A 52250-nucleotide genomic window follows, 5' to 3' on the forward strand; every position below is an offset into this window, starting at 1 on the left:
CACACCAACCGCCGCACATTCACGTACTGCCAGTCCCGCGTCGACGAACGCGTCCGCGCACCCCACACCAACAAACCCCGGTCCGGAAAGACCCGAAGGCAATTGATGCCCTTTTCGTTGAGGTCGCCCTGCTGCCCGTTCGTGAGGAGGGTGGGGATGCTGAGCACTCCCCTGATGTTCTGGTTCGCGGGAGCCTTGAAGACACCGCGCTCGGCATCCGTACGGGCCCAGACACCCGCCATATGGCCGCACGGCGGCACGGTCCGCTCCTGCGCATTGACGCCAGGGACGCGGACCCATGGGTAGTAGACGGCGGTGAACGCGGAGTCGTCGGAGTTCGGGGAGGCCAGCTTCTGGATGAACGGACCCAGTTCACTGGGATTCAAATCGTCCGGCGGCTCGACAATCGCGAGACGGTTGCGCATCTTCACACAGTGGGCGACGACCTTCTCGATGTTTGTGCCCCCGGTGGCGACATCCTGGCTGTTCGTCCAGAGGTCCGGCACCGCAACCATGTTCACGTCGGAGAGGGCCTTGAGCTTCTCCAGGCTGGTGGCAGCGGTGAGTTCGGCACCGAGATCGTTGTCAGGGTCAAGGGTGACGACGTAACACTCGGTACCCCCGTTGGCGAAGAAGCCGTATACCGCCTCCGCCAGGGCGTATCTCTCGGACAGCGGCAAGTAGTCCGAGAGGCTTTCCAGTTCGGTGAACCGGTCGGCGACGGGCCACCACGGCTTCCCGGCAACCTCCCAGGCGGTGTACGTTGCCCCCTCAAGGGTCTTCGCGGTGGCGTTCGCCGCTTCCTTCTCCTCCTCACTGACCTTCTGCCCCGCCCCCAAACGCTTCTTCACGTCGGCGAAGGCCTTGTATCGCTCTTCGGTGATCTTGCTCGGGACGGCTTCTTCCCGCAGCGCCCGGTCGGCCTCCGCGAAATCCGCGGCGAGGGGCCGAAGTCGATCCAGTTCTTCCGCGATCTGCTCTTCGGTGAGGTCCGTACGGAAGTGGTACGCCTCGACGTACTGGTTCCAGCTCCGCACCTTGACGGGTGGAGCCGCGACAGGTTTGGTGACCGCATACCCGAGGAACGCCGGCGTCGACGTACCCGCTCCGGTGATGGTCCGGACTCCGCTCGGAAGTTCCTTGACGAAGACTCCGGGGGCAAGGTCTGGGGACATAGGGCGGGCCCTTCCTGTCTAGGCGGTAGGTGCACCAGACGGAAGCAGTACCCGCGCCTTCCTCTCCTCCCCGTACCCCGATCGGCTACCGTCCCGTATTCACCCGCCGGCGTGAGCACATGTCGCTTGCCCACACGGATCCCACGCATACGTACGACCATTCCACCGGCTGCACGTGCGGCGGCTCTCAGCTCCGTGGCGGGGGCGTAGTTACAGGGGTACCGGGAACCTCAGCGTGCGTCGGCGCCTGGGCACGGCGTCCAAGCGCGGGGTTTGCCGCTGGCCCCCATTCGAGTACCGGGGTGAACGCAGGGACCGTCCAAGCCCTTTGCGGATTCCTGCGACACACAAAACCGACCCGATATCCAAGCGTCTTGGAAAGCAGATCGTTGACGTCTGCGGTCCGCCCGGAACTGGTCAGATACTGCGTCACTTCTATGGCAAGCGATCTATCGGCTCGTCCACCAGGCGGCCCCGGTGCCAGTGGCCGTGGTGATCAGCGTGATCAGCCATACGGGGACTCGCTGAATGGTCAAGTGGAGTCCGCCACACCGCAGTTCGAACTGCGGCTGCTTCCGATCTCTATCAGTTCTCGGGGCCATTCCCGTAGTTAAGCAGGATCCCCCGGTGTCCCTCATGAGCCGTATGCGTACAAAACCCGGCCCCAAACTTCGCCGCGATGTACAACGGCCATATCGCACGGACCCTTGACAGCCCGGCTCACGGACGACACCGGCTCGTCCCTGACCGCCGGGGAGGGGCCTTGGCGCGAGGATGGACCCATGGCTGACAGCTTCACTACACGGACCATCGACGTGACCACCGGCTCCATGGAGACCGTGCTCGACCTGACCGACGCATGCGCGTCGTTCCTCCGGGAGGTGGCTCCGGACCGGGACGGACTCCTCAACATCTTCACGCCCCACGCAACGGCTGGTCTGGCTGTCATCGAGACGGGAGCGGGCAGCGACGAGGACCTCCTCGCGGCCCTCCACGACCTCCTCCCGGCCGACAACCGCTGGCGCCACCGCCACGGCTCCCCAGGCCACGGCCGCGACCACGTCCTGCCCGCCCTCGTCCCCCCGCACGTGACCCTCCCGGTCGTCGCGGGCCGCATGGCACTCGGCACCTGGCAGTCCGTTTGCCTGGTCGACACGAACACGAGCAACACGGACCGTCAGATCCGATTGAGCTTCCTCGGTTAGGGCGCCGCTTCAGCGAGACGGCACCATCACCGAAGTGTCACACCGTTCGGTGATGGTGCCGCCGCCGGGCTGGGTGGATCTGCCGGTCAGGTGGACGGTCGAGCCAAAGACCGCTGCGCCGAAGGCGTGGTCGTCGACCCTGGCTTGGCGGCGCAGGCGCCGTCCGCGCAGGCGGTGAGCCAGGAGTCGAAGTCGGCGTCGTAGCGCGTGCCGATATCGGTGTTGTAGACGGCGTAGCCGCCTGCGTAGTCGCCGGTCCGGAAGTGATCGAGCATGGTGGCGATGTCCTCGGGGTGCTTTTCGAACATGTAGCGGACCGCGAGGTAGCCCCAGGGATAGGTGCGGGTCACGTCGCTGTTGTCGTAGGTGCTTTGGAAGAGCGTGCTCAGCTTGTAGGTGTGCTTGCCGGCCTCGGTGACCGCCTCGTCGTCGGTGATCTTGCGGTAGCCGTACGAGATGTACTCGGCGAGGCCCTCGATCCACCAGACGTCCGGAACCGCCGTCTGCTGGCCGAAGTCGCCCTTCATGTCGTCACGGGCGTCGAGGTAGTGCGTGTACTCGTGGTTGAGGTTCCAGATCCGGGCCGGGAAGCCGTTGTCGTCGCTCCTCTGGTACATGATGGACATGGGCTTGTTGTCGGGTTTGGTGGGGTCCCCGATCATGGTGATGCCGCCGTTGTTGGTGTCGACGCCGTAGATGGCCCCGGCGTAGGTCTGGTAGTCGCTGCGACTGCCGAACACGACGAGCTGGATGGTCGATTCGTACTGGTTGGGGATCGGGCCGTTGTCCTTCACCAGGTCGTGGACGTACGCGTCCTGGCTCAGGATGCTGGTACAGGTGGCATCGAGCTCCTCGGCCGTCAGCGACTGCGCCTTGATGGTGTGCGTCGCATCGCAGTCGTGGGTGACCGGCAGCGCTGCCTTGGTCAGCTGGTCGGACAGGTCGCAGACGCCGAAGTACGAGCAGTTAGCCTGGTCGTAGGCGTCGGCCTGGGAAGCGACGGTGACCCACAGGGGCGCGGTCGGACCGGTCATCTTCGAGGCGTCCAGCAGGCCCTTCATGAGCGGCCGGACCTTCTCCTGGAGGGCCGCATGCTCGACGTACCGCGCGACGTTCATCCCGGCGTTGGAGTCGAGGTAGGAATTGTCGGTGCCCAGCATGTCCAGGTGGTCGAGCGCGAAGGTGTTGAGGGTGTCGATGATGCTCGGATCGGCCGTGACCGCCTTGACGTAGTCGGGGTTCCAGTTCCCGCGCCAGAGCGGGGTGTAGACGTTGTTGACGGCGGCCAGCATGCTCGGGATGTCGTCGTACGAGCTGTTGTACCCGCTGAGCACCTCCTTGTAGGTGTTCAGGTAGCGGGCCTGCTCGTTGGCGCTGTCCGTGAGGATCATGACCTCGCTCAGGACATCACCGTTGCCCGAAGTGACGTCCTTGGAGTGCGAGTTGGCGAAGAAGGCGTCCAGACTGCCTTGGCTGGCCGCTGCCAGGGTCGGGCCGTAGTCGCCGACATCGTCCTGATGGTTGGACTGCACGTAATAGCCGGCGCGCAGGAACAGCACGAGCTGCAACACGTTGTCCGCGTTGTCACCGGGATACGCCGTCGCCCCGCTCTGGAAGGCGTTGGCTATGGTGACCATCTGGTCCTCGCGGAAGACGTCGTGCGCGTCTTTGCCGGTGACGCTGAACAGGGTGTTGACGCAGTCCGTGGTCGAGGCTTTGACGAACGTGACCAGTTCGGATCCGGTCCGGCCGCCGAAGTCGGACGGGCTGCAGGAGGCCGCGGCACCGTGCTTCGCGCCGCCTTTCTGTTGTGCCGCCGCAGTCGAAGAAGTGGGGGGATTCTTCGCGTTGAGCGGGGGGAGCTGGGCGACGCCGAGCGGTCGGCCCTGTAGTGCGGGCCTTTCGTTCGCGCCGACTGTCGAGCCGGTCGGTGGTACGGGGTGGGGGGTGGTCCGGGACGCGGTGCCGGCCCGGGCGGCATCCGGCGAGCGTGGCGTCGCCTGTGCCGGCGCGGCCAGCAGACCGGCCGTGGCGACGCAGGCGGCCAGTCCGCCGGCCATATACCTGGGCAGGGGGAAGCGGTAGCGCATCCATGCTCCTTCGTGGACAGATGCGCCTCGGGATCGAGCTGAGGCGTGAGTGGCACCTTCTCAGCGCACACTGACCGCCGACAATAAGGTGTGACATAGCACATCGGCCGAGTGCGCCATAACATCCGGGCCGAAGGTCTTGACGGCGGGCGGGCCGAACGGCGGTTCCACACAGCTCGGTTGACCAATGACAGGGGGTGGTGGGCGCCGAACCAAGCTCTATGGCCTGGCCACGCTCCAGGTTCGGGAGGCCCAGGTCCGGAAGTGCGGAGACTGTCCTATGAGAGCCCGGTATGCCGCGGCGGCGGAGCCGAAGAGCGTGTCCGCTACCTCGTCGGCAAGGCTCTCGCGTCGCCAGGCCAGCACATAACGGCACCACAGGGGTGTGCCGACCAGCGGTTTGACGAGGACGTCGGGGATCGGCCGGAGCGTCGCTTGCACGATGGAGACTCCGATGCCTTCGGCGATCATTTTCTGTAACTGCTGCTGGTCACCCAGGAATTCGTGGACCGCCGCCGGGGTGAACCCGGCCGCCCGGCAGGCCGCGTAGAACACTCCCGGCCAGCCGGCCCCGTCGTCCGGGGTCAGAAACCATGCGTCGTCGGCCAGGTCGGCGAGCGCCACCTCGGAGCAGTGCCGGAGCCGGTGCCCGGCCGGCAGGGCAACGAAGGACGGCTCGGTGACGATCCCGCGGTGCGCCACGTCGGCCGAGTGTCGCAGTTCACGACCGGGGTAGTCCGCGGCGATCGCGGCGTCCACCTCACCGTGCTCCAGGAGCTCGACGATCTCCGAGGACGGATACACACTGCTCACCGTGAGCGCGAGATCGGGCAGTCGGCCCCGGAGCCGGATGAGCATGCCGGCCAGGACCGGCGAGTTGGTCGCGGCCAGGCGGAGGGGGCGGCGCGTGCTTGCACCGTCTGCGGCCGGTCGGCTCCCGATCGCGGCCGCGCGGGCCAGGACGTCGCGGGCCTGAGCCAGGACCTCCGTGCCGTACCGCGTCAGCTCCACGCCCGAGGTGTTCCGCTCGAACAGCGGATTGCCGAAGTACTGCTCAATCCGCTGGAGTTGGGTGCTCATGGCCGGCTGCGAGTACCCCAGGTCCGAGGCGGCCCGGCCCACGCTCCCGGCATCGGCAATCGCACACAGCACTCTCAGGTGCCGAAGCTCCAACTCCATGCCCACACTCCTCCCGTCCGTGCTGCTCCTGTCCGAACCGTCCGGTGCCACCGCGGGGCGGCCCCGGGCGTGCGGCACTCGTCCGACAGTTCGACGTCGAAGCCCACCTCATCGTTCTCTGCCCGCTCGCGCCAGGGCCGGGTGCGCCCCAAAGACGTCCGAGGCCACGAAGCGGTCGCAGAAGCGCCGGTACGCCATGAGCCACCCGGCACAAGTGCGGTGACCACATGGCCGCGCCGTCCTTCTCCTGGGCCACATCATCGGCTGGGCGAACGACTGGGAGATATGGGGGGGGTGCCACGGACTCGATGGATCTTGCGCGGCGGAGGTTTCGGCCGGCTGCGGTGCTGCATCCCGAGAGGTGGGCCAACTGTGCACGATCGAGATTGGACCCGGCGAGCGCGGAGACGGTCAACGGTGTTGTGGCGTGGTCGTGCAGGAACAGTCGACTGCCAGCCCTCGCCCCGATTGTCGTCGATGCGGCGAAATCAGGTCTCGGCGCGGCCGAGGGGCGGCCCGCATCTGCGAGCCGCCCCCTTGGACGGAGCCTTCAGTTCGCCGTGATGGCCCCGGCGGCCTCGACCAGGACCTTCCTTCCATCCTGGCCGGTCATCACGAGCCGTGACAGCCAGGGCCCCTCACGGTCGTAAACATGCGTGACGGCCGCTTCGTTCGTCTCCCGCTGCGTACCGTCGCCGAAGTACCAGTGGTAGCGGTACCCGACGGCGGGCGGCTTTCCGTCCACCGTCACGGACATGGGCACCTCACTGCCGACGTGCGCCTTCTCCGGGACGTTCAGCCGCGCCCGGGGTCCCTGCCGGGGGAGGTGGAACCACTCGCGAACACTCGGGTTGAGGAGAAAGGCGTCGGCGTACTGCCGGGCGCCCTCGATGTCGGGATGACCGACGGCCGCACTCAGGCACTGCACAGGAGTCGCGCTCAGTTCGGGGCAGGCCCGTGTGCGCAGCGGGAACGCCGGGTCGGTCACCGGAGTGTTCCAGACCTTGGAGTCCCGGGTGAGAAGGGCATTGTCCACGGTGAACAGTCCGTCGGCCGCAGTCGCATACGGACCCTCCTTGGACGCCTTGTTGGCGGCGGCCGCCGCCTGATGGTAGGCGGCATTGGCCAGTTGTGTGTACTGCTCGTAGCGCTCGGCCACGCTGCCGAGGGCGCTCTTGCACGAGGTCAGCCGCGCTCCCGCGACTCCCGGGGTCGAACAGGTCCGCACCGGGATCGGAGAACTGCTGCGGCTCAGCGCGTAGTAGAAGTCCGCCACGATCACCTTCGGCCGCCCCGGCAGGGAATGGGCCTTCTCGATCGCCGCCTGCATCCCGCGTCCGCCGTATCCGACCTTCGCGCCGCTGAAGTAGGGCACGTCCTTGGCCGGGTTCTCCGCTGCCGCGCCGATGCCGGAGCACTCGCGCTTCACTGCCTCGGGCAGGTTCTTCGAGCCGGGGGTGATGCCGACGCCGATGCCGAAGAAGGGGTCGAGGTCGTTGATGCACCCGTTGATCACGACCAGATCGAGACCGTAGCCGCCCGCCCGTGCCTGCGCGCCCGCCTTTTCCAATTGGCAGAACACGTCCGGCATTTGCTGGGTGACTTCGCCGAACTCCATCTCCCCGTCGCCGTCCGGGTCCTGCTTCTCCGTCGTGCGCAGACAGGCCGCGTCATCATTGCCCGCGGGCAGCTCGGGCGCATCGAGCACCGCGCCGGAGATCGAGTAGTCCATGTGCTGAACGCCCCGGCCGGTCTCACGACCGAGCAACTGACCTGTCAGGTAAGGGAACTTCTGGTCGTGGTCCAGGCCCTGCCCCCAGACTACGGAGTCACCGACGGACGCCACCCGGACCGGGTTGCACCCCCGGCGTATCGTGTCCCGCCAGACCTTGCCATAGCGGCCGGATGCATGGCCGCCGGACGAGGCGGCGATGCGGGCGTCGACCTGTAGGGCGGTCTCGGCTGCGGGCACCCGGTCGAAGGGGATGCTGAACTCCGCCGTGCCGACATTGGCGGCCATGGCGAGGCGCCCGCCGGCCAGCTGCTCCTCACCGGCGCGTACCCGCCACTCCACGGTGGCTCCGGCCTTCGCCGCGGCGGGGTCGTAGACCTGCACCCGGCCGTGTACGGCTCCGCTGCACACCGGATTCGGCGTCAAGTCCACGTCGAGAACGAGAGGGAACGCCGATCCCGGCAAGGCGCTGGTCTGTGCCGCGGCGGGGAGCCCGCCAAGGAGCTGGCCGAGGAGCACGGCGGCCGCGCCGACCGCCGCGAAACGCCTCGCCGCCAACGAGCGACGGGCCACCCCCGGCCTGCTCGGAACGGAACCCGCGCCGGTGCCCGCCCGCCTCGGCAAAGCCCACCGCGACCACGCTAATCTCACGCCAACACCCCTGTTTTCGCTGTCATTTCGGTCCGTGCGGAATCAACTGAGTTCCGCATCGGTAGGGATGATGACAGTCGGGACGCCGACATGGACCGCGAGCGGGGTCCCATACCGAGTGAAACTGATCACTTACCCGCAGTTACGGGCCGAAGACTTCGTGTGGGGTGACGTCGTCTGCTGGCTCGGCCGAAGGATCAGTAGTGCTGTGACGAACAGGCAGGCTCAAGCCCGGTTCACATCAGCCCTGGAGAGCGTCGGGGGCGCGGGAGAGAGTCGCGCGGACCCACTTGCCGCCCTCGGGGTCCTGGCCGCATGTCCAGGATTCGGCGAGCGCGTTGATGATCAGCATGCCGCGTCCACAGTCCTCGTCATGGGCGGCCGTACGCTGGACCGGCAGAATCGCGGACCCGTCGTGCACCTCGATGTGCAGCACCTCGGGTTCCAGTGTCAGCTTGAGAACGATCACGGAATCGGGTCCTCGCGCGCGCCCGCATTCGGCCGGCAGCCGGGCTCCGTGGCGAATGGCGTTCGTGGCCAGCTCGCAGACGATCAGCACGGCCGCTTCGATGAGTTCTTCGTTCTCGCCCCACCGTCCCAGAGAATTTGCGGTGAAGGCCCGCGCTTGCCGGGCGGAGGGCAGGACTGCCGGCAACGTGAGCGAGACAGACGTAAGTTCGGCATCTCGGGGGATGGCGAATTCAGCCACAGCAGTCATTTTCTTAACCCTTCAAGCAAGCCGGGCGTGCAATCGACACGATTTGCAGCTTTTGCTCATGTGAGCAACCACAGCTCATATATCTAATTGCTCTTCCATTAAAGATCCGCAGAAAGTGATGTCAATGGTTTGGGTAAGCCCTTTTGAAACATGAGCGAATTGTGCTCAGACGAGCAGTTTCGAGCGGTCTCCTCCGCCGGGGGTGACTGTGCGCAGTGGATCGATGATGGCCGGTCAGCCGGGCACCTTCGGGTGGTGGTCGGAGGCGGCGGTCGGTGTCATTTCACGGCGCCGAGCGACAGGCCCTGGACGAGTTTGTCCTGGGCGGCGAATCCGGCGGCGATCACCGGGAGGGAGATGACGGTGGCGGCGGCGCACACCTTGGCCAGGAACAGGCCCTGGCTGGTCACGAAGCCGGTCAGAAATACCGGCGCGGTGCCGGCGACGACGCCGGTCAGTACCCGGGCGAAGAGCAGCTCGTTCCAGCTGAAGATGAAGGAGATCAGGGCCGTTGCGGCGATACCGGGCATGGTAATGGGGGCGATGATGCGGGTCAGCGTGGTGGCCAGGCCTGCGCCGTCGATCGAGGCGGCTTCGAGGATCTCCACCGGGACCTCGGCGAGAAAGGAGCGCATCATCCATACCGCGATCGGCAGGTTCATCGAGGTGTAGAGGATGACCAGCAGCCAGATGGTGTCGAGCAAATGGGTGTGCTGGGCAACGAGATAGACCGGGAGCAGTCCGGCCACCAGCGGCAGCATCTTGGTGGAGAGGAAGAAGAAGAGGACATCGCGCCATTTGCGTACCGGTTTGATGGACAGGGCGTAGGCGGCGGGGAAGGCGAGGGCGAGGACCAGCAGCGTGGAAACCAGCGATGCGGTCAGCGAATTGATGAGCGGCGGCCAGGGGCTGATGCCGCTGCCCTCACCGAAGAATTCGCGGTAACCGTGCAGGGTGAGGGAAGCGCCGAGGCTGGGCGGATTGGTCGCCGCGTCCGTCTCGCTGTGCAGTGAGGTGAGCACCATCCAGGCGACGGGCAGGAAGAAGAGCAGACCGCACAGCCAGGCCAGCAGGCTCAGATATGCGCTTGTGCGACGTCGGCGGCGGGCGGGAGCGGGCAGCCGGCGTGCGGCGCGCGGCACTCTGGTCATCGGACGCTCTCCTCGCGCAGCAGGGACGAGACGCTGCGCAGCGCGAAGGTGGCCACGACCAGCGAACACAGCAGGACGACGACGCCCTGTGCGGACGCCCGTCCGTAGTCATGGGCCTGGTAGAAGGTCTGGTAGATGGTGTACGGCAGGTTGGCGGTGCCCAGGCCGCCGGAGGTGAGGGTGAAGACCGCGTCGAAGTTCTGGACGACGTAGACGGTCCCGAGCAGGGCGGCGAGCTCCAGGTAGCGGCGCAGATGCGGCAGGGTCAGATAGCGGAAGATGTCGAAGGACGAGGCGCCGTCCACGAGGGCGGCCTCGACGACGTCGGCGGGCCTGCTCTGCAGCCCTGCGAGCAGGATCAGCATCATGAACGGCGTCCACTGCCAGATCAGCGCCACCTCGACGGCGGCGAGCGGGGTGCTGGTCATCCAGTCCGGCTGCGGCGGACTGTCGCTGCCGAACAGGCTCCACAGCCACGTCAGCACGCCGTTGAGGAAGCCGTAGGACGTGTTGAACAGGGCGTGCTTCCACAACAGGGCCGCGGCGACCGGCACGATCAGAAACGGCGTGATGAGCAGCGTGCGGACGATGCCGCGGCCGCGGAAGCCCCGGTCGAGCAACAGCGCAATCCCCAGGCCGAGCAGCAGGCTGACCAGCACCACGGTCACGGTCAGCAGGATCGTGGTCCCTACCGAGCTGCGCAGCGCGGGGTCGGTGAAGACGGCCCGGTAGTTGTCGAAGCCGGCCAGGCCGCGGTTCTCGGGCGCCAGCGCGTTCCAGCGGAGGAAGGAGATCACCACCGTTGCCACGAACGGGAGTTGGGTGACGATGATGAGGAAGACCAGCGCGGGCAGGAGGGGCGCACGGCGAGCCCGCGCCCTGGCCCGGTCCATGGTCGTACGGCCGCGGGCGTGCGAAGCACCGTTCGGGCCGTGCGCCGATGCGTCAGTGGCCTGCGTAGGCACGGGCCACCTCCTCTGCCAGTCGCTGGCTGTGACGGAGTGCGGCGGCCACGCTCTGCTTGCCGGCGATGGCCGAGCTGATCTCCTGGCTGGTCTTGGTGCCCAGGTCGGAGAACTCGGGGATGTCCACGAACTGGATGCCGGGCACGGGGCGGGGCTGGACCCCCGGGTTGTCGGGACGGGCCGAGCTGATGGCCCGCTCGGTCGGACCGGCGAAGGCCCGGGCGGACCTGGTGTACTCCGGGTCGCGGTAGAGCGAGGCCCGCTTGCCGCCGGGCACTTTCGACCAGCCCAGTTCGCGGCCCACCAAGCGCTCGTAGGACGTGCTCGAAGCCCAGCGGATGAACTTCCAGGCCGCCTCCTGGTGCGTACTGGCCTTCTGGAGCCCCCACGCCCAGGTGTACAGCCAGCCCGAGACGGCGGTCCGCTCCACCGGCGCCGGTGCGTAGCCCACCTTGCCCGCGACCTCCGAGTCACTGCTCTCCAGCGAACCGGCACCGGCGGTCGCGTCGTACCACATGGCGACCCTGCCCTGCTGCATATCGTTGAGGCACTCGGTGTAGCCGGCCTGCGGGGCGCCCGGCTCGCCGTGCTTGCGCACCAGGTCGACATAGAACTGGGTGGCTCTGGTGAACTCCGGGCTGTCGACCTTCGCCTGCCAGTCCTTGGTGAACCACGTTCCGCCGAAGGTGTTGACGACGGTCGTCAGTGGGGCGATCAGCTGGCCCCAGCCGGGCTGGCCGCGCAGACAGATGCCCTTCACACCCTTGCGGATGCCGTCCAACTTGGCGGCCATCGCGGCGACTTGGTGCCAGGTGGGCCGGGCCGGCATGGTCAGCCCGGCGGCCTTGAGGAGGTCCTTGCGGTACATCAGGAACGAGGACTCGCCGTAGAAGGGCTCCGCGTAGACCTTGCCGTCGGCGGCGGTGAGGGACTGGCGGACCGGGGTGAGGATGTCGCCCTGGTCGAACGCGGGGTCCTTGGCGGCACGTGTGCCCAGCTCGGTCAGCCAGCCGTTGCGGGCATAGATCGGTGTCTCGTAATTGCTGAGGCTGGCCACGTCGTACTGCCCGGCCTGGCTGGAGAAGTCCTGGCTCATCTTGTCGCGCAGATCGTCCTCCGGCAGCACGGTGAAATTCACCTTGATGCCGGTCTCCTTGGTGAAGTGATCGGCGGTCAGCCGCTGCAGATCCACCATCTNATCGGCGGTCAGCCGCTGCAGATCCACCATCTGCGGATTGTTGACCATCAGTACATTGATGGTGTCCCTGCCGCTGTTGCCGACGTCGCCGGCGCCCCGATAGCAGCCGGCGGCCGCCAAGATCACGGCCAGCGCCACGGCGGTCTGCCGGACGATGCGACCGGGGTGGCGTCGGCCGCGCCTTCCACGGGGTCGTGCTCTCACGGCTGGCACCTTTCACCCCGCCCGCTTCTGCCCGCACCAGGTTTATATCCCGGGTCAGCTGCTGTGCCCGCACCCGTTACCGCAGTAGGAATGCCCGATTCCGTGCGCACTCCCTCCAATGGAGCAAAGAACCCCCGCGCCCGCGGACAGCAGCGCAGAGGTGCATGGTTTCAGAGCAGGCTCTCGGCAACCCTGGCGTCCGTGACAACGCCGTTGAAGAGGCCGGTTTTCAGCGCCGCCGAGGCAGCGGTTGCCCGTTCGATGCCGTCGGCCATGAGAATCACCTCGGGCAGCTTGCGCAATTCGTCAAAGCTGATGGCCACGATCCGTTCGGTGAGTTCGGGGGCGATGACGCTCCCCTCCGCATCGAGCAGTTCGCCGACGACCTCGGCGCACACTCCCCGGCGCCGGTAATCCTCTCGCTCGGCGTCACTGAGCGCGTCGTACACGGTGGAGAGCCCGGGACCCCATCCGCCGACGGTGACGACGGCCTTGGTCACCTGGCTGAAGTGGTTGACCGCATCGACGATGCCGGGCTGCTCGCGCAGCATCCGGGCCGCCGTGGCATCGGGCAGCAGCAGCGGTGCGTAGATGGGGTAGACGACGCCCCTGGATATGGTGGCGGCCCGGCGGACCGCCTCCACGGCGTTTGCGTTGACGGGGCGCAGCGGGGTCACTCCGCACAGTTGGACGACCGTGCATCGGGCGAGGGTGGTCAGTTCGAGGCCGAGGGCCTCGATCTCGGGACCCCAGACCAGCCCCAGGACATCGTTCTCCGTGACGATTTCGGCGAGCAGGTCGGCGGCGACGGCGCCGAGGCGGCGGGTGGCCTGCACCGAATCGTCCGGGACCGCGTGCCGTGAGTCGATGACGATGGCATGCCGCAGGCCGTATCGCGTGCGCAGGGCATCGGAGAGACCGGCGTCGAGTTCGGCGGGCAGGCGTATCTCCAGGCGGATCAAGCCGTCGCGGAGGGCGGACTCCAGCGTCCGGGCCACCTTGAACCGGCTGATGCCGAATTCCTCGGCGATCTCCATCTTGGATTTGCCTTCGAGATAGAACCGCCGGGCCATCGCAGCTGTCTGAACGAGGTACTCCGGGCCGGTGTGGTGTGCGCGCATATCAGCCCTGGCCTTTCTGCACGCTGCGAGTCATTGCTCGAATGAGCAGTTATCTCTCATATGCACCTTTCCTCCCATTAAAACTCCCCGGAGGGTGCTGTCAACGCCGCTACTGCCTGCCGCTCCGTCTGGGGCGCGACGGTGCGAGCCCCGGGTTCCGAGGGCGGCGCGGGCGTCTTCAGGCACAGCACGAGGACGGTGCTGAGCAGGTGCAGGGCGGCATAGATCCACATGACCCCGCCGATGCCGATCACACCGATGAAGACCGTGCCGATGAGCGGGCCGAAGGCCATGCTGGCGCCGGCCCCCAGCGTGTAGGCGGACATGATCTGGCCCTTGCGCTCCGGGGCCTGCGAGGTCATGAGCGGCGGCAAGGGGACGTATCCGGCCATGCCGACGCCCAGCGCGCCCGCGGCGATCGCGACGAGCAGGAAGTCGTGGCCTGTGATCGCGGGGACGTAATACAGCGCCAGACAGGCGAGCGCCGAGACCACACCGCCGAGCCAGGCGACGGTCTTGCGCCGGCTCCATCTGTCTCCGAGCGCGCCGAAGAGCACGACGCAGGCGAGATTGCTGACCATCATGACGATCAGCAGCGAGGCCCACTCCTGTGCGCTGAAGCCGACCTGATCGACGAGGAAGAGCGGGATGAAGACCCACACGCCGAACTGCGATGTGGTGTTGATGAGCCGGACCACAGCTCCCATGCCGACGCGCGGCCTGGCGAACATGACGGTGAAACAGCCCAGGAAGGTACGCGGCAGGCTGACGCGCTCGGACCCACGGGACAGGCCCTGAAATCCCTGGCGTTCGCGCAGCAGGAACAGGACGACCAGGGCGCCCGCGATGATCATCGCGAGTGACACCCACAGCGTGCGGTAGAAGCCGATCGTGGGCTTGAGGAGCGAGACCAGGACGGAGCCGATGACGGGGTAGCCCATGGTGAAGCAGAACCAGAACCAGCCGAGCGCCTTGCCGAGCTGACGCTCCGGGGCGCCCGCCATGATCCAGACCATGAATCCGTAGGCGAACAGCGGATACCCGAAGCCGCGCAGGCCGTAGCTGAACAGGATCAGCCAGTAGGAGTGGGCGGGGACGGCGACCGCGAGCATGAGGGCGTGGCAGACCGCCCAGCAGATGGCACCGGCCATCATCACCCGGCGCGGCCCCCACAGGTCACAGAGCCCGCCCGCCAGGAAGGCGCCCACCGCGGCGGTGACTCCGTACACCGTGAAGATGATGCCGACGCTCGCCTCCGCGAAGCCGAGGTCGGTCTTGAAGTACGTGGGCAGATAGCTGGTCTCCACGCCGTCGCCGATCATGAAGAGCAGGACGCCGATATATCCCCAAATGAGGGCTCGGGGGATCCCAAGGACGGCGGGACGGGGCAGCGACGGATCGCACTGTTGGGGTGTGCGCAGCACGAGGGGGACCTCCTGACGGGCCGGGCGTTCGCCCGTACGTGGCCATCAGACTGAACAACCTCACAGAGAATTTCAAGAGCTTCACATAAAGTGTGTGATGTTCTAGGGTGAGAGCACGGCGAAGACCGCCGCGGAAAACGAACGGGGGGTGCCCACGATGAGAGCGAGCCGCGGCTCCGAGGCCGAGGTCGAGGAGCGCCGGCAGACGGTGCTGCGCCATGTCGCCCAGGAGGGCGAGATCCGCATCGCCGACCTCGCCGCGCGCATGCGCGTCAGCGTGATGACCATGCACCGGGACCTGGACAACCTCCATGAGCGGCAGCTGCTGCGCAAGGGGCGCGGAGTGGCGACGGCCTTCTCCAACATCGCCATGGAGAGCGCACTGCGCTTCCGGGAGAACGCCCATGTCGAGGTCAAGACCGCCATCGCGGACGCGCTCGTGGAAGAGGTCGCCCCCGGCGACACGGTGCTGATCGACTGCGGCTCCACGCTCTTCCCGCTCGCCCGCCGGCTCGCCACCGTCGACGGGATCCGCGTGATCACCAACTCGCTGCGCATCACCTACCTCCTGGCGGCGTCGCCGGCCGAGGTGACGCTGCTGGGTGACCGTTTCTACGAGGACTTCGAGTCCTGCGCCGGTCCGCAGACCCGGCGTCAGCTGCAGGACATCCGCGCCACCGTCGCCTTTGTCACCGCCACCTCGGTCCGCGACGGCCGGCTCTACCACCCGGTGCGCGAATACGCGGAGACCAAGCAGGCGTATCTGCAGGCCGCCGACCGCGCCGTACTGGCCGTCGACCACAGCAAGTTCGGCCGCACCGCCACCTATCCCTACGGCGATGTCAGCGGCTACGACCTGCTGGTCACCGACGCCGAAACCCCGGAGAGCGAACTCCGGACCGTCCGGGACCTCGGCGTCGAGATCCGCACCGTCGAGGTCCGCCCCGACGATCCGCACAGCTGAGCCGGCCCGAGCCGAGGCTCCCCGCGTCCCCGAGCTCCTTCCCCCGAGCGCATCCCCCGAGAAAGGCCCGATCCATGCGCGCTGTCGTCATCCACACCCCCGAGCACTACGAGGTCACCACCGTCGATGACCCCACCCCGGGCCCCGGCGAGGTCATCGTCGCGCCCGCCGCGGTGGGCATCTGCGGCACCGATGTGCACATCGTCCAGGGGGAGTTCGCGCCCACCCCGTACCCGATCATTCCCGGCCATGAGTTCACCGGCGAGATCGTCGCGCTGGGGGCGGGAGTGAGCGGTCTGCGCACCGGCGAGCAGGTCGCCGTCGACCCGTCGCTCTTCTGCGGCGCCTGCCACTACTGCTCGATCGGGCACGGCAACCTGTGCGAGAACTGGGGCGCGATCGGCGACACCGTGGACGGCGCGATGGCCGAGTACGTCAAGGTGCCGGCCGCCAACTGCTACCGGCTGCCCGAGAGCATCGACGTCGCGCAGGGCACGCTGATCGAGCCGCTGTCGTGCGCGGTACGCGGCTTCGACGTCCTGCCGCGCCGCCTCGGCGACCACTACCTCATCTACGGCGCGGGCACCATGGGCCTGATGATGCTTCAGCTCGCCAAGGCAGCCGGCGCGGCGTCCCTCTCGGTCGTCGACATCAACAAGGACCGGCTGGAGATCGCCGAACGCCTCGGCGCGGACGCCACCGCGGTGAGCGCCTCCGCTCTGGACCGGCCGCAGGGCTGGGAGACCGTCATCGACTGCACCGGCGTCATCCCCGTCATCGAGGACGGCCTCACCCGGGTGCGGCGCGGTGGCACCTTCCAGCAGTTCGGCGTCGCGCCGTCCGCCGCCAAGGCGTCCTTCTCGCCGTTCAGCGTGTACAACGACGAGATCACCATCGTCGGGTCGATGGCCGTGCTGCACAGCTTCGGCCGCGCCGTGGACCTGATGGCCAAGGGAGTCATCGACGCCGACACGATGATCACCCACAGCTTCGGTCTGGACGACTTCGGCGCCGCCCTCCAGACGTTCCGTGACGGCTCGGGCCGCAAGATCCAGATCCGCCCGCAGCCCTGAACTCCCCTCCCATCTCGTCTCGTTGCACGGAAGCGGAAGCGACAACGTCATGCCCACAGTTGCCGGGGTGGACTCCTCTACCCAGTCCTGCAAGGTCGTCGTCTGCGACGCCGACACCGGGGAGGTCCTCCACCGGGGCCGCGCCGCCCACCCCGATGGCACCGAGGTCGCCCCCGAAGCCTGGTGGCAGGCGCTCCTCGAAGCGGGCAACGGCCTCCTGGAACATGTGGATGCCCTTGCGGTCGCGGGGCAGCAGCACGGCCTGGTGGCCCTTGACGCGTCCGGGCAGCCGGTGCGTGACGCGCTGCTGTGGAACGACACCCGCTTCGCGCAGGCCGCGGCCGACCTCGGCGACGACCTCGGCGGGCCGGAGAAGTGGACCCAGGCGGTCGGCACCGTACCGGTCGCGGCCATCACCGTCGCCAAGCTGCGCTGGCTCGCCGAGCACGAGCCGCAGCGCGCGGACCGTACCGACCGGGTGCTGCTGCCGCACGACTGGCTGACCTGGCAGTTGTGCGGCGGCCCCGGTACGCGCGCCGAACCGGTCACGGACCGGGGGGACGCCTCGGGTACGGGCTACTGGTCACCGGCGGAGGGCGCCTACCGCCGCGACCTGCTCGCCCTCGCCTTCGACGGCCGCACCCCCGAACTGCCCCGCGTGCTCGGCCCGTACGAGGCGGCCGGCCGCACGCCGCACGGGGCCCTCGTGGCACCGGGGACCGGCGACAACATGGGCGCAGCCCTGGGACTGGGCATCCAGCCGGGCGACGTGGTCATCTCTCTGGGTACCAGCGGCACCGCCTTCGCCCTCTCCGAGCACCCCGTGGGCGACCCCACCGGCGCCGTCGCCGGCTTTGCCGACGCCACCGGCCGCTTCCTGCCGCTGGTGTGCACCCTCAACGCCGCCCGGGTCCTGAGCTCCACCGCCCGCATGCTCGGCATCGCACTCGACGACCTCGACCCCCTGGCCCGCGAGGCCGAGCACGGCTCCGGCGGCCTGGTCCTGCTCCCCTACCTGGGCGGGGAACGCACCCCCAATCTCCCCGAGGCCGCCGGCAGTCTGATGGGCATGCGCAAGGCGAACATGCACCCGCCGAACTTCGCCCGGGCAGCCGTCGAAGGCATGCTGTGCAACATGGCCGACGCCCTCGACAGACTGCGGGCCCAAGACGTCAGCGCCCGGCGGGTCCTCATCATCGGCGGGGCGGCCAAGGCTCCCGTGGTCGGCGAGATCGCCGCCGAGATCTTCGGCATCCCGGTCACCGTCCCCGAACCCGAGGAGTACGTCGCCCTGGGCGCAGCCCGCCAGGCCGCCTGGACCCTCGCAGGCACCCCCGAGCCACCACACTGGCCACTCGCCGCTACACGCCGCATCCCCGCACCGACCGATGCCTCCGCCGGCCGCCGTATCCGTGAGTCCTACGCTCACGCCCGGTCGATGGTGTACGGATGACCGCGGAGGGCCGTCACGTTCGGTTGTCCTTCCTCGGGTGACCGTTGTCTGCCGGACGCGACCATCATCCGGTCCGGTCCGCAGGCCCGCAGGGGGCGTGCGCAACGACGCCTACATGCTCCGGCAACAAAGGTCCACCAGCCGAGACGACGTTTGACCCCTCTCGGAGGGCACCGCTACGTTCGGCGGCATGTCTACATCAGCCCTGCTCACCACGCGCGGTCACATCGACCTGGTGCGGGTGGCCTCTGCCGCGTGTCGCCGCGGCTGCTGATGCTGTTCTAGGTTTCGCGGCTCTTCGAGGCCGCTGTTCGCGGCCGTTTCGGGGATTCCGTTTCCCCCTTCGGAGCGCGTGACCTTCTTCTTGGGTGCTCGGCGCTGCCCGGTAGCAGCTGCTGCCCTCGTCTTTCGCCGGCTTTTCCGTCCGGCGCCTGTGCGCATGTCGTTGCGCGAAGAGGCGTTCCCTCACCTTCTCTTCTTCCCCCTCCTCTCCCCTCCTCCCTGCCCGTGGAGTGTTCATGACTGTCGATCAGGCCGTGGCCGGCCATGCACCACCCGATATATCCGCCGGACCAGTACAGAGCTCTCTCGCGAAAGGTGAGGCGAGGGAACGGGAGGAGGTACGGAGGGGTGTGACCGTCGCGGATGGCGGTGGCGGGCCTGAGCTTGCTCGTGTGGTTCCGGTCTCGGGGCGGCGGCGGTCGGTGCCGCGATGGCTGCGGCGTACGGTGGGGCCCCTCGCCTTGCTGGTGCTGTGGCAGGTGCTCAGCGCGAGCGGTGTGCTGGAGGCCGACATCCTGGCGTCGCCCGGCACCATCGCTGCCACCGCCGGCGATCTGGTCTCGGACGGGGCGCTGCCCTCGGCGATGCTGGTATCCCTCCAACGGGTGGCCGTCGGGCTGCTGTTGGGTGGCATGACGGGTGTGGTGCTGGCGCTGGCCTCGGGGCTGTCGCGGCTCGGCGAGGATCTGATCGACGCGACCGTACAGATGCTGCGCTCCATCCCGTGGGTGGGCGTGATTCCACTGTTCATCATCTGGCTGGGGATCGGTGAGGCGCCCAAGATCGCACTGATCTCGCTCGGGGTCGCCTTCCATCTGTATCTGAATGTCTATGCCGGAATCCGTGGTGTGGATGCCCAGTTGGTCGAGGCGGGGACCTCGCTCGGGTTGAGCCGATGGGGCCTGATCCGGCATGTGGTGCTGCCCGGTGCGCTGCCGAACGCCATGACCGGGCTGCGCTACTCGCTGGCCACCGCATGGCTCGCGCTGGTCTTCGGTGAGCAGATCAACGCCGATGACGGCCTCGGCTTTCTGATGAACCAGGCCAGGGAGTTCTTCCGCACCGACGTGATCGTGGTGTGCCTGGTGGTCTACGCGATCCTCGGGCTCATCGCCGACTTCCTCGTACGTACCCTCGAAAGGCTGCTGCTGCAATGGCGACCGACGTTCACGGGTCAGTGACCGACACCGACACCGAGCCCGAGCGGCGCCCGTATCCCGGGCCCGTGGACTCCGGTGCCGCCGTGGAGGTGGGCGGGCTGGTGCGGTCCTTCGGCGACCGGGCCGTCATCGACGACCTTCATCTCACCATCCGGCCGGGCGAGTTCGTGGCACTGCTCGGACGCAGTGGATGCGGTAAGTCGACGCTGCTGCGGGTGCTGGCCGGGCTCGACCGGGAGATCGACGGCGGGGTGCTGGTGCCTCGCCGCAAGGCGGTGGCGTTCCAGGCGCCGAGGCTGATGCCCTGGAAGCGGGTCTGGCGCAATGTGCTGCTGGGGCTGCCGGGCCGACCCGAACGCGACGCTGCGATAAGGGCGTTGGAGGAGGTCGGGCTCGGCCACCGGGCGGATGCCTGGCCCAAGACGCTCTCCGGCGGTGAGGCGCAGCGCGCGTCGCTGGCCCGTGCGCTGGTGCGTGAGCCCGATCTGCTGTTGCTGGACGAGCCGTTCGGTGCTCTCGACGCGCTGACCCGGATCAAGGCACAGCGGCTGGTGGCCGAGCTGTGGCAGGAGCGCGGCTGCGCGGTGCTGCTGGTCACCCATGACGTGGAGGAGGCCCTGCTGCTCGCCGACCGGGCGCTGGTGATGGAGGGCGGCCGGATCGCGTACGAGACCGCGGTGGATCTGCCGCGGCCGCGGGATGTCTCCGATCCGCGGTTCGGGGCGTTGCGCGCCCGGTTGCTGGACCGGCTGGGGGTGGAGGGCAAGGAGGGCCCGGAAGCCAGGGAGACCGAGCCGGGGACCCACGCGGACACCTCCGTCGCCGCCTGACGTCCCCCTCCACACCGCACACCACGCACCACGCACCGCAATTCGACCACCGACAACCGGTGCCCCACCCCCCACCCCGCCCCACCCACGCCACCCCAAGAACGAAACGGACACCTCATGAGACCACGCCACACGGCCCCGGCCGCCCTGCTGCTCCCGTTTGCCCTGCTGCTGGCCGCCTGCGGTGGTGCGTCGCGGGCCGACGGGGGTGGCGGTAGTGACAGCGGGACCGACGGAAAGGGTTCGCTGACCCTCAACGTCGGTGATCAGAAAGGTGGTTCGGAGGCGCTGCTGCGGGCCGCCGGGGAGCTGGACGACCTGCCGTACAAGATCAAGTGGTCGACGTTCACGTCGGGGCCGCCGCTGCTGGAGGCGGTCAACGCCGGGGCGGTGGACATCGGCGCGGTCGGCAACACCCCGCCTGTGTTCGCCGCCGCGGCGAAGTCGAAGATCAAGGTGATCGCGGGGACGCACAGCAGGTCGGACGGCGAGGCGATCCTGGTGAAGAAGGATTCCCCGCTCAAGCGGCCGGCCCAGTTGAAGGGCAAGTCGATCGCGGTGGCGCAGGGCAGCTCCGCGAACTACCAGCTTGTGGCCTCGTTGAAGAAGGCAGGGCTGTCGCCGAAGGACGTGACGCTCAACTACCTTCAGCCGGCCGATGCGCTCGCCGCTTTCACCCGGGGGAAGGTCGATGCCTGGGCGGTGTGGGACCCGTACACCTCGCAGGCACTGGACCAGGCCGATGCCCGGGTGCTGACCACCGGGCAGGGAGTGGTCAACGGTCTGAGCTTCCAGGTCGCCGCGCCCGCCGCGCTGGACGACAAGAAGAAGGCCGCGGCGCTCAAGGACTACACCGACCGGCTGCGGCGGGCGCAGAACTGGGTGTTCAAGCACCCCGACGTCTGGGCGAAGGCGTGGGCGAAGGAGACCGGGCTGCCGGAGAAGGTGGCGCTGGATGCGGTCAAGCGCACCCGGGGAACGGCGGTCGCGGTCGCGGTGGACAAGCGCGCCATCGCCTCCGAGCAGCAGATCGTCGACACCTTCGCCAAGCTGAAGCTGATCCCCCGCTCCTTCGATTTCGGGGAGTTCGTCGACCCTCGCTTCAACGGTGATCTGCCGCCTTCGAGCACGGCACCGCGTACCTACGGAAAGGCCCGATGAAATGTCCGTACACCTGCATTGGTTTCTGCCGACCGGCGGCGACGGGCGGACCCTCGTCGACCGGCACGCCTACACCGACGGCGGCATCCGGCGCGACCGCATCACCCCGGTCAGCGGCGTACGGGCTCCGGACATCGAGTATCTGGCCCAGATCGCCAAGGCTGCCGAGCAGTTGGGGTTCGAGGCGGTGCTCACGCCGACCGGTACGTGGTGCGAGGACGCCTGGCTGACGACGGTGGCGCTCACTCAGGTGACGGAGCGGCTGAAGTTTCTGGTCGCGTTCCGGCCGGGGGTGATCTCGCCGGTGCTGGCGGCGCAGATGGCCGCGACGTATCAGCGGATCTCGCGTGGGCGGCTGCTGCTGAATGTGGTGACCGGCGGTGACTCGACCGAGCAGAAGCGGTTCGGCGATCATCTCGACCATGACCGGCGGTATGCCCGTACGGATGAGTTCCTCCAGGTCGTGCGGGGTGTCTGGGGCGGCAGGCCGTTCGACTTCCAGGGTGAGCACTACCAGGTCGAGGGCGGTCTGACCGCGCTGCCGCCGGACCCGCTGCCGCAGATCTTCTTCGGCGGCTCGTCCCCGGCCGCCGGGCCGGTGGCCGCCCGGAACGTGGATGTGTACCTCACCTGGGGCGAGCCGCCCGAGCAGGTCAGGCAGAAGATCGAGTGGATTCGCGGGCTGGCGGAGAAGGAGGGGCGGACGGTCCGCTTCGGTGTCCGGCTGCACACGATCTCCCGGGACTCGTCCAAGGAGGCCTGGGCGACCGCACACCGTCTGCTCGACGATCTCGACCCGGACACCGTCGCGGCCGCGCAACAGGCTCTGGGCAAGAGCGAGTCGGTGGGGCAGCAGCGGATGCTCGCGCTGCACGGCGGCTCGCGCGACAAGCTGGAGATCTCGCCGAATCTGTGGGCGGGGGTGGGTCTGGTACGCGGCGGTGCGGGCACCGCGCTGGTCGGCAGCCATGCCGAGGTGGCGGACCGGATCGAGGAGTACCACTCCCTGGGCATCGAGCACTTCGTGCTCTCCGGCTATCCGCACCTGGAGGAGGCGTACTGGTTCGGTGAGGGCGTACGTCCGGAGCTTGCCGCCCGTGGCCTGCTGGATGCGGTCCCCTCTCCGGTCGCGGGCCTCCCGGCCGCCAATGGCCGTCCGGCCTCCGCGCCCGGTGGCGCGCCGCTGCTGATCGCCGGCGGTCGCTGAGCGGGTGTGGGTCGCGGCGGTCATGGCCGGCCACCGCGACCCACGCCGCCCGGGCAAATCCGGTGGCGGGGCCGGTCGATCCCTGAAAGGCTGCGCCGGTTCGGTTGGCAGGCATCCTGACGGGAGAACGCGATCCCTATACAGCTGGGTTCGGCAGAACGACCCGGGCCGATATGCGCCCTGGTACGGCTCACCTCATCTGCCGGGCGGCGATGCTGACATGGTGGCCGGTTTCCACAGCTTCCACTGGCGCGGCTGCGAGCTGCGCGATGACGAACTCCGGTGTGCGCATGAGGAGTTGGCCGACCCGACCGGGAAGGACGCGTACCTGAGCGCGTTTCGCACGCTGTTGCACAGCGGGCACACCGCCGCCGCGGGTATCGCCCTCGACCACTTCCAGTACTCCGGTGCGCTGTCCCGGTTCGGCGGGGAGAGTGTGGTCGAGCAGTACGCACCGGAGGTGCTCGCCGTGGCCCGCGGGCTGCTCCGGCAGCCGCCGACTCCCGAGGACGACAGCACGGCCGCCGGCGCCAACCACGCGAGCGCGCTGAACGCCATGATGAACATCGCCGAAGCGGCGGACGCGGATCTCATCGCCGACGCCCTGGCGTGCGCCACCGAGGAGAATGTGGTCTCGGCCGGCTGCTCGGCGGCCGGCACGGCGCTGGCCGCGGATGCGGAAGAGAGCCCGCGGCTGGTCGCGGCAGTCGGCAGCGTGGCGTTCGACGCACGCTTCGATGTCCGGGAACGGGCCCAGGCCCTGTCCGCGTTGTTCGCAGCGCAGGGGCCGCAGGCAACGGACCTGCTGGTCCGTGCTACCGGGTCGAGCGAGATCGAGCTGCAGACCGAGGGCGCGCTCGGGCTCACCGTGCACAGTCGTTTCCACGCCCACCGCGCGCACGTCGAACGCCTCGCGGCAGCCTGGCCGCGGGACGCGGGGTACCGGGCGGACCTGGTGCGGGAGGCGCTGACCGGCTTCCACAGTCACCACTGGATCGATGCCGTCCTCCCCTCCCCTGAACTCCGCGATGCGCACGCCGAGCTGATGTTTCCCACCGGCGAGGACGCCTGTCACCGGGCGTTTCGGACGCTGCTCCACAGCACTCACACGGTGGCCGTGGGTATCGCGCTCGATCACTTCGAGGACGCGGACGGGCTGCGGCATTTCCTCGACAGCGACGAGGTCGACGCGTACGCGCCGGAGGTGTTGGCGCGGGCCCGGGAGGTACTGCGCCGGCCGCCGTCCCCGCCGGAGCTGAGCCCGGCCACCGCAGCGGCCGCCAACCACCTGAGCGCGCTGCGCGCGATCCGGAAAGCCGGGGCGGACGCGTCGGACACCGGCCTGGTCGCGGACGTGCTGGAGCGGGCCACCACTGATGACGTCCGCGACGCGGCGCTCTGGGTCGCGTACGGGGTGCTCAAGTCGACGGGGACACCGGATCGGCGACTTGTCGATGTCGTCAGCCGCTTCGTCTTCGATCCCTCCCTCGACTCTCACCATGCCACCGCGCTGCGCGTCCTGGGTGAGACGCTGGGGCCGGAGGCGAACCCGATTCTGGTGCGGGCCGTACGGAGCGACAACTGGGATGTCCAGGTGCATGCGGCCTGGCGGCTGTCCCGGCCGGGGCGCATCGAGGAGCACCGGGAGCTGCTCGAAGAGCTGGTGGAGGGCTGGCCGCTCCGGATCACCTCCTCGCGCCATCACGCCGAATGGGTGACCGAAGCGGTACTGGGCGGGATGCACAGCGTCTTCTGGAAGGGCACCCGGCTGACCGACCCCGAGCTGTATCGCGCGCACCGCGAGCTACGGGCGCCCAGCGGTGCGGATGCAAGCCATCGCGCCCTTCGGATGCTGCTGCGCAGCGGGCAGCCGGTGGCCGTGGGGATCGCGCTGGACCACTGGCACGACGACAACGGCATCGAGTGGCTGGAGGAGGAAGAGGCGTGCGCGGCGGAGGAGGCGGAGGTGCTCGCCACTGCCCGCGAGGTACTTCGGCAGCACCCCTCGCCGGCCGAGCTCAGTCCGGCGACCGGTGCCGGCGCCAACCATCTGAGCGCGTTGAACGCGTTGCGGGTGGCGGGCGCGTCGGCGCCGGAGGACGCGGCGGCTCTCGTCACCGTCCTGGAGTGCGCCGCGAACCCGCACGTGCGTGACGAGGCCCTCCGCACAGCGGCTTCGCTGCTGGAGGATGCGGACACGGCGGACCCGCGGCTGGTCGGGATGCTCGGTGCGGTCGCCCGCGACGAGAGCCTTGCCGTGGGCACCCGCACCAAGGCGCTGCGGGCACTGGCGGAGGCTCCCGGCGATGCGGCGACCGAGGAGTTGGTACGTGCCACCGGGTGCGAGGCCCTCGCGGTGCAGGCCGAGGCCGCCTACGCCCTTACGGCCGGGCATCGGACGGCCGACCACCGCGATCTGCTCGCGGCGCTGGTCGCGCGCTGGCCGGAGGAGCCGGAGGAGGACGTGCCGTGGGCCGCCCGCTTGGTGCGTGAGCATCTGGCAGCGGCTCAGGAGTGAACGGGGCCGGCCGGGCCTCGTTCGCCGTATCGCCCGGGACGGGACCGGCAGGAGACCGGCAAGAGACTGCGAAGAGCCCGGGAAGAGATCAGCCCCTCCCCAAGTTGGTAGAAGCATGAACTACACCGGGGTGCGTGAGGTCGAGGTCGTGGTGATCGGTGCCGGGCAGGCGGGCTTGGCCGCCGCCTTTCATCTGCGGCGTGCCGGCCATGAGCCGGACCGGGACTTCGTCGTCCTCGATCACTCTCCGCGCCCCGGCGGTGCCTGGCAGTTCCGGTGGCCCACGCTGACGTACGACAAGGTGCACGGTATGCATGCGCTGCCGGGCATGACGCTGACCGACGCCGATCCGCAGCGGCCGTCGTCCGAGGTGATCGGCGGGTACTTCGACAGCTACGAGCAGACCTTCGGGCTGCGGGTGCACCGGCCGGTGAGCGTGCTGGCGGTGCGCGAGGGCGGTGGGGGTCCCCCCTGGACGGAGCCTGTCGGAGCCCTTGGGGGAAAGCGGCTGCGGGTCGAGACCTCGGAGGGCGATTACGCGACGCGGGCGCTGATCAATGCGACGGGCACCTGGGACCGGCCGTTCTGGCCGCGGTTCCCCGGGCAGGAGACGTTCGGCGGCCGTCAGCTGCACAGTGCGCAGTACGACGGGCCGGAGCGGTTCCGCGGTGCGCGGGTCGTGGTGGTCGGCGGCGGCACGTCGGCCGTACAGCAGCTGATGGAGATCGCACCGGTCGCCGCCGCCACGACCTGGGTGACGCGCCGGCCGCCGGTGTTCCGCGAGGGGCCGTTCGGCGAGGAGCAGGGGCGGGCCGCGGTCGCCCTCGTCGAGGAGCGGGTCCGGCAGGGGCTGCCGCCGCGGAGCGTGGTGAGCGTGACCGGGCTGCCGATGACCGAGGCGATCCGGCGGGCCCGCGAGAGCGGCGTACTGGAGCGGCTGCCGCTCTTCGAGCGCCTCACACCGACGGGCGTGGTCTGGGCCGACGGCCGCACGGTCGAAGCCGACGTGATCCTTTACGCGACGGGCTTCCGGGCCGCCATCGACCATCTCGCCCCGCTGCGACTGCGCGAGCCGGGCGGTGGAATCCGGATGGAGGGCACCCGCACGCTGCGCGACGCGCGGGTGCACCTCGTCGGTTACGGACCGTCGGCGAGCACCATCGGCGCCAACCGGGCGGGCCGCGCCGCGGTCCGCGACATCCGACGGCTGCTGGCCGCAGACCATCAACTGTCTTACGCAGAGGATGCGTTGGCCGACAGCCGCGCCTCATAGGACGAGGCCGCGTGCTCGACGAGACGGATCAGCACCTCCTTGCAGGACGCACGGTCGCGGGCGTCACAGAGCACCACCGGGGTTCCCGGGTCGAGGTCCAGGGCCCGTGCCACCTCGTCGGCCCGGTGGGCGCGGGCGCCGTCGAAGCAGTTGACGGCCACGACGAAGGGGATGCTGCGGTGCTCGAAGTAGTCGATCGCCGCGAAGCTGTCGGCGAGTCGCCGGGTGTCGGCGAGCACCACGGCGCCGAGCGCGCCCTGTGCCAGCTCGTCCCACAGGAACCAGAACCGGTCCTGGCCGGGTGTACCGAACAGATACAGCGCCAGGTCGTCGTGGATGGTGATCCGTCCGAAGTCCATCGCCACGGTCGTGGTGGTCTTGTGCTGGACCCCGTCGAGCCGGTCCACCGGCCTGCCGGCCTCGGTCAGCCGCTCCTCCGTGCTGAGCGGGCGGATCTCGCTGACGGATCCGACGAGGGTCGTCTTGCCCACGCCGAACCCGCCGGCCACCAGGATCTTGAGGGCCATGAAGGAGTCAGAGCGCGCGGAGTCCATCGATCACTTCCCTGAGAATGTGCGCATCGGGCAACTGGGCGGGCGGTACCGGGCGGTCGACGCGGATCAGGCCCTCGGTGAGCAGATCGCTCAGCAGCACCCGGACCACGCCGAGCGGCAGTCCGGAGTCGGAGGCGATCTCGGCCACCGGGCGGGGGCGGTCGCCGCACAGGACGAGGATCGCGCGCTGCTCGGGCGAGAGCACGGGGACCTCGTCGGGCCCGGACTCGACGTGCACCACGGCCATCAGTTCGAAGGCCGCGCTGCTCGGCCGGGCCCGCCCGGCGGTCATCGCATAGAGCCGGACCATCGGCCCCGCCTCGTCGTCGTACCAGTGCGGGGTGGAATCGGTCATGGGCGCCCGTTCACTCCGCTCCGGCGCGCTCGGGCGTCCCGAGGTGGGCACCGACCCGCTTGACCAGCCGGGCCATCTCGTAGGCGACCAGACCGACATCGGCCTCGGCGTCGCCGAACACCGACAGGCACGACCCTTCGCCGGCCGCCACGACGAAGAGGAAACCGCCCTCCAGCTCGACCATGGTCTGAATGACCTGGCCGGCGGCGAAGTGCCGGCCGGCGCCCTTGGCGAGGCTGTGGAAGCCGGATGCGATCGCCGCGAAGCGCTCGCTGTCGTCACGGATCAGTCCGGTGGAGGCACCGACGGCCAGGCCGTCACCGGAGAGCACCACGGCGGAGCGGATCTCCGGTACGCGGGCCACCAAGTCGTCGAGAAGCCAGTTGAGTTCGCCGGAAGGGTGCTGATCGCCGGTCATCGTGTCTCTTCTCTTCATGACGGATTCTCGTTCTCCCCGTTCTGCTGCCGCGCGTCCTGCTGGTGCTGCCCTGGCGGCTCTTGCTGTGGCGGGGTGGTGGCGTCGCGGCCGCGTGCCCATCCGGCGCGCAGCGACGCCATGGTGGCGCGGGCCTGCTCGGGAGAGCGGCGCGGTGGTGGCGTGCTCTCCGTACGCGGAACCCACTCGGGCTGCTTCTGCGGGGACGTCTGCAATCCGGGCGCGAGGCTTGCCTGCCGTACCCGGCGCGGGAGGCTGCTTTCCGGGTCTGTTTCTGTGGCCGCGGCGACGGGCGCCACCGGAGCGGTCGCGGGCGCGGTCGGCGCAGCGGCCGACTCTTCGTCGCGTACGGGCGGGTCCGGGACGGGCGGCAGGGCGGGCCGGGGTCGCGGGACGGACCCGAGCGCCCGGGTCGTGGCCGGCCGCCGGCGACGGAAGACCGGCCCGTCCTCCTCCGGTTCCGTCCTGTCCCCGTCGGCCGGCGCATCCTCGTCGCGCTCCCCGGACAGCAGGGCCTCGGGCAGCAGCACCACGGCGGTGACGCCGCCGTACACCGAGGGTTGCAGGGTCACCGTGACGTGCTGACGGTGGGCGAGGCGGTTGACCACGAAGAGACCGAGCTGTTCGGTGTCCAGCAGGTCGATCACCTCCGCGTCCTGGATACGGCGGTTGGCCTCGTCGAGCGCCTCCTTGCCCATACCGAGCCCGCGGTCCTGGATCTCCAGGGCGACGCCGGTGCCGACGCGCTCGGCCCGGACCTGCACCTTGGTGTGCGGGGGCGAGAACATCACCGCGTTCTCGACGAGTTCGGCCAGCAGGTGGGTGACGTCGGCGACCGCGCCGCCGACCAGCCGTGCCTCGGCGACGGCATGCAACTCGACCCGCGGGAAGTCCTCGACCTCGGCGACGGCGGCGCGCACCACGTCCAGCAGTGGCACGGGATTGCGCCAGCCCCGTCCGGGAGCGGCACCGGAGAGGATGATCAGGCTCTCGGCATGCCGCCGCATACGGGTGGTGAGGTGGTCGAGCCGGAAGAGGTCCTCCAGTTCCACCGGGTCCTCGGTACGGCGTTCCATCGTGTCCAGCAGGGCGAGCTGGCGGTGCAGCAGCAGCTGGCTGCGCCGGGCGAGGCTGACATAGACGCCGGAGATGCCGCTGAGTGCCTCGGCGCGGTCGGCGGCCGCCTTGAGCGCAGCGCGGTGCACGGCCACCAGGGCCTCGGCCACCTGCCCCAATTCGTCCCGGCCGGTGCCGCGCTCACCGAGCGGTGCGACGGCATCGATGTCGACGGGTTTGCCGGCGTGCAGTCGGCGCATGGACGCGGGCAGGTCGCGGCCGGCGATCCGGAGTGCGGAGTTGCGCAGTTCCTCCAGCTCGACGACGAGCCGTCGGCCGATCTTGACCGAGATGAGGAGGGAGAGAAGGACACCGGCCAGCCCCAGGATCACGGCGATACCGGATCCGCCGAGGGTGTCGAGTGACAGCGGGCCGGCGCCGCGGGCCACACCGGCGCTTGCGTTCTGCTGCGCTGTGCGCAGGTCGCGCAGGACCGTTGCACTCGCCTCGCTCCAGCGGGCGGCGACGGTGGCGGCAGAGGCGTCTGCGCCCGCTTTCCGTACGGCGTCCTCGGCGGCCCGCAGCTCGCGGTAGGCCGGGCCGTCGAGGATCCGGCGGTAGGCGGCGGCGTCATCGGGCCGCAGGTCGTCGACCGTGGTGGCGAACAGCTCACGCTGGAGATGCACGGAGCCGGTGAAGGAGTCGAGCTGGTCGCGCGACATCCGTCCGGAGACCTGGGCGGCGCCGAGGACCGCGTCCTCCCGGGAGATCGCCTCCCGGGCCCGGGTGAGGTCCAGGACGATGCGGCCCTGCGAGGCGTCCGCCATCGTCGCCGGGCCGGTCAATGCGCCGAGGGTGGCAAGGCCGTGCTCGACGGTGTCGGTGTAGCCACGGATCACCCGGTCCGCACCGGCCACCGCGTGGCGGTCCTGCTTGCGCAGCGCGGGCAGTACGTCGGCGTCGTGCATCAGCTTGTCGATACGGCCGGGCAGAGCGGGGTCGACGGTCGCCGCGTCGGCGCTCCCGGCGTTGACGCCGTCCCGGAGGGCGGCCGCGGCGGAGTCGGTGGCCCGTTGCCGGTCGCGCAGCGCCCGCCGGCTCCCGTCGTCCGGTGCGGCGAGGGCGCGTGCCGCGGTGGCTCGCTCCTCCTGTACGGCGGCGACGTATGCGCCGACCGGCACGAGGAGGGTGGTGTCGACTTCCTTGAACCGGTTCAGATCGGAGACCTGCTGCGCGGTGGTGACCGTGGCGAAGGCCCACAGGGCGATCAGGGACACCACCGGGACCATGAGCAGCGCGACGATCTTGGCGCGCACGGACCGGGGCATCAGAGGGAGCCGGTAATTCGCTCCGGATTTCCTGGACTTGGGGACCGGGGGCAGCGCATGTCTCGGGCCGCCGGTCGGCGGCACTTCCCCTCCGTACCCGGAATGGTCCGGACTCTGTCGTGCGTGCATGAGTTCCTCAATAGGTCAGGAAAAGGTGGGCAGTTCGCCCTCGCGGAACGACTCTGCGGAGGCGGATGCGGCGCGTTCCCGGGCGGTTGGGGACAATGCGACGAAGGCCACGGTGAGGAAGAGAAAAGAGCCGAGTACAACGGTCAGCGGAAAGATGAATTCCATTGCGGTGACACCGGGAAGCGGCGCGCGACTGGGCGTCAGCTCGATGTTCACGGCGGCCATTCCCGTGTAGTGCATGCTGCTGACGGCAAGCCCCATCACCAGGGAGGCAAGGGCCGCGCCGATCGCGCCGCGCACGTTGAGCGCGGCCCACAGTGCGGCCGTCGCGGCACCCGCGGCGATGACGACGGAGAGCCCGACGAGGCCAGGATCGAAGCCGACGTGCCCGTGCAGGCGCATGGCGGCCATGCCCAGGTAGTGCATCGCCGCGACACCGATGCCGGTGCCCAGCCCGCCGAGCAGCAGCGATCGCAGCCGGGCGGCGCCATGGCCGACGGTGAAGACGCCGGCGCCGACGACCACCATGGCGACCAGCAGGCTGAGTACGGTCAGCAGGACGTCGTAGCGGATCGGGCTGCCGGTGACGCCGAAGCCGAGCATGGCGATGAAGTGCATCGTCCAGATGCCCGAGCCGATGGCGACGGAGGCGGTCAGCAGCCAGTTGCGGCGCGAGCGGCCGTCGGCGGCCAGCGCTCGTACGGTACAGCGGAGTCCGAGAGCGGATCCTACGCACGCCATCGCATAGGCGAGGACCGGGGATACCCAGCCCGCGCTGAAGTGTTGCATGTGGCCCACGGAGTTTCCTTTCGCGTATTCGGTTCGCGGCGACGGACGCTAACACGTGATCGTCTTGTGAAACTCGGGCACGGACGCAGGTTAATTCGGAGAGAAACGCAGGTCCCCTGACACACCGTTTCACTACCAGCGAGTTCAGTGATCTGCCTTCCGGGCAAATGTCCACCATTGCCCGGCACCGGCACTGCTGATTACGCGTCAATTCCGGGGAAGTGAGAGTTGGCCGGCATATCGGCAATAAATTCGGCGATGAGAAAGGTCACGGGAATCGCGGTAACCATGCCCGCACAAGCCCCACCATGCACGCCCAAAAGGAAGAAGGGGTGCACATGGGGCACCCCCGACGACCTCTCCGTACGAACAAAGGAACACGGGATCGAGTGTTCGCCAGAAGGCATGATCGAGCCCGATCGGGGTTCCTTGACTCATCGCGTCAGGTGATGATTACACCGCGCAACCGGCGGGCTGCAGACCGCTACCGCGCCTCCGGTCGACATCCCTTGCTGGGCCGGAGAGTTGGTCCCACATCGCATCAGTTGCTCAAGGAGAGACAGCAAGATGGACATCCTCACCAACATCCTCGCCGGCGTCTTCCACTTCCTGGGTTGGCTCGTCTGACGAACTTCGCAGCACTTGGCGCCGCTCCTCCCTGTCCCTGGAGGAGCGGCGCCTTCCCGGTCCTGGGTCCCGGTGGTAGCGGACCGGCGGCGGGTTACTTCTCCAGCTTCTGCCGGGAGGTCTCCGGAAGCGTCAGATAGACGACGAACGAGACGAGGCACAGCGCGGCCACGTACCAGGGGAAGAGGTCGGCATGGCCGGCCTGTTTGAACCAGGTGCCCACGTAGGGGGCGGTGCCGCCGAAGAGGGCGACGGTGAGGGAGTACGGGAAGCCGATGCCGGCGGCGCGGACCCGCGCGGGGAACATCTCGGCGTTCACGGCCGCGGCGATCGCGGTGTATCCGGTCAGCAGCACCATGCCCGCGCACTGCACCAGCAGCAGCGAGAAGAACGCATCGGTGACCAGGTGCAGCAGCGGCACCGCCAGGACGGCGAAGCCCAGCGAGAAGCCGAGCAGCAGCGGTTTGCGGCCGATGCGGTCCGAGAGCATTCCGCCGAGCGGCTGGAGCAGGGCGAAGAAGATGAGCGAGAGGGTGCCGACGGTCAGCGATTCGCCCTTGTCGAAGCCCGCGTTGACCTGGGCATAGGTGGGCAGGTAGGTCGTCCAGGTGTAGTACGCGATGGTGCCGCCCACGGTGATACCGCAGATCAGCAGGGACTGGCGGGGGTGGCGGCGCAGCGCCTCGAAGAGACCGGGGCGCTCGGCCGCCCGCTGCTCGATTGGGGTCTCCCCTGCTCGAACGGAGTTGAGAGCTTGGGGAAGGGTCTCCCCTGCTCGAACGGAGTTGAGAGCTTGGGGAAGGGTCTCCTGGGCACCGCGCCGGATCCACAGTCCCAGCAGACTCAGCAGAGCGCCGATGAGGAACGCCACCCGCCAGCCCCACTGCCCCATCTGCCGCTCGGTGAGCAGCGTGGCGAGCAGCGCCGCGGTCCCGGATGCCAGCAGCTGGCCGATGCTCGTGGACACGTACTGGAAGCTGGAGAACAGTCCGCGCCTGCCGGGTCCCGCCGATTCGACGAGGAAGGTCGTGGACGCGGCGAACTCGCCGCCCACCGACAGGCCCTGCACGAGGCGGGCGACGACCAGGACGACGGGGGCCAGTACTCCGGTGGTCGCGTAGGTGGGGGTGAGTGCGACCAGCAGACTGCCGCCGCCCATCAGCAAGATGGTGAGGGTCAGTGCGGTGCGCCGGCCGCGCCGGTCGGCGACCGCGCCCATCAGCAGTCCGCCGACCGGCCGCATGAAGAAACCGACCGCGAAGACGGCGAAGGAGGAGAGCAGCGGCACCAGGGAGTTGCCGGCGCTCTTGGGGAAGACCTGCTCGGCGAAGTAGACCGCGAGGAAGGAGTACGCGTACCAGTCGTACCACTCGACGGCGTTACCGACGGAGGCGGCGGCCAGCTGCCGCAGCCGCGACGGCCGGACGGCACCCTCGGGCGCCCGGTCCTCGACTATGCGTTCGGCACTCGACATGGTCCTCCGCTCCGGGTTCTTCTCCTGGGCCTGCTGCTGGGGCAGGATGAGCCGACAGGTGATCATGTACCGCTGAAGCGGGTGGCCGCCAGAGTCCGTGGCGGCCGAAAGGAGATGGCAACGTGCGTGTAGCACTGTTCGTCACCTGCATCAACGACCTGCTCCATCCGCGGACGGGGCAGGCGGTGGTGGAGCTGCTGGAGCGGCTGGGGGTGGAGGTCGACTTCCCCGCCGAGCAGAGCTGCTGCGGTCAGCCGCAGTTCAACACCGGTTACCGGCATGCGACCGAGCCGCTGGTGCGCCGCTTCGACCGTGCCTTCCGCGATTACGAGTATGTGGTCACCCCGTCCGGTTCCTGCGCGGCGATGGTGCGCGACAACTACCCACGGATCGGGGCGAAGGCGGCGGCCGAGGGGCGTGGCCGGGAGCTGACCGATGCCGCGGCGAGCGCCGTGCCCAAGACCTATGAACTCACCGAATTCCTGGTCGATGTGCTGAAAGTGACCGATGTGGGCGCCTATTACCCACATACCGTCACCTATCACCCCACCTGTCATGGACTGCGGATGCTGGGGCTGGGCGACCGCCCGCGGCGGCTCCTCGCACACGTCAAGGGACTGGAACTGCGGGAGCTGCCGGGCGCCGAGGAGTGCTGTGGTTTCGGCGGCACCTTCGCGGTGAAGAACCCGGCGGTCTCGGCCGCGATGGGCGCCGACAAGGTCCGCAATGTGCTCGGGACCGGGGCCGAGGCGGTCTGTACCGTCGACAACTCCTGTCTGCTGCACATCGGCGGCACCCTCACCCGGCAGGGCTCGACGGTCCGTCCGGTCCATATCGCCGAGATCCTGGCCAGTACGGAAGGGAGTGTGCGGTGAGCGGCACCTATCTGGGCATGCCCGCGTTCCCCCGGGCCGCGGCCGCCTCCACCCGTGACAAACAGCTGCGCGCCAACCTCACCCACGCCACCCACACCATCCGCGACAAACGGGCCAAGGCCGTCGCCGAACTGGACGACTGGGCGCAGCTGCGGGCCGCCGGCGCCGCGGTGAAGGACCGGACGCTGCGCCATCTCGACCACTATCTGGAGCAGTTGGAGGCGGCGGTCACCGCCGCGGGCGGACAGGTCCACTGGGCGGCGGACGCCGACGAGGCCAACCGGATCGTCACCCGGCTGGTGCGGGAGACCGGCGAGCGCGAGGTCGTCAAGGTCAAGTCGATGGCGACGCAGGAGATCGGGCTGAACGAGGCGCTGGCCGAGGCCGGTATCCGCGCGTACGAGACGGATCTGGCCGAGCTGATCGTGCAGCTCGGCGACGATCTGCCGTCGCACATCCTGGTGCCCGCGATCCACCGCAACCGCTCCGAGATCCGCGACATCTTCCGCCGCGAGATGGCCTCCTGGGGCCGTCCGGCGCCCGCGGGGCTCTCCGACTCCCCCGCCGCGCTGGCGGAGGCGGCGCGGCTGCATCTGCGGGAGAAGTTCCTGTCCGCGAAGGTCGGGATCTCCGGTGCCAACTTCATGGTGGCGGAGTCCGGCACGCTGGTCGTCGTCGAGTCCGAGGGCAACGGCCGGATGTGTCTGACCCTGCCCGAGACGCTGATCTCCGTTGTGGGCATCGAGAAGGTGGTGCCGACCTGGCAGGACCTGGAGATCTTCCTGCAGCTGCTGCCCCGCTCGTCGACGGCCGAGCGGATGAATCCGTACACCTCCACCTGGACGGGGACGACGGACGGCGACGGGCCGCAGACCTTCCATCTCGTGCTGCTCGACAACGGGCGGACCGACACCCTGGCCGACACCGTCGGGCGGCAGGCGCTGCGCTGTATCCGCTGCTCGGCATGTCTGAACGTCTGCCCGGTGTACGAGCGGGCCGGCGGACATGCCTACGGCTCGCCCTACCCCGGGCCGATCGGCGCCATCCTCACTCCCCAACTACGCGGTATGGCAGGGCCGTTGGAGGCTTCCCTGCCATACGCCTCGTCGCTGTGCGGAGCCTGCTACGAGGTGTGTCCGGTCGCCATCGACATCCCGGAGGTGCTGGTGCATCTGCGGGAGCGGGTGGTGGAGGGCGGGCCGGTCACCCGGGGCGGGGCGCGTACGGTCCTCAAACCGGCCAAGGGGCATGCCGCGGAGCGGGCGGCGATGCGCGCGGCGGCCTGGGCGTTCGACCACCCGGGGGCGCTGCGCGGCGGTATGCGGCTGGCGGCCCGCAGCCGCCGGCTGCATCCGCGGCGCCTGCCGGGGCCGGGCCGCGCCTGGTCGCAGACCCGCGATCTGCCGGCGGTGCCGGCCGAGTCCTTCCGCGACTGGTGGCAGCGCACCCGCGGTACGTCGTCCGAGCAGCGAGGAGACGTCAAGTGAGCAGCCGGGACGTGGTGTTGGCGCGGGTGCGCCGGGCGCTTGCGGATGTGCCGCGGGGTGAGGGGCCGAGCGATCCGCCGGTGCCGCGCGACTATCACCGGGTGCACGGATCCCGTACGACGGCGCAGAGCGTCGAACTGCTGGCGGAGAATCTCGCGGAGTACCGGGCGATCGTGCATCGCAGCGACGCCGAGGGGCTGCCGGGGCTGATCCACCGACTGCTGGCGGAGCGCGGGGCACGGACGGTGGTGGTGCCGCCGGGGCTGGATGCGTCGTGGCTGGATCCGGCGTGGCGGGATCCGTCGTCGGAGTCCGGCTCCGATGTCACCCTCGTCGAGGACCATGCGTCGAGTACGCCGTATGAACTCGACGCCGTGGACAGTGTGCTGACGGGCTGTGCGGTGGCCATCGCGGAGACCGGCACCCTCGTCCTGGACGCCGGCCCCGACCAGGGCAGACGCCGGATCACGTTGGTGCCCGACCACCACATCTGTGTCGTCCGCGTCCCGGACCAGGTCGTCGGCTCGGTGCCGGAGGCGCTGCCGCGACTGGCGCCGGAGCGGCCGCTGACCTGGATCTCCGGTCCGTCCGCGACCAGCGATATCGAACTCGACCGGGTGGAGGGGGTGCACGGGCCGCGGACGCTGGAGGTGATTCTGCTGGCGGGGTCGCGGGAGGCGGGCTGAGCCCGGGGGCGGCCGGCCGGCGGGCCCGGCCGGGCTGCGGTGGCCGGGCGAGGGCTGCAACAGGTGTGCGACCCCGTTGTCAGTGGGGATTCCTACACTGATCGGGATGGTTCTCGCACACGCCGTGCGAGGGCGCGCGCCCGGGGGGAGGGAGCAGATGATGCTGCGGCAGGTCTTACCCGCGCAGCGTTCCGGCCCGGCCGGCCGCTCATCCGCGCCGGGTCCCGGTGCGTCGTCCTCCGCCTCTTCGGCCTCCGCGCCCTCCCGGCTGCTGACCTGGCTGGGTCGGCTGGGCGCACCGGCCGCCGCGTTCGCGGTGTTCCAGACGCTGCTGGGGATCCTGCCGCAGAATCTGGCGGGCGAGGCGGCGCGTTACTGCGTGGCGGCGACGGCCGGTGCCGGGGTCGGCGCCGTGGTGTGGCTGTCGGCGGCTCTGCTGCATGCTCGCGCGGCGGCCACGACCGCGGCGCGCGCGCCGTCGTCCGGCCCCGCGCCGTCGCCCGCCGGGTCGCTGCCCGAGCTGGTGGACGGCACGTACGAGGCGCTGCGACGCGGCCTCTCGGTGATCGAGATCCCCGGGCGCGGGCCGCTCACGGGCTGGCCGCACTCCCTCGCGGAGAGCGATCCGCCGGTGCATCCGACCGCGTTCGGAACGGCGTACGGGCTGCATCTCCTGCTCGACATCGCGCCGTACGACGGCCGAATACGGGCCGGTGAGGTGGCCGAGACGCTGTGGCGGCTGCGGCTTCCCGGCGGCGGGTGGGCCGCCCGCTCGCAGGGCAGCGGGGCGCGCCCCGAAGTGACCGCGATCGTGCTGGGTGCGCTGGCGCGGGCGGGCGCCGACCCCCGGCTGCTGGATGCCGAAATACGCTCCTGCGAGGCGCTGTTGGACCCGGATCATGACGCACCGGGGCTGGCGAACACGTATGTGGTGACGAATGTGCTGCGCGGGATGCTGCGGGCGGCGCCCGGCTCCACGGCGCTGGGCGGGCTGCGCGAGGTGCTGGTCAACGGCGCCACGGCCGACCCGGTGCGCGGCAATCACCGCTGCTGGGGCGCGGCGCTGGCCACCGGACACGGCAATCCGGCGCCGTCGGCGGTGCACACCGCGCGGGCGGTGGTGGCGCTGGACCGGGCCGCACAGGTCCTGGGCGAGGACGAGCGGCAGCGCGCGGTGCGCGAGGAGGGGCTGCGCTGGCTGCTGGCAGGCGCCTCGCCGCTGTCGGGCCGCGCGTCCGATCTGGACAACTGCCAGGAGGAGGTACGGCGGCCGGGCCAGGAGGATCCACTGCATCAGGAGCTGCTGTCGGTACGGCATTTCACTGCCGCGTGGGTGGCCCGGGCGCTGATGACGGACGGGGCGCGGCAGGTCGCGGCGCAAGGGGTGGGGCTGCCGGCGTGGGAGGCGCAGCTGACCGCTGCCGTGGCGCGGGTGCGCGGGATGCAGCGGGCCGGGGTGTGGCGGTGGGACGACGGGCCCATGGGCCACCCGGTGTGGATGGCGTATCAGGGTCTGTCGGTGCTGCGCCGGCATGCGCTGATGGTCTACCGGCCGTGAGGCCGGCCGGATGCGGACGGTCGTGGCCCGGTGGTGGTCAGGGGCGTCGGTGAAGGGGAGGCAGACATGCAGGTCGAGGAAGCCCGGCGGCTGCTGGCCGAGCGGCTGGGCGGCGGGCCGCGGCCGCCGTCGCCCGAGTCGGCGCGTGCGGTGATCGCCCATCTGGCGCACCCCGGCACCCTCGGCCCGCTCGTGCGCCGATTATCCGCCGGCGACCTGGACCTCCCGGAGTGCACCCGGCTCTCGTACCGCCATGTGCTGGGCTTCGACAAGCTGTTGCTGCTGCCCGGCGCGCCCCGGTTCATGCTGCGGGTCCATTTCTGGCACGGCAGGACCGGCGCGGCCCCCGAGGACATCCACAATCACCGGTGCGTCATCGCCTCGGCCGTGGTGCGCGGCCGCGTCCGGATGGAGTGCTACGAACCGGCCGCGGACGGCGTGCCCGCGGTCGCCTACCGGGAGACGATCGACGGCCCCGGCGGGACCTGGCGGCTGCGGCGGGTCGGGGACGCGCGGCTGCGGCTGGTGCGTACGGAGCGGTACGGGGCCGGGCGGAGCTACGGCCTGGACGCCCGTGCGCTGCACCGCGTGGTGAGCGAGGAGCCGACGGTGACACTGTTCCTGGAGACCGCCCCGCAGCGGTCGGTGACCGATGTCTATGTCAGAAACAGCAGCCTTGTCAGGGACAGCGGCCGTGTCAGGGACAGCGCCCCTGTCGGGGACGGCGACCCTGTCGGGGACGGCGGATACGGCGGCGGTGCGGGCGCCTTCAGGAGCGGTGGCGCCGAGCGTGCGGATCCGCTGCCCAAGACTCCACTGTCGCCGGCCGTCTATCTTGCCGAACTCGACGCTCTGGCACGCTCTTTGGGCTACTGAACGGAGCCGGCGCGAAGTGTCCGTAGCGGGCCGTCATGGCGCGCAGACCGACCGCGTCCAGCCGCCCGCCGAGCGCCTGGCGGATCACCTCCAGGTTGTAGGCGTCCACGCCGGCCTCGGCCAGTTCGGCCGGCCGCGCCCAGCGGTGCGCCTGGTCCGGGCTGGGCAGCACGACATCCAGCGTCAGCGGTCTGACGATGAAGTTCTCCTGATGGTTGTGGACGCGCCGGCCCTGATAGTCGCTCAGGAATCCGGTCGATCCGGTGTGCGCGACGATGGCGCCGAGAAGGCCGGTCTCCTCCTTCAGCTCCCGCAGGGCGCCACTCTCGGCGGACTCCCCACGGTCCAGCTTTCCGCACGGCACGCCCCACGCGCCGGGCAGAAAGCGCTCGCGGTAGCTACGGCGCACGATCAGCACGCGGCCGGCGTGCACCACCACCGCCGCGGCCAGACAGGTATGGGCTGCGGGCTGATTCATCGGACATCTCGCAATCCGAAGGGACGGGCGCCAGGCCCGTGGCGGACGTCCACCGTACCGGCGAAGACTCCGCGACGGACCGGTTGCGGTGGTGCGCGATGGGGTGAAGTGGCGTGCGGCGGGCTTGTACTGGGCGCGCGCGGTGTTCGGCCCTGCTGCTTCCTGTTGCCTTGTGTTCGGAGCTGTCGACCGAACGCACGCCGTGTGAGCCGCGAGGCGGCCCGCGCCCGCCTCATCCGTACGAGCTGAAGCCGCGGGCGGTGACGCAACTGGGTGTCAGCCACCGGCAGACGGGGGTGGGCGACAACGACTCGTGGGGCACCCCGCCGCTGGAGAAGTATCTGCTGCATGCGAACCGGACGTACCGCTACGGCTATCGGCTGGCGCGCCCGCGCAGGGGTGGCGGGCGGCGAGGGTAACCCTGGTATGCGTAGGCATCCGATGCGTACGAAGCCCAGAGGTCTGGGTAGCCCTCGCGCCCGCCGGAAGACTCTCCGTCATCAGCACCACGCGGATGCACCACCCCGCAGATGACCGAGAGGCAGCGCCATCATGAACAGCAACTCCCTTATTTGGAACGCCGGTTGGACCGCAGCCGTGCAGCGCCCCAGCGAGGGCTTCCACAAGAACTGGGCGCTGGAGGGCTTCGCGGACCAGACCGTGCGCCAGGTCGTCAGGGTCACCGGCTCCGGCACCTCGGCCCGGATCAAGCTCTCCAACCGGTACGGGACCGCCCCGCTGGAGGTGGCGGGCGCCACCCTCGCCCGTACGGACAAGGGCGCGGCCGTGCGGGGCGGCACGGTCCGCCCGCTCACCTTCGACGGTGCCACGTCCGTCCGGATCCCGGCGGGCGGCGAGATCCACAGCGACGCCACCGAGCTGAGCGTGGCACTGTTCGACTCCCTGACGGTCTCGCTGTACTTCGCACGGCCGACCGGCCCCGCGTCCTTCCACGCCCAGGCCTACGCCACCACCTACCGCGCCGCGGGCGACCAGCTCGCGGCAGCGGACCCGGCCGTGTTCGGCGAGACGACGGTTTCCTGGTACTACCTCGCCGCCGTCGAGCTGGCGGACGGCGGCCCGGCCCGGCACGACACCGTGCTGACCTTCGGCGACTCCCTCACCGACGGATTCGCCTCGACCATCGACGGCAACCAGCGCTATCCGGACGCACTGGCCGAGCGACTGGCCGCCGAGGGCACCCCGCGCCCCGTGCTCAACCAGGGCATCGGCGGGAATCTGCTGCTCAGCGACTCGGCGTGGTTCGGCGACCGGGCCGTTGACCGCTTCCGGCGCGATGTGCTCGACCAGCCGGGCGCCCGCTCCGTGGTCGTCCTGGTGGGCCTCAACGACATAGGCTTCAGCGAGATCGACCTGCCGACGTACAAGCCGAACCCGGATCGCTCTGTCGGTGAACTCATCGCCGGATACCGGAAGTTGATCGGCATGGCGCATGACGCGGAGGTTCGGATCACCGGTGCGACGATCATGCCGTTCAAGGGGTCGGAGTACCACACCCCGGCCGCCGAGGCGAAGCGCCGGGAGGTGAACGCCTGGATACGGACCTCGGGCGAATTCGACGCGGTCGCCGACTTCGCCGCGGCACTGGCCGATCCCTCCGACCCGGACGCGCTGGCACCCGCCTACGACAGCGGCGACCACAAGCACCCCACCGACGAGGGCTATCGCGCAATGGCCGCCGCCATCGACCTCACCGCGCTCTGATCACCGCGGGCGCTGGGCCTGACGCGTGGCGGCCCCCTCCTGGGAATCCGGGAGGGGGCCTTCTGCGTTCCGACGCACGTGCTCAGACGGGGAATTCGCCTGCCTGTAGACCGGTGACGAACGCCGACCACGCGGACGGCTCGAACATCAGGGCCGGCCCTTCGGGGTCCTTGCTGTCCCGAACGGGAACGGTGCCGTGGGCGCATGCATGCGCCGGGGACCACTCCACACAGTTGCCACCGTCTTGGCTGCTGTAGCTGGACTTGACCCAGGGATGGGGCTGGGGGGTCACGATGCCTCCATAAGCTTTCGGATCATGCGAGCGGACGCGTCACGCGAGAGAGCTGGAGTGGTGAGTACATCGTAAGACCGGGAGAGGTTGCGCACCGCCGACGGTTCATCGATGATCGCGCCCGACCTGATGCCTTCCGTGTAGATCACGGGGGGTCCGTCCGGGGTGGTCAGAATCGACATAGATCCATCCATCAGTCCGTGAGTCCCTGCGGAGAGCGGGAGCACTTGCAACACGGTGGTGGGCTGGGTGCTGTGGGTGAGCAGCGCGGACAGCTGTTCCCGCATGACCTCCGGGCCTCCGACCGTCCGTCGGATCACTGACTCACAGATGATGACGGAGAAGTCCGGCGGAGAGCTTCCCTTGAGCACGTCCTGGCGGGCCAGTCGGTGTTGAACCTTCTTCGCCAGCTCCTCATCACTGGCCCGCGGATCGCCCTCCCGGAAGAGTGAATGGGCGTAGCCGGCCGTCTGAAGGAGTCCAGGCACAACAGTCGGCGACCATTCGGCGATAGCTATGGCCCGGAGCTCCAGCTTCATCCGCCGGCGGGAGTGCACCGGGAACGATTGAGCGGTGATCTCCTCGTAAAGCCGCTTGAACAATCCGTCTGTCGAAAAGACTTCGTCCAACAAGGGCGGAAGGTCCGCAGGGATCGGTCCCGCGCACGTCTCCACACGGCTGATGGCGCTCTTTGACCTGCGGGTCATCTTCGCCAGTTGGGTCTGGCTCAGGGGCCCTTGCGGGTGCAGCTCCCGGCCGCTCCGGCACTCTTCGGCGAACTGCTTGCGTGGGTCGTCCGCGCCCTGCGCGCCCCCTGTTGCACCCCCGGTAAGGTCCATAACTCCCCCTGCCCATTGACCTGGTCACCTGCGGTCGTGGCGTCGTTTACGCCGGTCAACGGCGTGCGTATATGCCGGACTGACCAACGCCCAGGTTGGGCGTTGAATCTCTCCTCACAGTACCGATTTCTGCCCCACTCTTGTCACCAACCAGCCGCACACAGTGAGGGGTTCGGATGACTGAGCACTGCGCTCCGGCGTCCACCGACGACGTGGCGGAGCTGGGAGTAGCCATAGCTGAAGGCGACTCCGGGCAGCCGGTGCCTGACACCGTGACGTTCGCTCCGTGGATTCCGCTTCCTGCCGGTATCCCACGGGGCCCGTACACCCGGCCGACGCGTGAACTCCTGGAACGGCATGTTGCCGGACGGAGGCGGGTGCGCGATGAGTGGGAGTGAGAACGCCCCGGGAGGCCGTGCGTTGGCCGGACGGGAGCTGGAGCCCGTCGCCGTTCCTGGGTGCGACGTGTGCCAGTCCTGCGACCGGGAGAGGGAGCCGGCCCGCCGGAACGGACGCCCGCTGACCGTCCGGAGCTGTAACGCCGTGATCGCGGGCCATCCGCACGGAAGGGAGTTTCAGACATGACCACGACGGAGACGCAACCCGCGTACTTCACGTCACCCAAAGAGATCACGATGGGGACCGTCGTCTTTGACCGGGATGCCGACATGGTGGCCGTGGTGCGAGAAGTGAAGGGCCTGATGGTGGATCTGGAGCGGCCCACGGGCCTTATCTGGGGCGTGGCATACGGGCGCCTGAGGCCCGGCACGGCACGCGAGGAACGACAGCTCCACGCCCTGGCGAAGCTTCAGCGGGCCCGTCTCAGGGGCATGGCGTGAGCTGCACCAAGTGCGTAGAGCTGCAACGCGTTTTGGAGGCGGCCGAAAAGGCCGGCGACCTGACCAAAGCAGTTGACTGCCGTGTGTTGCTCCGGCGTCACCCGCAGCATGACGGGGAGCCCGTGGAAATGGCAGACCCGTTGGACCGGATGCGGGAGCGCATTCACGGCAAGCCGGCGACCGGCTAGCCCCCTGGATTCCGTCCCCTTGCCGGATGTCCATTCCGGCGTCCCCCGCGTGCTGAGTGATCCCGGCAGGGGGGCGGGTAGGACCCCGGCCGGCTGTCTCACGGACAGCGGCAGCCGGCCGGGTCAACCATCAGTGAGAGCACCTGGAGGAACAGTGATCGCAGTCCTTTCGAACGACGGTGGCGACAAGCTCCCGGGGGAGCCCTACCCCGGCCCACATCAGCCTCCGTCCCCTGACGGTGGCCCGGGTCGGCCGAACCCGCCCAAGGCTGCCTGACCAGTGAGCACCGACGCACACAAGGAGCGCCCCAGCCTTGACGGGCCGGGGCGTGCCCTCATGTCTTCCGGGGCCCTCTCCTCCGACTGGGCCCCCTCGTACGCGGCTGTTCCTCGTTCCGCCGTTCTGCCGGACCTCATGTGGCCGTTCGATATGGCGGTCGGCCGGAGCGTGGCCGTTTCCAAAGCGGACGACCCCGCCAAGTGGCACGCGTACGCGGACTCCGACGTACCGATCGTGACGCAATGGGACGACGGGAAGCACTCCGGCACCGAACCGGGTCATGTGCCGACCAGCTCCGCGTCCATGCCCTCCGTGGTGTTCCGGATGCTCCAGGACCTGGACCTCCGGCCCGGCCACAAGGCGTTGGAGATCGGCACCGCCACGACCTGGAATGCGTTGCTCATGGCCCACCGTGCGGGGCCGGGGAGCGTGACCACGATGGAGGTGGACCGGGCGGTGGCCACGGCTGCCATGGCGACGGTGGAGCGGCTGGGAATCCCCCTTCATGTCGTCCATGGCGACGGGTTCCAGGGCTATCCGGAAGGGGCGCCGTATGACCGGGTCATCGCTACGTGCGGCCTCCGCTCCATTCCGTTCGCGTGGGTGGAGCAGTGCCGGCCCGGCGGGGTCATCGTGGCTCCGTGGGGGACGAACTACAGCCATGCCGACGCGGTGGCCCGCCTGGTGGTGGCGCCGGACGGTGAGAGCGCGTCCGGCAGGTTCACCGGCCCCGTGGAGTTCATGAAGCTCCGGTCCCAGCGGTTTGTCCCCCGGGCTCACTCCGCATACGTCACGGGGAGCGTGGCCGACGGCGACGAGTCGTCCACGACGATCACCGAAGCGGAGTTCGTCGGGGAGCAATTCGGCCCGGAGCGGTTCGCCATGGGCGTCCGGGTCCCCCGGTGTTCGTACGTCGTGGCGGAGAAGAGCGACGGCGCGCGGCCGGTCTGGTTCTACAGCCTGAGTGACAACTCGTGGGCGTGTGTGATGTTCCGCGACGGAGACACGGCCCGTGTGTGGCAGGTCGGCCCCCGTCGACTTTGGGACAACGCGGAAAACGCCTTCCGCTGGTGGGTCCACCGCGGAAAGCCGGACCACACCCGGTTCGGTCTGACCGTGACCGCCGAGGGCGAAAGGGTGTGGCTGGACGACCCGGCCGAATCCTGGGCCCTTTGAGACCGGCCCCGTCCGTGCGTCGCCCCCGTGGCGCATGGGCGGGGCCTTCGCCGGGCCACGACGGCGACCCGCGGAACCGCGGACGTGGCGGCCACCAGGAATCCGGAGCAGGCGCGGCGCGCCGGGCGGCCGAGAAGAGGGTGCGGCGGCCGCCCCGACCAGTGAACTGGCCGCCGCATCCCCGACCTTACCCGTGGGTCACTTACCGGGTCATCACCTGATCGTCGGCCGGGGTGAGGTGTGCGTCACGCCGTACGAGCGCCGCATAACGTCCGTCGGCGGCGAGCAGCTCGTCATGGGTGCCGCGCTCGGCGATCCGTCCGGCATCCAGGACCACGATCTGGTCGGCGTCGCGGACCGTGGAGAGGCGGTGCGCGATGGTGAGGGTGGTGCGGCCCTCGGACAGCGCGTCGATGGCCTGCTGTACGGCGTGTTCGGTGCGGGTGTCCAGGGCGCTGGTCGCCTCGTCGAGGACGAGGACGGGCGGGTCGCGCAGGATGGTGCGGGCGATGGCGAGGCGCTGTTTCTCGCCGCCGGAGAAGCGGTAGCCGCGCTCGCCGACGAGGGTGTCGTAGCCGTCGGGCAGAGCGGCGATGTGGTCGTGGATCTGAGCGGCCTTGGCGGCGCGTTCGATCTCGTCGTCGGTGGCGTCCGGCTTGGCGAAGCGGAGGTTGTCGGCGACCGAGGCGTGGAAGAGGTACGTCTCCTGGGAGACCACGCCGACCGAGCGCGCCAGGGTGTCGAAGTCGAGGTCGCGGACGTCCGTGCCGTCGAGGGTGACCCGGCCCTCGGTCACGTCGTAGATCCGTGGGACGAGATAGCTCAGGGTGCTCTTGCCGCTGCCGGTCGGTCCGACGACGGCGAGGCTGCCGCCGGCCGGGACGGTCAGGTCGATGCCGTTGAGGGTGGGGCGGGCCTCGGGGTCGTAGCAGAACCGGACGTTCTCGAAGCGGATCTCGCCGCGCGGGTCGGTGAGCCGCACCGGTTCGGCGGGCTCGGTGATGGCGACCGGCAGATCGAGGTACTCGAAGATGCGCTGGAAGAGCGCGAGCGAGGTCTGCATCTGTACGCCGGTGGACAGCAGCGAGACGGTGGGCCGCAGCAGGCCCTGCTGGAGCGAGACGAAGGCGACCAGGGTGCCGATGGAGAAGACCGGGCCGCCCATCTGGAGGACCAGGCCGGCCGCCCAGTAGATCAGCGCGGGCATGGCGGCCATGACGATGCCGATGGTGGCCATCCGCCAGCGGCCGGCCATGTTGGCGCGGACCTCCAGGTCGACCAGGCGCTCGGACTCGTCGGCGAAGCTCTTGGTGAGGGAGTCGGCGCGGCCCATCGTGCGGCCGAGCAGAATGCCGCTGACCGAGAGCGACTCGGTGACCATCGTGGACATCGCGGCCATCTGCTTCTGCCGCTGGGTGGTGATCTTCTTGCGTTCGTTGCCGACCCGGCGGCTGATCCAGACGAACAGCGGAAGCAGCAGCAGCGAGACGACGGTCAGCCGCCAGTCGAGCGCGAGCATGGCGCAGACGGTGGCGATGACGGAGGTCAGGTTGGAGACCAGGGAGGTGGCGGTGGAGGTGACGGTCGCCTGCATGCCGCCGATGTCGTTGGCGATCCGGGACTGGACCTCGCCGGTGCGGGTGCGGGTGAAGAAGGCCAGCGGCATCCGCTGGAGCTTGGCGTAGACGGCGGTGCGCAGATCGTGCATCACGCGCTGGCCGACGGTGGTGGACAGCAGGGTCTGGAGTACGCCGAAGACGCTGGTGGTGACGGCGGTGGCGATCATGCCGAGGGCGAGCAGGGTCAGCAGTCCGGTGCGCCGGCCGGGGATGGCGACGTCCAGGATCTCGCGGAGCAGGAACGGTGAGGCCACCGAGACCAGCGAGGAGGCGCCGACGAGCAGACCGACGAGGGCGAGCCGGGCGCGGTAGGGGTGGAAGAGGGCGAGGATCCGCCGCAGTTGGACCGGCGCTTCCGGGTCCTTGGGCGGTGGGGTCCACTGGGGTTCGTCGCGGCGCATGGGCTCCTTCGAGGGTGTGCGGACGTCAGGCATGGACAGCCAGGGGCAAGCATCGTGGAGCTTAGCTCATTGTTACCTAAGCTCACAATGAACCAGGTCCTGATATCCGCTATCCTCGCGGTATGCCCTCCCCCGAGCCGACGGTCAGCACCGCCAACGTCGCCGAGCAGCTGGTACGGCTGACCCGGCGGATGCACCGCGCCCAGAAGCACCACCTGGAGCACCTGGACATCGCCTTCACCCCGGCGCAGTCCCGGCTGCTGCGGATCGTCGACCACTGCCGTGACACCCCGCCGCGGATGGCCGACCTCGCCGAGCGGCTGGAGGTCGTACCGCGGGCGGTGACGACGCTGGTGGACGCGTTGGAGGCGCATGGCGCGGTGCGCCGGGTGCCCGATCCGGCCAACCGGCGGGTGGTACGGATCGAGCTGACCGACACCGGCCGTTCCACGCTCCGCGCGTTGCGCAGCGCGCGGCGGGCCGCGGCGGAGGAGATCCTTGCCCCACTGACCGCCGAACAGCGTGAGGTGCTCGGCGGTCTGCTGTCCACCTTGGTCGACGGGCCGGGTAAGCATCACTGAACCGATCTGACGTGGAGTCAACCGGAGGAGTGCGCCATGCCCCTGCTGGAGCCGGATCCCCAGACCCTGCGGCGCACCGCCACCGGTAACCCCGCGCACGACCGGGTGGCCGACCTGCGGGCATCGGGCACCCCCGAGCCGCTGCGCGGCGACCTCATCGCACTGCTCGGCCCGGACAAGGTGCTGCACAAGATCTCCGACCTGGTCCGCTACGCCTCCGACGCCAGCCCGTACCGCTTCGTGCCGCAGGTCGTGGTGGTGGCCGAGGACGTCGACGACATCTCCGCGGTCTTCTCCTATGCCCACGGCAAGGGCCGCAAGGTCGTCTTCCGGGCCGCCGGGACCTCCCTCAACGGCCAGGCGCAGGGCGAGGACATCCTCGTCGACGTACGCCGGCACTGGGCCGGGATCGAGGTGCTGGGCGACGGCGCCCGCGCCCGGATCCGGCCGGGCACGACCGTGCTCCGCGCCAACGCCGCGCTGGCCCGCCACGGCCGGCTGCTCGGGCCCGATCCGGCCAGCGCGATCGCCTGCACGCTGGGCGGTGTGGTCGCCAACAACGCCTCCGGGATGACGGCCGGCACCACCCGTAACTCCTACCGGACGCTGGCCTCGCTCACCGTCGTCCTGCCGTCCGGCACCATCGTGGACACCGCGGAGCCGGACGCCGACGAGGAGCTGGCGCGCGCCGAACCGGCACTGTGCGCGGGACTGCTGGCGCTCAAGGCGGAGATCGAGGCGGATCCGGATCTGGTGGCCAGGGTCCGCGCCAAGTACGAGATCAAGAACACCAACGGCTACCGCCTGGACGCCTTCCTCGACGGCGCGACACCGGTGCAGATCCTGCGCGGGCTGATGGTCGGCTCCGAGGGCACCCTCGGCTTCATCGCCGAAACCGTCTTCGACACCCTGCCCCTGGACCGGTACACCTCCAGCGCGCTGCTCTTCTTCCCGGCGCTGAGCGCCGCGGCCGCCGCCGTACCGCGGTTCAACGCGGCGGGCGCACGGGCCGTGGAGCTGATGGACGGCAATACCCTGCGCGCGTCGGTGAGCGTGGCCGGGGTGCCCGCCGACTGGGCGATGCTGCCCAAGGAGACCGCCGCGCTGCTGGTGGAGTTCCGGGCGCCCGACGAGGCCGGCCGGCAGGCGTACGAGCGGGCCGCCGCGCAGGTGCTGGCGGGGCTGGATCTGGTCGCGCCGGTCGCGTCCATCACCAATGTCTTCACCCGGGACGCGCAGGCCATCGGCGGCTACTGGAAGGCCCGCAAGGCGTTTGTGACGGCGGTCGGCGGCTCCCGCCCATCCGGTACGACGCTGATCACCGAGGACTTCGCGGTGCCGCCGGACCGGCTCGCGGACGCCTGCACAGCCCTGCTGGAGCTGCAGTCCCGGCACGGCTTCGACGCGGCGGTCGCCGGGCACGCCGCGCACGGCAATCTGCACTTCCTGCTCGCGTTCGATGCGGCGAAGCCGGCCGATGTCGAGCGCTACGCCGCGTTCATGACGGAGTTCTGCCGGCTGACCGTGCAGCGCTTCGACGGTTCGCTGAAGGCGGAGCACGCCACCGGGCGGAACATCGCGCCGTTCCTGGAGCTCGAATGGGGGCCACAGGCAACGGAGTTGATGTGGCGGATCAAGGAGACCGTGGATCCGCACGGCATCCTGGCCCCGCGGATCCTGCTCGACCGCGACCCGCAGGCGCATCTGCGCGGTCTGAAGACGATCCCCGAGGTCGAGGCCCTCGCCGACCCGTGCATCGAATGCGGATTCTGCGAACCGACCTGCCCCAGCGGGGACCTGACCACCACACCCCGCCAACGGATCGTGCTGCGCCGCGAAATGCTGCGCCAGCCGCCCGGCTCCCCTGTCACCACCGAACTGCTGGACTCGTACGGCTATGACGCGGTGGACACCTGCGCCGGCGACTCGACCTGCAAACTGGCCTGCCCGGTGGGGATCGACACCGGCGCGCTGATGCAGGACTTCCGGCACCGGCGCCACTCACCGCGTGAGGAGTGGCTCGCCGAGCGGTCCGCCCGGCAGTTCAAGGTGGTCGAGAGGTCGGCACGGCTGGCGGTGGCCGCCGCTGACCGGATCGGCGACCGGCTGGCGGCGTCGCTGACCGGCGCCGCCCGCCGGGCCGTACGCCCCGATCTGGTGCCCGAGTGGCTGCCGCGGCTTCCCGGCGCGGCGGCCCGAACGCTGCCCGCGACCCGGAAGGTGGGCGCGGCCGCCGTGTACTACCCGGCGTGTGTGAACCGGATCTTCGGCGAGCCCGCCGGGTATCGCGGACCTTCACTGCCCCAGGCGGTGGTGGCGGTGTCGCGGCGGGCCGGCCGGCCGGTGTGGATCCCGACCGATGTGGCCGGGACCTGCTGCGCCACGATCTGGCACTCCAAGGGCTATGAGCGCGGCGCCGCGGTGATGGCCAACCGCATCGTCGAGGCGGCCTGGGGATGGACGGCCGGCGGACAGCTGCCGCTGGTGGTGGACGCCTCCTCCTGCACCCTGGGCCTCGCCCATGACGTCGTGCCGTATCTGACGCCGGACAATCGCGCGCTGCACGGCGAGCTGACCGTCGTCGACTCCCTCGTCTGGGCCGCCGAGGAACTGCTGCCCCATCTGGAGATCCTGCGCACCCTCGGCTCCGCGGTGCTCCATCCCACCTGCTCGATGCAGCACTTGGGCGACGAGGCGCAGCTGCGCCGGGTGGCCGAGGCGTGTGCGCGGGAGGTGGTGGTGCCGGACGACGTGGGCTGCTGCGCCTTCGCCGGCGACCGCGGAATGCTGCACAGGGAGCTGACGGAGTCGGCCACCGCGAAGGAGGCCGCGGAGGTGACCGCGCGGCACTTCGACGCGTATCTGTCGGCGAACCGGATGTGCGAGGTCGGCATGGATCATGCGACGGAGGGCCGAGGCTATTGCTCGGCCCTCCTGGCGTTGGAGCGGGCTACCCGGCCCGCAGACCAAAGCACCTCCGAGCGGTAGCTGGGGGGAGTTCGAGGACGAGCGCGCGTCAGCGCGCGATATGCAATGCCACCGCGCTCTTGGCGTGCACGGTCAGCTGCACCTTGCCGTCATCCCCGACCGTGACCGTGTTGCCGCCGCAGTCGTCCGGAGCGGCCTTGACCACATTGCAGTACGTCCCGCCGGGCAGCGACGTCGCGAATGTCCGACTCAGCTCACCGTCACCATTGTTGAGGGCGACAAAGCCGGCCTTCCCCCGCCCGAAGGCAAGGGCGCTCCCCCCGTTGTCCCACCAGTCGGTCAGTTCGGCGGAGCCCACCGCATTACGGAAGCCGACCATCCCGGTGATCTCCCGCTTGGCGTGCTCATTCGTCCAGCCGCCACTGCCGCTGGGCGGACCCGCGTCCTTGTCGGACCACTCGTAGCCGGAGTACACGTTCGGTGAGCCGTAGGGCGAGGCGAGCATGAAGACATTGGCGAGGGTGTGGGCCGCGCCGTCCTTGTAGGTGAGCGTTGAGCCGTTGCGCTCGGTGTCCCAGTTGTCGACGAAGGTACGGGCCTTGTCGCTGCCGAGCTTGCCGTCGGCGACGGACCTGAGCTGGGCGATGTTGCCGCCCTGGAAGGCGCTCTTGAGGTGGCCGCCGTAGCGGAATTCATCGACATCGCCGATGCCGGTGTACTCGTCGGGCTGGACCGCCTCGCCGGCGCCGTGGATGACCTCTTGCACCCAGTAACCGGGGTCGCTCATCTTGCTCTTGATGGCGGAGATGTCGGTGGCGGAGATGTGCTTGGCGGCATCGATCCGGAAGCCGTCCACGCCCAACGACCGTAGATCGTTCAGGTACTTGGCGATGGTGGTGCGGACATAGTCGCTGCCGGTGTCGAGGTCGGCGAGCCCGACCAGTTCGCAGTTCTGGACGTCGTTGCGGTCGCCGTAGTTGGAGATGTTCTTGCGGCAGCCGTGGAAGTCCTGGTCCTGGTAGAAGCCGGGGTAGTTGTACTTGGTGTACTGCGTGCCGCCGGTGCCGGTCCCCGAGCCGGCCGCCATATGGTTGATGACGGCGTCGGCGATGACCTTGACGCCGGCGCCGTGGCAGGCGCTGACCATCGAGGCGAACGCACTCCGGTCGCCCAGCCGTCCGGCGATCTTGTAGCTGACGGGCTGGTACGAGGTCCACCACTGGTCGCCCTGGATGTGCTCGGAGGCGGGCGAGACCTCGACAAAGCCGTAGCCGGCCGGGCCCAGCTGGTCGGTGCAGGCCTTGGCGACATCCGCGTACTTCCACTCGAACAGCGTGGCGGTGACGGTCTTTTCGCCGGGTGGGGCGGCCTGCGAGGACCAGGGCGCGACGGTGGCGAGGCCGGCCGCGGCCAGCACTCCGGCCAGCGCCCCGCCCAGCACACGGGAACGTTGCTGCATCTTGCGGCTCCTTCGTCATCGGGCACGGCAAAGCACACCGCACCCACGAGAGCAGCCACGCGCCAGGCCGCCATGGGGGGATTCCGGTATCGGAGCCTGCCGTTTGTCTCGCGGACACGTCAAGGCCTTCTGCAAGGCTTTTCAGTGAGTTGCGAAAGATGCTGCCGAGGACTCGTCCGGTCTTGCAGCAAGCAGCCCGGTATTGCGGCGAAGAGTCCAAGCGTGTCGCCTCAAGAGTCCAATCGGCCCTCTTGTGCCTCCGGCCCCCGGCCGACAGGGTCCTGACCGAGGTTCACACATGCCCCGGCGCACCACCGCTCCCATGGAGGATCGATGAACGAGGCACAACCGCAGAACCACGACCACAACGAGGCCGGCCCGAGCCGCCGTTCGGTCCTGTGGACCGCCGGTGCGGCGGGGGCCGGGCTGGGGCTCGGCGGGCTCACGGCCGGTCAGGCCGCGGCGGCCGCGCCCGGGGCGG

General features: G+C 69.5%; 43 protein-coding genes and 1 pseudogene. 22 read left to right on the forward strand and 22 right to left on the reverse strand.

The annotated features are described in order from the left end of the window. Positions 1 to 1175, reverse strand: a 1175-nt coding sequence (locus tag DY245_RS31075; protein ID WP_147318382.1) for a phage tail sheath family protein, incomplete at its 3' end; no start/stop codon positions are given. Positions 1176 to 1957: 782 nt separating this feature from the next. On the opposite strand from DY245_RS31075, the gene DY245_RS31085 reads away from it, so the two are divergent. Further along, positions 1958 to 2380, forward strand: a complete 423-nt coding sequence (locus tag DY245_RS31085; RefSeq protein ID WP_128510533.1) for a YjbQ family protein — start codon at positions 1958 to 1960, stop codon at positions 2378 to 2380. An 86-nt stretch (positions 2381 to 2466) separates the two neighbouring features. Here the strand turns inward: DY245_RS31085 and DY245_RS31090 are convergent, their stop codons facing one another. The 10 genes and pseudogenes from DY245_RS31090 to DY245_RS31130 all read right to left on the reverse strand — a co-directional run bounded on the left by DY245_RS31090 (position 2467) and on the right by DY245_RS31130 (position 14813). Then, a complete protein-coding gene (locus DY245_RS31090; protein ID WP_128510534.1) occupies positions 2467 to 4470 on the reverse strand; it encodes a collagenase in 2004 nt (667 codons plus the stop codon). Positions 4471 to 4689: 219 nt separating this feature from the next. Then, a complete protein-coding gene (locus DY245_RS31095; protein ID WP_128510535.1) occupies positions 4690 to 5649 on the reverse strand; it encodes a LysR family transcriptional regulator in 960 nt (319 codons plus the stop codon). Positions 5650 to 6199: 550 nt separating this feature from the next. Next, a complete protein-coding gene (locus tag DY245_RS31100; protein ID WP_244943379.1) occupies positions 6200 to 7939 on the reverse strand; it encodes a PKD domain-containing protein in 1740 nt (579 codons plus the stop codon). A 334-nt stretch (positions 7940 to 8273) separates the two neighbouring features. Then, on the reverse strand, positions 8274 to 8750 hold the full coding sequence (locus DY245_RS31105; protein ID WP_128510537.1) for an ATP-binding protein: 477 nt from the start codon (positions 8748 to 8750) through the stop codon (positions 8274 to 8276). A 278-nt stretch (positions 8751 to 9028) separates the two neighbouring features. After that, entirely contained in the window at positions 9029 to 9901 is an 873-nt protein-coding gene (locus DY245_RS31110) for a carbohydrate ABC transporter permease (RefSeq protein WP_128510538.1), read from the reverse strand. Then, complete coding sequence (locus tag DY245_RS31115) at positions 9898 to 10794, reverse strand: carbohydrate ABC transporter permease (RefSeq protein ID WP_128510569.1); 897 nt, start codon at positions 10792 to 10794, stop codon at positions 9898 to 9900. Before DY245_RS31115 ends, DY245_RS31110 begins: the two co-directional genes overlap by 4 nt. Before the next feature lie 52 nt (positions 10795 to 10846). Next, positions 10847 to 12063, reverse strand: a 1217-nt coding sequence (locus DY245_RS31120; protein WP_244943380.1) for an ABC transporter substrate-binding protein, incomplete at its 5' end; no start/stop codon positions are given. 1 nt (position 12064) lies between these two features. Further along, a pseudogene (locus DY245_RS47010) lies at positions 12065 to 12268 on the reverse strand (sugar ABC transporter substrate-binding protein); the annotation flags it as partial. 170 nt (positions 12269 to 12438) lie between these two features. After that, positions 12439 to 13389 (reverse strand): sugar-binding transcriptional regulator, encoded by a 951-nt coding sequence (locus DY245_RS31125; protein WP_128510540.1) that lies wholly within the window; start codon positions 13387 to 13389, stop codon positions 12439 to 12441. Between the two features lie 77 nt (positions 13390 to 13466). Further along, the gene (locus DY245_RS31130; RefSeq protein WP_128510541.1) at positions 13467 to 14813 is read right to left on the reverse strand and encodes an MFS transporter; all 1347 of its coding nucleotides are present in this window, start codon (positions 14811 to 14813) and stop codon (positions 13467 to 13469) included. A 157-nt stretch (positions 14814 to 14970) separates the two neighbouring features. Between DY245_RS31130 and DY245_RS31135 the strand changes: the two genes are divergently transcribed. From DY245_RS31135 to DY245_RS31175, 10 genes are all read left to right on the forward strand, one after another. After that, positions 14971 to 15777 (forward strand): DeoR/GlpR family DNA-binding transcription regulator, encoded by an 807-nt coding sequence (locus tag DY245_RS31135; protein ID WP_128510542.1) that lies wholly within the window; start codon positions 14971 to 14973, stop codon positions 15775 to 15777. 74 nt (positions 15778 to 15851) lie between these two features. Then, positions 15852 to 16850 carry a zinc-dependent alcohol dehydrogenase family protein gene (locus DY245_RS31140; RefSeq protein ID WP_128510543.1) on the forward strand — a complete coding sequence of 333 codons (999 nt, stop codon included), beginning with the start codon at positions 15852 to 15854 and terminating at the stop codon, positions 16848 to 16850. A 49-nt stretch (positions 16851 to 16899) separates the two neighbouring features. Next, on the forward strand, positions 16900 to 18303 hold the full coding sequence (gene xylB, locus DY245_RS31145) for a xylulokinase (RefSeq protein WP_128510544.1): 1404 nt from the start codon (positions 16900 to 16902) through the stop codon (positions 18301 to 18303). 190 nt (positions 18304 to 18493) lie between these two features. Next, positions 18494 to 18577, forward strand: coding sequence for a putative leader peptide (locus DY245_RS48465; protein ID WP_381393783.1), 84 nt, complete (start codon positions 18494 to 18496; stop codon positions 18575 to 18577). Positions 18578 to 18821: 244 nt separating this feature from the next. Next, positions 18822 to 19766 (forward strand): ABC transporter permease, encoded by a 945-nt coding sequence (locus DY245_RS31150; protein WP_181923957.1) that lies wholly within the window; start codon positions 18822 to 18824, stop codon positions 19764 to 19766. Next, positions 19739 to 20575, forward strand: coding sequence for an ABC transporter ATP-binding protein (locus DY245_RS31155; RefSeq protein WP_244943382.1), 837 nt, complete (start codon positions 19739 to 19741; stop codon positions 20573 to 20575). Before DY245_RS31150 ends, DY245_RS31155 begins: the two co-directional genes overlap by 28 nt. Before the next feature lie 117 nt (positions 20576 to 20692). After that, entirely contained in the window at positions 20693 to 21736 is a 1044-nt protein-coding gene (locus DY245_RS31160; RefSeq protein WP_128510545.1) for an ABC transporter substrate-binding protein, read from the forward strand. Position 21737: 1 nt separating this feature from the next. Next, on the forward strand, positions 21738 to 22943 hold the full coding sequence (locus DY245_RS31165) for an LLM class flavin-dependent oxidoreductase (RefSeq protein WP_128510546.1): 1206 nt from the start codon (positions 21738 to 21740) through the stop codon (positions 22941 to 22943). A gap of 220 nt (positions 22944 to 23163) precedes the next feature. Then, complete coding sequence (locus DY245_RS31170; RefSeq protein WP_128510547.1) at positions 23164 to 25461, forward strand: hypothetical protein; 2298 nt, start codon at positions 23164 to 23166, stop codon at positions 25459 to 25461. Positions 25462 to 25576: 115 nt separating this feature from the next. Beyond that, complete coding sequence (locus DY245_RS31175) at positions 25577 to 26734, forward strand: NAD(P)-binding domain-containing protein (RefSeq protein ID WP_128510548.1); 1158 nt, start codon at positions 25577 to 25579, stop codon at positions 26732 to 26734. Here the strand turns inward: DY245_RS31175 and DY245_RS31180 are convergent. The 6 genes from DY245_RS31180 to DY245_RS31205 all read right to left on the reverse strand — a co-directional run bounded on the left by DY245_RS31180 (position 26695) and on the right by DY245_RS31205 (position 33482). Then, positions 26695 to 27288 carry a GTP-binding protein gene (locus tag DY245_RS31180; protein ID WP_128510549.1) on the reverse strand — a complete coding sequence of 198 codons (594 nt, stop codon included), beginning with the start codon at positions 27286 to 27288 and terminating at the stop codon, positions 26695 to 26697. The genes DY245_RS31175 and DY245_RS31180 overlap by 40 nt on opposite strands. Further along, positions 27269 to 27643, reverse strand: coding sequence for a DUF742 domain-containing protein (locus DY245_RS31185; RefSeq protein ID WP_128510550.1), 375 nt, complete (start codon positions 27641 to 27643; stop codon positions 27269 to 27271). The genes DY245_RS31180 and DY245_RS31185 overlap by 20 nt, the downstream gene beginning before the upstream one ends. A 10-nt stretch (positions 27644 to 27653) precedes the next feature. Next, the gene (locus tag DY245_RS31190; RefSeq protein WP_128510572.1) at positions 27654 to 28061 is read right to left on the reverse strand and encodes a roadblock/LC7 domain-containing protein; all 408 of its coding nucleotides are present in this window, start codon (positions 28059 to 28061) and stop codon (positions 27654 to 27656) included. A 14-nt stretch (positions 28062 to 28075) separates the two neighbouring features. Further along, on the reverse strand, positions 28076 to 30463 hold the full coding sequence (locus tag DY245_RS31195) for a sensor histidine kinase (RefSeq protein WP_128510551.1): 2388 nt from the start codon (positions 30461 to 30463) through the stop codon (positions 28076 to 28078). 144 nt (positions 30464 to 30607) lie between these two features. Next, positions 30608 to 31390, reverse strand: a complete 783-nt coding sequence (locus DY245_RS31200) for an MHYT domain-containing protein (protein WP_128510552.1) — start codon at positions 31388 to 31390, stop codon at positions 30608 to 30610. A gap of 712 nt (positions 31391 to 32102) precedes the next feature. Further along, positions 32103 to 33482, reverse strand: a complete 1380-nt coding sequence (locus DY245_RS31205) for an MFS transporter (RefSeq protein ID WP_128510573.1) — start codon at positions 33480 to 33482, stop codon at positions 32103 to 32105. A 122-nt stretch (positions 33483 to 33604) separates the two neighbouring features. Here DY245_RS31205 and DY245_RS31210 point away from each other — a divergent pair, with 122 nt between their 5' ends. The 5 genes from DY245_RS31210 (at position 33605) to DY245_RS31230 (ending at position 38964) form a co-directional block, all read left to right on the forward strand. Further along, positions 33605 to 34357 (forward strand): (Fe-S)-binding protein, encoded by a 753-nt coding sequence (locus DY245_RS31210; RefSeq protein ID WP_128510553.1) that lies wholly within the window; start codon positions 33605 to 33607, stop codon positions 34355 to 34357. Then, a complete protein-coding gene (locus DY245_RS31215; protein ID WP_128510554.1) occupies positions 34354 to 35844 on the forward strand; it encodes a lactate utilization protein B in 1491 nt (496 codons plus the stop codon). The genes DY245_RS31210 and DY245_RS31215 overlap by 4 nt, the downstream gene beginning before the upstream one ends. Further along, positions 35841 to 36530 carry a LutC/YkgG family protein gene (locus tag DY245_RS31220; RefSeq protein ID WP_128510555.1) on the forward strand — a complete coding sequence of 230 codons (690 nt, stop codon included), beginning with the start codon at positions 35841 to 35843 and terminating at the stop codon, positions 36528 to 36530. Before DY245_RS31215 ends, DY245_RS31220 begins: the two co-directional genes overlap by 4 nt. 106 nt (positions 36531 to 36636) lie before the next feature. Further along, on the forward strand, positions 36637 to 38088 hold the full coding sequence (locus DY245_RS31225) for a hypothetical protein (RefSeq protein WP_244943383.1): 1452 nt from the start codon (positions 36637 to 36639) through the stop codon (positions 38086 to 38088). Positions 38089 to 38154: 66 nt separating this feature from the next. Next, positions 38155 to 38964 (forward strand): hypothetical protein, encoded by an 810-nt coding sequence (locus tag DY245_RS31230; RefSeq protein WP_128510556.1) that lies wholly within the window; start codon positions 38155 to 38157, stop codon positions 38962 to 38964. Here the strand turns inward: DY245_RS31230 and DY245_RS31235 are convergent. Continuing rightward, positions 38858 to 39442 (reverse strand): NUDIX hydrolase, encoded by a 585-nt coding sequence (locus DY245_RS31235; protein WP_128510557.1) that lies wholly within the window; start codon positions 39440 to 39442, stop codon positions 38858 to 38860. The genes DY245_RS31230 and DY245_RS31235 overlap by 107 nt on opposite strands. Positions 39443 to 39555: 113 nt before the next feature. On the opposite strand from DY245_RS31235, the gene DY245_RS47640 reads away from it, so the two are divergent. Both DY245_RS47640 and DY245_RS31245 read left to right on the forward strand, forming a co-directional pair. Beyond that, a complete protein-coding gene (locus DY245_RS47640; RefSeq protein WP_128510558.1) occupies positions 39556 to 39861 on the forward strand; it encodes a beta-galactosidase small subunit-related protein in 306 nt (101 codons plus the stop codon). Between the two features lie 133 nt (positions 39862 to 39994). Continuing rightward, positions 39995 to 41167: an SGNH/GDSL hydrolase family protein gene (locus DY245_RS31245; RefSeq protein WP_128510559.1), complete on the forward strand. Its 1173-nt coding sequence runs from the start codon at positions 39995 to 39997 to the stop codon at positions 41165 to 41167. An 82-nt stretch (positions 41168 to 41249) separates the two neighbouring features. On the opposite strand, the gene DY245_RS31250 is transcribed toward DY245_RS31245, so the two are convergent. Together DY245_RS31250 and DY245_RS31255 are read right to left on the reverse strand one after the other, a co-directional pair. Continuing rightward, complete coding sequence (locus DY245_RS31250) at positions 41250 to 41459, reverse strand: DUF397 domain-containing protein (protein WP_128510560.1); 210 nt, start codon at positions 41457 to 41459, stop codon at positions 41250 to 41252. Continuing rightward, positions 41456 to 42091, reverse strand: coding sequence for a DUF5753 domain-containing protein (locus tag DY245_RS31255; RefSeq protein WP_244943385.1), 636 nt, complete (start codon positions 42089 to 42091; stop codon positions 41456 to 41458). The genes DY245_RS31250 and DY245_RS31255 overlap by 4 nt, the downstream gene beginning before the upstream one ends. Before the next feature lie 788 nt (positions 42092 to 42879). Between DY245_RS31255 and DY245_RS31260 the strand changes: the two genes are divergently transcribed. Continuing rightward, positions 42880 to 43137 (forward strand): hypothetical protein, encoded by a 258-nt coding sequence (locus DY245_RS31260; RefSeq protein ID WP_128510562.1) that lies wholly within the window; start codon positions 42880 to 42882, stop codon positions 43135 to 43137. Positions 43138 to 43662: 525 nt separating this feature from the next. Then, positions 43663 to 44781 (forward strand): methyltransferase domain-containing protein, encoded by a 1119-nt coding sequence (locus DY245_RS31270; protein ID WP_244943386.1) that lies wholly within the window; start codon positions 43663 to 43665, stop codon positions 44779 to 44781. 202 nt (positions 44782 to 44983) lie between these two features. Here the strand turns inward: DY245_RS31270 and DY245_RS31275 are convergent, their stop codons facing one another. Then, positions 44984 to 46801, reverse strand: a complete 1818-nt coding sequence (locus tag DY245_RS31275) for an ABC transporter ATP-binding protein (protein WP_128510565.1) — start codon at positions 46799 to 46801, stop codon at positions 44984 to 44986. Positions 46802 to 46923: 122 nt separating this feature from the next. Here DY245_RS31275 and DY245_RS31280 point away from each other — a divergent pair, with 122 nt between their 5' ends. Both DY245_RS31280 and DY245_RS31285 read left to right on the forward strand, forming a co-directional pair. Then, positions 46924 to 47382 carry a MarR family winged helix-turn-helix transcriptional regulator gene (locus DY245_RS31280; protein WP_128510566.1) on the forward strand — a complete coding sequence of 153 codons (459 nt, stop codon included), beginning with the start codon at positions 46924 to 46926 and terminating at the stop codon, positions 47380 to 47382. Between the two features lie 36 nt (positions 47383 to 47418). Next, entirely contained in the window at positions 47419 to 50370 is a 2952-nt protein-coding gene (locus tag DY245_RS31285) for an FAD-binding and (Fe-S)-binding domain-containing protein (RefSeq protein ID WP_128510567.1), read from the forward strand. Between the two features lie 28 nt (positions 50371 to 50398). Here the strand turns inward: DY245_RS31285 and DY245_RS31290 are convergent, their stop codons facing one another. Next, positions 50399 to 51769, reverse strand: a complete 1371-nt coding sequence (locus tag DY245_RS31290) for an alpha-amylase (protein WP_128510568.1) — start codon at positions 51767 to 51769, stop codon at positions 50399 to 50401. Positions 51770 to 52250 lie beyond the last annotated feature (481 nt).

Origin of the sequence: Streptomyces inhibens, from assembly GCF_003389455.1 — a bacterium.
GTDB lineage: Bacteria > Actinomycetota > Actinomycetes > Streptomycetales > Streptomycetaceae > Streptomyces > Streptomyces inhibens.

Excerpts from the sequence above, each read along its gene's own strand:
- DY245_RS31085 (WP_128510533.1), top strand. The coding sequence starts at position 1,958 with ATGGCTGACAGCTTCACTACACGGACCATCGACGTGACCACCGGCTCC.
- DY245_RS31090 (WP_128510534.1), bottom strand. The coding sequence starts at position 4,470 with ATGCGCTACCGCTTCCCCCTGCCCAGGTATATGGCCGGCGGACTGGCC.
- DY245_RS31095 (WP_128510535.1), bottom strand. The coding sequence starts at position 5,649 with ATGGAGTTGGAGCTTCGGCACCTGAGAGTGCTGTGTGCGATTGCCGAT.
- DY245_RS31105 (WP_128510537.1), bottom strand. The coding sequence starts at position 8,750 with ATGACTGCTGTGGCTGAATTCGCCATCCCCCGAGATGCCGAACTTACG.
- DY245_RS31110 (WP_128510538.1), bottom strand. The coding sequence starts at position 9,901 with ATGACCAGAGTGCCGCGCGCCGCACGCCGGCTGCCCGCTCCCGCCCGC.
- DY245_RS31115 (WP_128510569.1), bottom strand. The coding sequence starts at position 10,794 with ATGGACCGGGCCAGGGCGCGGGCTCGCCGTGCGCCCCTCCTGCCCGCG.
- DY245_RS31125 (WP_128510540.1), bottom strand. The coding sequence starts at position 13,389 with ATGCGCGCACACCACACCGGCCCGGAGTACCTCGTTCAGACAGCTGCG.
- DY245_RS31135 (WP_128510542.1), top strand. The coding sequence starts at position 14,971 with ATGAGAGCGAGCCGCGGCTCCGAGGCCGAGGTCGAGGAGCGCCGGCAG.
- DY245_RS31140 (WP_128510543.1), top strand. The coding sequence starts at position 15,852 with ATGCGCGCTGTCGTCATCCACACCCCCGAGCACTACGAGGTCACCACC.
- xylB (WP_128510544.1), top strand. The coding sequence starts at position 16,900 with ATGCCCACAGTTGCCGGGGTGGACTCCTCTACCCAGTCCTGCAAGGTC.
- DY245_RS48465 (WP_381393783.1), top strand. The coding sequence starts at position 18,494 with ATGTCTACATCAGCCCTGCTCACCACGCGCGGTCACATCGACCTGGTG.
- DY245_RS31150 (WP_181923957.1), top strand. The coding sequence starts at position 18,822 with ATGACTGTCGATCAGGCCGTGGCCGGCCATGCACCACCCGATATATCC.
- DY245_RS31155 (WP_244943382.1), top strand. The coding sequence starts at position 19,739 with ATGGCGACCGACGTTCACGGGTCAGTGACCGACACCGACACCGAGCCC.
- DY245_RS31160 (WP_128510545.1), top strand. The coding sequence starts at position 20,693 with ATGAGACCACGCCACACGGCCCCGGCCGCCCTGCTGCTCCCGTTTGCC.
- DY245_RS31165 (WP_128510546.1), top strand. The coding sequence starts at position 21,738 with ATGTCCGTACACCTGCATTGGTTTCTGCCGACCGGCGGCGACGGGCGG.
- DY245_RS31170 (WP_128510547.1), top strand. The coding sequence starts at position 23,164 with ATGGTGGCCGGTTTCCACAGCTTCCACTGGCGCGGCTGCGAGCTGCGC.
- DY245_RS31175 (WP_128510548.1), top strand. The coding sequence starts at position 25,577 with ATGAACTACACCGGGGTGCGTGAGGTCGAGGTCGTGGTGATCGGTGCC.
- DY245_RS31180 (WP_128510549.1), bottom strand. The coding sequence starts at position 27,288 with ATGGACTCCGCGCGCTCTGACTCCTTCATGGCCCTCAAGATCCTGGTG.
- DY245_RS31185 (WP_128510550.1), bottom strand. The coding sequence starts at position 27,643 with ATGACCGATTCCACCCCGCACTGGTACGACGACGAGGCGGGGCCGATG.
- DY245_RS31190 (WP_128510572.1), bottom strand. The coding sequence starts at position 28,061 with ATGACCGGCGATCAGCACCCTTCCGGCGAACTCAACTGGCTTCTCGAC.
- DY245_RS31195 (WP_128510551.1), bottom strand. The coding sequence starts at position 30,463 with ATGCCCCGGTCCGTGCGCGCCAAGATCGTCGCGCTGCTCATGGTCCCG.
- DY245_RS31205 (WP_128510573.1), bottom strand. The coding sequence starts at position 33,482 with ATGTCGAGTGCCGAACGCATAGTCGAGGACCGGGCGCCCGAGGGTGCC.
- DY245_RS31225 (WP_244943383.1), top strand. The coding sequence starts at position 36,637 with ATGGTTCTCGCACACGCCGTGCGAGGGCGCGCGCCCGGGGGGAGGGAG.
- DY245_RS31230 (WP_128510556.1), top strand. The coding sequence starts at position 38,155 with ATGCAGGTCGAGGAAGCCCGGCGGCTGCTGGCCGAGCGGCTGGGCGGC.
- DY245_RS31235 (WP_128510557.1), bottom strand. The coding sequence starts at position 39,442 with ATGAATCAGCCCGCAGCCCATACCTGTCTGGCCGCGGCGGTGGTGGTG.
- DY245_RS31245 (WP_128510559.1), top strand. The coding sequence starts at position 39,995 with ATGAACAGCAACTCCCTTATTTGGAACGCCGGTTGGACCGCAGCCGTG.
- DY245_RS31260 (WP_128510562.1), top strand. The coding sequence starts at position 42,880 with ATGACCACGACGGAGACGCAACCCGCGTACTTCACGTCACCCAAAGAG.
- DY245_RS31270 (WP_244943386.1), top strand. The coding sequence starts at position 43,663 with ATGTCTTCCGGGGCCCTCTCCTCCGACTGGGCCCCCTCGTACGCGGCT.
- DY245_RS31275 (WP_128510565.1), bottom strand. The coding sequence starts at position 46,801 with ATGCGCCGCGACGAACCCCAGTGGACCCCACCGCCCAAGGACCCGGAA.
- DY245_RS31280 (WP_128510566.1), top strand. The coding sequence starts at position 46,924 with ATGCCCTCCCCCGAGCCGACGGTCAGCACCGCCAACGTCGCCGAGCAG.
- DY245_RS31285 (WP_128510567.1), top strand. The coding sequence starts at position 47,419 with ATGCCCCTGCTGGAGCCGGATCCCCAGACCCTGCGGCGCACCGCCACC.
- DY245_RS31290 (WP_128510568.1), bottom strand. The coding sequence starts at position 51,769 with ATGCAGCAACGTTCCCGTGTGCTGGGCGGGGCGCTGGCCGGAGTGCTG.